At 62.4% G+C, this 56,102-nt stretch carries 53 protein-coding genes, 2 pseudogenes and 1 riboswitch (1 of these 56 running past the window's edge); of the genes and pseudogenes, 38 read left to right on the top strand and 17 right to left on the bottom strand.

Annotated elements, in window-relative coordinates; genetic code table 11:
* The 8 genes in view from trbE to AC0L2K_RS23645 are tightly spaced (at most 53 nt apart) and all read left to right on the top strand, a layout consistent with a single transcriptional unit that may run on beyond the window.
* On the top strand, positions 1-284 hold the 3' portion of the coding sequence (gene trbE / locus AC0L2K_RS23680; RefSeq protein WP_473532462.1) for a conjugal transfer protein TrbE. 2,167 nt of this gene lie to the left of the window's left edge; only the last 284 of its 2,451 coding nucleotides appear in the window; its start codon lies off the left edge, out of view; its stop codon occupies positions 282-284.
* Positions 285-337: 53 nt separating this feature from the next.
* Positions 338-844, top strand: a complete 507-nt coding sequence (trbJ, locus tag AC0L2K_RS23675) for a P-type conjugative transfer protein TrbJ (protein ID WP_473532461.1) — start codon at positions 338-340, stop codon at positions 842-844.
* A gap of 23 nt (positions 845-867) precedes the next feature.
* A complete protein-coding gene (locus tag AC0L2K_RS23670) occupies positions 868-1,005 on the top strand; it encodes a hypothetical protein (protein WP_473532460.1) in 138 nt (45 codons plus the stop codon).
* 29 nt (positions 1,006-1,034) lie between these two features.
* A complete protein-coding gene (gene trbL, locus AC0L2K_RS23665; RefSeq protein WP_473532459.1) occupies positions 1,035-2,357 on the top strand; it encodes a P-type conjugative transfer protein TrbL in 1,323 nt (440 codons plus the stop codon).
* On the top strand, positions 2,358-3,089 hold the full coding sequence (trbF, locus tag AC0L2K_RS23660; protein ID WP_473532458.1) for a conjugal transfer protein TrbF: 732 nt from the start codon (positions 2,358-2,360) through the stop codon (positions 3,087-3,089).
* Complete coding sequence (trbG, locus tag AC0L2K_RS23655; protein WP_473532457.1) at positions 3,079-4,101, top strand: P-type conjugative transfer protein TrbG; 1,023 nt, start codon at positions 3,079-3,081, stop codon at positions 4,099-4,101. The genes trbF and trbG overlap by 11 nt, the downstream gene beginning before the upstream one ends.
* A gap of 13 nt (positions 4,102-4,114) precedes the next feature.
* Positions 4,115-5,329, top strand: coding sequence for a TraB/TrbI/VirB10 family type IV secretion system protein (locus tag AC0L2K_RS23650; protein ID WP_473532456.1), 1,215 nt, complete (start codon positions 4,115-4,117; stop codon positions 5,327-5,329).
* 12 nt (positions 5,330-5,341) lie between these two features.
* Positions 5,342-5,614 carry a DUF2274 domain-containing protein gene (locus AC0L2K_RS23645; RefSeq protein ID WP_473479515.1) on the top strand — a complete coding sequence of 91 codons (273 nt, stop codon included), beginning with the start codon at positions 5,342-5,344 and terminating at the stop codon, positions 5,612-5,614.
* A gap of 152 nt (positions 5,615-5,766) precedes the next feature.
* Here AC0L2K_RS23645 and hemN read toward each other — a convergent pair whose 3' ends face one another.
* A complete protein-coding gene (gene hemN / locus AC0L2K_RS23640) occupies positions 5,767-7,116 on the bottom strand; it encodes an oxygen-independent coproporphyrinogen III oxidase (protein WP_473532504.1) in 1,350 nt (449 codons plus the stop codon).
* Positions 7,117-7,273: 157 nt separating this feature from the next.
* Here hemN and AC0L2K_RS23635 point away from each other — a divergent pair, with 157 nt between their 5' ends.
* Positions 7,274-8,038 carry a Crp/Fnr family transcriptional regulator gene (locus tag AC0L2K_RS23635; RefSeq protein ID WP_473512909.1) on the top strand — a complete coding sequence of 255 codons (765 nt, stop codon included), beginning with the start codon at positions 7,274-7,276 and terminating at the stop codon, positions 8,036-8,038.
* On the opposite strand, the pseudogene AC0L2K_RS23630 reads toward AC0L2K_RS23635, so the two are convergent.
* Positions 7,975-8,496, bottom strand: a pseudogene (locus AC0L2K_RS23630) (IS481 family transposase); the annotation flags it as partial. The gene AC0L2K_RS23635 and the pseudogene AC0L2K_RS23630 sit on opposite strands and share 64 nt — an antisense overlap.
* A gap of 123 nt (positions 8,497-8,619) precedes the next feature.
* Between AC0L2K_RS23630 and ccoN the strand changes: the two are divergent.
* The 13 genes from ccoN (at position 8,620) to AC0L2K_RS23565 (ending at position 21,184) form a co-directional block, all read left to right on the top strand.
* Complete coding sequence (gene ccoN / locus AC0L2K_RS23625) at positions 8,620-10,251, top strand: cytochrome-c oxidase, cbb3-type subunit I (protein WP_473512845.1); 1,632 nt, start codon at positions 8,620-8,622, stop codon at positions 10,249-10,251.
* Positions 10,242-10,973 carry a cytochrome-c oxidase, cbb3-type subunit II gene (ccoO, locus tag AC0L2K_RS23620; protein WP_077376382.1) on the top strand — a complete coding sequence of 244 codons (732 nt, stop codon included), beginning with the start codon at positions 10,242-10,244 and terminating at the stop codon, positions 10,971-10,973. The genes ccoN and ccoO overlap by 10 nt, the downstream gene beginning before the upstream one ends.
* Before the next feature lie 11 nt (positions 10,974-10,984).
* A complete protein-coding gene (locus AC0L2K_RS23615; RefSeq protein WP_040591650.1) occupies positions 10,985-11,134 on the top strand; it encodes a CcoQ/FixQ family Cbb3-type cytochrome c oxidase assembly chaperone in 150 nt (49 codons plus the stop codon).
* Between the two features lie 2 nt (positions 11,135-11,136).
* On the top strand, positions 11,137-12,000 hold the full coding sequence (gene ccoP, locus AC0L2K_RS23610) for a cytochrome-c oxidase, cbb3-type subunit III (RefSeq protein WP_473532455.1): 864 nt from the start codon (positions 11,137-11,139) through the stop codon (positions 11,998-12,000).
* A gap of 166 nt (positions 12,001-12,166) precedes the next feature.
* Positions 12,167-13,726: a cytochrome c oxidase accessory protein CcoG gene (gene ccoG / locus AC0L2K_RS23605; protein WP_473532454.1), complete on the top strand. Its 1,560-nt coding sequence runs from the start codon at positions 12,167-12,169 to the stop codon at positions 13,724-13,726.
* Complete coding sequence (locus tag AC0L2K_RS23600) at positions 13,723-14,220, top strand: FixH family protein (protein WP_473532453.1); 498 nt, start codon at positions 13,723-13,725, stop codon at positions 14,218-14,220. Before ccoG ends, AC0L2K_RS23600 begins: the two co-directional genes overlap by 4 nt.
* On the top strand, positions 14,217-16,499 hold the full coding sequence (locus tag AC0L2K_RS23595; protein WP_473532452.1) for a cation-translocating P-type ATPase: 2,283 nt from the start codon (positions 14,217-14,219) through the stop codon (positions 16,497-16,499). The genes AC0L2K_RS23600 and AC0L2K_RS23595 overlap by 4 nt, the downstream gene beginning before the upstream one ends.
* Entirely contained in the window at positions 16,496-16,651 is a 156-nt protein-coding gene (gene ccoS, locus AC0L2K_RS23590) for a cbb3-type cytochrome oxidase assembly protein CcoS (protein WP_008871940.1), read from the top strand. Before AC0L2K_RS23595 ends, ccoS begins: the two co-directional genes overlap by 4 nt.
* A gap of 205 nt (positions 16,652-16,856) precedes the next feature.
* Positions 16,857-16,979: a hypothetical protein gene (locus AC0L2K_RS23585; RefSeq protein WP_473512840.1), complete on the top strand. Its 123-nt coding sequence runs from the start codon at positions 16,857-16,859 to the stop codon at positions 16,977-16,979.
* On the top strand, positions 16,976-18,877 hold the full coding sequence (locus AC0L2K_RS23580; RefSeq protein WP_473532451.1) for a glycoside hydrolase family 127 protein: 1,902 nt from the start codon (positions 16,976-16,978) through the stop codon (positions 18,875-18,877). Before AC0L2K_RS23585 ends, AC0L2K_RS23580 begins: the two co-directional genes overlap by 4 nt.
* Positions 18,878-19,255 (top strand): hypothetical protein, encoded by a 378-nt coding sequence (locus AC0L2K_RS23575; protein WP_473532450.1) that lies wholly within the window; start codon positions 18,878-18,880, stop codon positions 19,253-19,255.
* A gap of 129 nt (positions 19,256-19,384) precedes the next feature.
* The gene (gene ubiM / locus AC0L2K_RS23570; RefSeq protein WP_473532449.1) at positions 19,385-20,566 is read left to right on the top strand and encodes a 5-demethoxyubiquinol-8 5-hydroxylase UbiM; all 1,182 of its coding nucleotides are present in this window, start codon (positions 19,385-19,387) and stop codon (positions 20,564-20,566) included.
* A gap of 30 nt (positions 20,567-20,596) precedes the next feature.
* Positions 20,597-21,184, top strand: coding sequence for an EAL domain-containing protein (locus tag AC0L2K_RS23565; protein ID WP_473532448.1), 588 nt, complete (start codon positions 20,597-20,599; stop codon positions 21,182-21,184).
* Between the two features lie 250 nt (positions 21,185-21,434).
* On the opposite strand, the gene AC0L2K_RS23560 is transcribed toward AC0L2K_RS23565, so the two are convergent.
* The 3 genes from AC0L2K_RS23560 to groES all read right to left on the bottom strand — a co-directional run bounded on the left by AC0L2K_RS23560 (position 21,435) and on the right by groES (position 24,366).
* Positions 21,435-22,211 (bottom strand): sulfite exporter TauE/SafE family protein, encoded by a 777-nt coding sequence (locus tag AC0L2K_RS23560; RefSeq protein WP_473532447.1) that lies wholly within the window; start codon positions 22,209-22,211, stop codon positions 21,435-21,437.
* A gap of 122 nt (positions 22,212-22,333) precedes the next feature.
* Positions 22,334-24,007 carry a chaperonin GroEL gene (gene groL / locus AC0L2K_RS23555; protein WP_473532446.1) on the bottom strand — a complete coding sequence of 558 codons (1,674 nt, stop codon included), beginning with the start codon at positions 24,005-24,007 and terminating at the stop codon, positions 22,334-22,336.
* Positions 24,008-24,069: 62 nt separating this feature from the next.
* A complete protein-coding gene (gene groES, locus AC0L2K_RS23550; protein ID WP_006203049.1) occupies positions 24,070-24,366 on the bottom strand; it encodes a co-chaperone GroES in 297 nt (98 codons plus the stop codon).
* Positions 24,367-24,615: 249 nt separating this feature from the next.
* Between groES and AC0L2K_RS23545 the strand changes: the two genes are divergently transcribed.
* Positions 24,616-25,551 (top strand): bifunctional helix-turn-helix transcriptional regulator/GNAT family N-acetyltransferase, encoded by a 936-nt coding sequence (locus tag AC0L2K_RS23545; protein ID WP_473532445.1) that lies wholly within the window; start codon positions 24,616-24,618, stop codon positions 25,549-25,551.
* Between the two features lie 99 nt (positions 25,552-25,650).
* Here AC0L2K_RS23545 and AC0L2K_RS23540 read toward each other — a convergent pair whose 3' ends face one another.
* Positions 25,651-26,481 carry an AraC family transcriptional regulator gene (locus AC0L2K_RS23540; RefSeq protein ID WP_128169747.1) on the bottom strand — a complete coding sequence of 277 codons (831 nt, stop codon included), beginning with the start codon at positions 26,479-26,481 and terminating at the stop codon, positions 25,651-25,653.
* Positions 26,482-26,746: 265 nt separating this feature from the next.
* Positions 26,747-26,947, top strand: a riboswitch (cobalamin riboswitch).
* An 88-nt stretch (positions 26,948-27,035) separates the two neighbouring features.
* Between AC0L2K_RS23540 and AC0L2K_RS23535 the strand changes: the two genes are divergently transcribed.
* The 4 genes from AC0L2K_RS23535 (at position 27,036) to AC0L2K_RS23520 (ending at position 32,961) form a co-directional block, all read left to right on the top strand.
* Positions 27,036-27,848 carry an ABC transporter ATP-binding protein gene (locus tag AC0L2K_RS23535; protein WP_473532444.1) on the top strand — a complete coding sequence of 271 codons (813 nt, stop codon included), beginning with the start codon at positions 27,036-27,038 and terminating at the stop codon, positions 27,846-27,848.
* Positions 27,845-28,792 carry an ABC transporter substrate-binding protein gene (locus AC0L2K_RS23530; RefSeq protein ID WP_128169749.1) on the top strand — a complete coding sequence of 316 codons (948 nt, stop codon included), beginning with the start codon at positions 27,845-27,847 and terminating at the stop codon, positions 28,790-28,792. Before AC0L2K_RS23535 ends, AC0L2K_RS23530 begins: the two co-directional genes overlap by 4 nt.
* A gap of 29 nt (positions 28,793-28,821) precedes the next feature.
* Positions 28,822-29,838: a FecCD family ABC transporter permease gene (locus AC0L2K_RS23525; RefSeq protein ID WP_128169750.1), complete on the top strand. Its 1,017-nt coding sequence runs from the start codon at positions 28,822-28,824 to the stop codon at positions 29,836-29,838.
* Positions 29,839-30,273: 435 nt separating this feature from the next.
* Complete coding sequence (locus tag AC0L2K_RS23520; RefSeq protein ID WP_473532443.1) at positions 30,274-32,961, top strand: EAL domain-containing protein; 2,688 nt, start codon at positions 30,274-30,276, stop codon at positions 32,959-32,961.
* Between the two features lie 69 nt (positions 32,962-33,030).
* Here the strand turns inward: AC0L2K_RS23520 and AC0L2K_RS23515 are convergent, their stop codons facing one another.
* Positions 33,031-33,516, bottom strand: coding sequence for a CAP domain-containing protein (locus AC0L2K_RS23515; RefSeq protein WP_128169800.1), 486 nt, complete (start codon positions 33,514-33,516; stop codon positions 33,031-33,033).
* 228 nt (positions 33,517-33,744) lie between these two features.
* Positions 33,745-34,308, bottom strand: coding sequence for a TetR/AcrR family transcriptional regulator (locus AC0L2K_RS23510; protein WP_023802251.1), 564 nt, complete (start codon positions 34,306-34,308; stop codon positions 33,745-33,747).
* A gap of 74 nt (positions 34,309-34,382) precedes the next feature.
* On the opposite strand from AC0L2K_RS23510, the gene AC0L2K_RS23505 reads away from it, so the two are divergent.
* Together AC0L2K_RS23505 and AC0L2K_RS23500 are read left to right on the top strand one after the other, a co-directional pair.
* Positions 34,383-35,204: an SDR family NAD(P)-dependent oxidoreductase gene (locus tag AC0L2K_RS23505; RefSeq protein ID WP_245277788.1), complete on the top strand. Its 822-nt coding sequence runs from the start codon at positions 34,383-34,385 to the stop codon at positions 35,202-35,204.
* A gap of 60 nt (positions 35,205-35,264) precedes the next feature.
* The gene (locus AC0L2K_RS23500) at positions 35,265-36,359 is read left to right on the top strand and encodes an alkene reductase (protein WP_128176988.1); all 1,095 of its coding nucleotides are present in this window, start codon (positions 35,265-35,267) and stop codon (positions 36,357-36,359) included.
* A 175-nt stretch (positions 36,360-36,534) separates the two neighbouring features.
* Here AC0L2K_RS23500 and AC0L2K_RS23495 read toward each other — a convergent pair whose 3' ends face one another.
* From AC0L2K_RS23495 to AC0L2K_RS23475, 5 genes are all read right to left on the bottom strand, one after another.
* A complete protein-coding gene (locus AC0L2K_RS23495) occupies positions 36,535-37,632 on the bottom strand; it encodes a flotillin domain-containing protein (RefSeq protein ID WP_473532442.1) in 1,098 nt (365 codons plus the stop codon).
* Positions 37,633-37,669: 37 nt separating this feature from the next.
* Positions 37,670-38,233 (bottom strand): flotillin family protein, encoded by a 564-nt coding sequence (locus tag AC0L2K_RS23490; protein WP_473532441.1) that lies wholly within the window; start codon positions 38,231-38,233, stop codon positions 37,670-37,672.
* Between the two features lie 54 nt (positions 38,234-38,287).
* Positions 38,288-38,908 (bottom strand): OB-fold-containig protein, encoded by a 621-nt coding sequence (locus tag AC0L2K_RS23485; RefSeq protein WP_287174726.1) that lies wholly within the window; start codon positions 38,906-38,908, stop codon positions 38,288-38,290.
* A 5-nt stretch (positions 38,909-38,913) separates the two neighbouring features.
* Positions 38,914-40,035 carry a PspA/IM30 family protein gene (locus tag AC0L2K_RS23480; RefSeq protein WP_473532440.1) on the bottom strand — a complete coding sequence of 374 codons (1,122 nt, stop codon included), beginning with the start codon at positions 40,033-40,035 and terminating at the stop codon, positions 38,914-38,916.
* 233 nt (positions 40,036-40,268) lie between these two features.
* Positions 40,269-40,628 carry a winged helix-turn-helix transcriptional regulator gene (locus tag AC0L2K_RS23475; protein WP_473532439.1) on the bottom strand — a complete coding sequence of 120 codons (360 nt, stop codon included), beginning with the start codon at positions 40,626-40,628 and terminating at the stop codon, positions 40,269-40,271.
* Between the two features lie 106 nt (positions 40,629-40,734).
* Between AC0L2K_RS23475 and AC0L2K_RS23470 the strand changes: the two genes are divergently transcribed.
* Positions 40,735-41,439, top strand: a complete 705-nt coding sequence (locus AC0L2K_RS23470; RefSeq protein ID WP_023802258.1) for a glutathione S-transferase family protein — start codon at positions 40,735-40,737, stop codon at positions 41,437-41,439.
* A 170-nt stretch (positions 41,440-41,609) separates the two neighbouring features.
* Positions 41,610-42,437, top strand: a complete 828-nt coding sequence (locus AC0L2K_RS23465; protein WP_419696669.1) for a DUF2189 domain-containing protein — start codon at positions 41,610-41,612, stop codon at positions 42,435-42,437.
* Positions 42,438-42,731: 294 nt separating this feature from the next.
* Here AC0L2K_RS23465 and AC0L2K_RS23460 read toward each other — a convergent pair.
* A pseudogene (locus AC0L2K_RS23460) lies at positions 42,732-44,649 on the bottom strand (Tad domain-containing protein).
* A 414-nt stretch (positions 44,650-45,063) separates the two neighbouring features.
* Here AC0L2K_RS23460 and AC0L2K_RS23455 point away from each other — a divergent pair.
* From AC0L2K_RS23455 to AC0L2K_RS23445, 3 genes are all read left to right on the top strand, one after another.
* Positions 45,064-45,924, top strand: a complete 861-nt coding sequence (locus AC0L2K_RS23455) for a TIGR01459 family HAD-type hydrolase (RefSeq protein WP_473532438.1) — start codon at positions 45,064-45,066, stop codon at positions 45,922-45,924.
* A 43-nt stretch (positions 45,925-45,967) separates the two neighbouring features.
* Entirely contained in the window at positions 45,968-46,951 is a 984-nt protein-coding gene (locus tag AC0L2K_RS23450; protein WP_473532437.1) for a bifunctional riboflavin kinase/FAD synthetase, read from the top strand.
* Positions 46,952-47,182: 231 nt separating this feature from the next.
* Positions 47,183-47,995, top strand: a complete 813-nt coding sequence (locus tag AC0L2K_RS23445; protein WP_128169763.1) for a MipA/OmpV family protein — start codon at positions 47,183-47,185, stop codon at positions 47,993-47,995.
* Between the two features lie 35 nt (positions 47,996-48,030).
* Here the strand turns inward: AC0L2K_RS23445 and AC0L2K_RS23440 are convergent, their stop codons facing one another.
* Together AC0L2K_RS23440 and AC0L2K_RS23435 are read right to left on the bottom strand one after the other, a co-directional pair.
* A complete protein-coding gene (locus tag AC0L2K_RS23440; protein ID WP_287235406.1) occupies positions 48,031-48,192 on the bottom strand; it encodes an MbcA/ParS/Xre antitoxin family protein in 162 nt (53 codons plus the stop codon).
* 170 nt (positions 48,193-48,362) lie between these two features.
* Positions 48,363-48,548: a hypothetical protein gene (locus AC0L2K_RS23435; RefSeq protein WP_023802265.1), complete on the bottom strand. Its 186-nt coding sequence runs from the start codon at positions 48,546-48,548 to the stop codon at positions 48,363-48,365.
* Positions 48,549-48,603: 55 nt separating this feature from the next.
* Here AC0L2K_RS23435 and ileS point away from each other — a divergent pair, with 55 nt between their 5' ends.
* Positions 48,604-51,588 carry an isoleucine--tRNA ligase gene (ileS, locus tag AC0L2K_RS23430; RefSeq protein ID WP_473532436.1) on the top strand — a complete coding sequence of 995 codons (2,985 nt, stop codon included), beginning with the start codon at positions 48,604-48,606 and terminating at the stop codon, positions 51,586-51,588.
* A gap of 309 nt (positions 51,589-51,897) precedes the next feature.
* Entirely contained in the window at positions 51,898-52,572 is a 675-nt protein-coding gene (locus AC0L2K_RS23425) for a hypothetical protein (RefSeq protein WP_128248352.1), read from the top strand.
* Between the two features lie 10 nt (positions 52,573-52,582).
* On the opposite strand, the gene AC0L2K_RS23420 is transcribed toward AC0L2K_RS23425, so the two are convergent.
* Positions 52,583-53,035, bottom strand: coding sequence for a nucleoside deaminase (locus AC0L2K_RS23420; RefSeq protein WP_128248353.1), 453 nt, complete (start codon positions 53,033-53,035; stop codon positions 52,583-52,585).
* Between the two features lie 178 nt (positions 53,036-53,213).
* On the opposite strand from AC0L2K_RS23420, the gene AC0L2K_RS23415 reads away from it, so the two are divergent.
* Positions 53,214-55,352, top strand: a complete 2,139-nt coding sequence (locus AC0L2K_RS23415) for a pseudouridine synthase (RefSeq protein WP_473532435.1) — start codon at positions 53,214-53,216, stop codon at positions 55,350-55,352.
* A complete protein-coding gene (gene rsmD, locus AC0L2K_RS23410; protein WP_287285822.1) occupies positions 55,333-55,887 on the top strand; it encodes a 16S rRNA (guanine(966)-N(2))-methyltransferase RsmD in 555 nt (184 codons plus the stop codon). The genes AC0L2K_RS23415 and rsmD overlap by 20 nt, the downstream gene beginning before the upstream one ends.
* The last annotated feature ends 215 nt before the right edge of the window (positions 55,888-56,102 follow it).

Here is a 56,102-nt window from a genome sequence, read left to right as displayed (position 1 = left end):
GCTTGAACGAGCGGCAGATCGAATTGATCGCCCGCGCCACGCCGAAGCGCCACTACTATCTTCAGTCACGTAGCGGAAACCGTCTCTTCGAGCTCGGGCTTGGCCCCATCACTCTTGCGCTTTGCGGCGCTTCCGATCCGGCGACGCAGACCCTGATCGACAAAATCCAGTCCGAAAACGGGCAAGACAGCTTTGCCTCCCGCTTTCTGAGCGCGCGCGGGCTCGATTGGGCTGCCGAGCTTCTCCAGCAATTCCCTCAACCAGACATGGAGCAATCCTCATGATTGGACGCCGTCTTTTCACCAGCCTGATCACCGTTTCCCTGATCGCCAAGCCAATGGCCGACTATGTGCAGCCGGCCTACGCCCTTATCGTGTTCGATCCATCCAATTATACTCAGAACGTGCTGACGGCGGCGCGCGCGCTGGAGCAGATCAACAACCAGATCCAGTCGCTGCAGAACCAGGCAACCATGCTGCAGAACATGGCGCGCAATCTTCAGCGTCTGGATTTCTCTTCCGTGGGCCAACTCACCGGTTCGCTCCATCGCATTGACGGTTTGATGGACCAGGCGAGTGGCCTCAGCTTTGATCTGGGCAAGCTTCAAGACCAGTGGCGCAGCCAATATCCAGAAAGCTACGAGGCCACGATCAAGGTCAGCGATGTGGCAACCGCTGCGCGCGAGCGCTGGCAGAGCGCCATGCAGGCGTTCCGCCAGACCATGCGGGTCAGTCGCAGATCGTCGAGAACGTCCGCGCCGACGGCGACCTGCTTGCCGATCTCGTCAACCGCAGCCAAGGGGCAGCCGGTGCGCTTCAGGCAAGCCAGGCCACCAACCAGCTGATCGCGCTTTCAACCAAGCAGCAGATGCAGATCCAAACGCTGCTCGCGACTCAGTTTCGAGCTGAGGCCGAGGATGCCGCGCGCAAGGCGCAGTCCGAGGAAGCCGCCCGCGAGACGACCAAGCGCTTCCTGGGTACCGGCTCGGCCTATCCCGGCAATTGATCACCAACTCTGACGAGGAAGGCGGCGGCATGAACGACCTTGGCGTCATCGATCGCTTCATGGAGACGTTCATCCGCTATATTGACAGCGGGTTCGGTCTGCTTTCGGGCGACGTCGCCTTCCTCACCACCATCCTGATCGGCATCGACATCACGCTGGCCGGGCTGGCCTGGGCGCTCGGCGATGAGCCCAACATTCTCGGCCGGCTTACCCGCAAGGTGCTCTTTGTCGGCGTCTTCGCCTTCATCTTGAACAATTTTAAGAACCTCGCCGACATCATCTATCGCTCCTTTGCCGGGCTCGGCATCAACGCGTCCTCCGGCAATCTCTCCCCAGACAATCTCCTGCGCCCGGGCCGCATCGCCGCGACCGGTTTCGAAGGCGCTTGGCCGCTGCTTGATCAGGCAAGTCAGCTGCTCGGCTTTCCAGAAATCTTCGGCAACGCGCTCACCATCTTCGTGCTGCTCATGGCCTGGTTCCTGGTCATCATCGCATTCTTCATCCTTTCCATTCAGCTGTTCATCACAATCCTTGAGTTCAAGCTCACCACGCTTGCCGGCTTTGTTCTGGTTCCCTTCGCACTCTGGAATCGATCGGCGTTTCTGGCCGAGCGCGTGCTCGGCAATGTCATCTCTTCAGGCATCAAGGTGATGGTACTTGCCGTCATCGTCGGCATCGGCTCCACCCTCTTCGGCGAGTTTGCTTCCGCGCTGCAAGGCAAGGAGCCGGACCTGGCCGCCGCCATGTCACAGGTGCTGGGCGCGCTGGCGCTGCTTGGGCTCGGCATCTTTGGACCCGGCATCGCGTCGGGTCTAGTGTCCGGCGCGCCGCAGCTTGGCGCGGGCGCCGCCCTTGGCACTACTGCGGCGGCAGCTGGTGCATCGCTCGTTGCCGGAGGCACGGCATTTACTGGCGCGCGCATGGCAACCGGCGGCAGTCTCGCCGCAATTCGGGCCGGCACAACGATGGGATCGGCTGCTTTAACGGCCTGGCAGATCGGGCGAGCAACCTCGCCCCACACCGGCCTGTCCGGTGTGGCTGCTGGATTGCGGGGCGTGACCAGTGCCGCCGGCGGCGCCGCGATGCGAGCAGCAAGAGCTGCCGCGGGAACGTTCGGGCGCAGCGCCGATGACGGCCGGGAAGCCGCACGGACCGCGATCGGTGGTGCGCCCACCGCGTCCATGACTGGAAACCCAACCGCTGCAGACCCTAATGCCGCTCCGACGTGGGCAAGGCGCTTGCGTTCCGAACAGACCGCCCGTGCCCACCGCCACGCCGCCATGCAGGCTGTCCGTGAAGGCGACAGCCAGGGAGGCAGCGCCAATCCATCTCTCAACGACAAGGACGACTAGATGCTGTTCAAGCGACCCGTTCAACGTTACGGCAAGACACCCGAACCGGTCACGCCGTATCAAAAGGCCGCCCAGCTATGGGACGAGCGCATCGGCTCATCTCGAGTACAGGCTAGGAACTGGCGGCTCATGGCCCTCGGCTGTCTGGCCTTGGCGACCGGGCTCTCTGGCGGACTCGTATGGCAGTCGATGCAGAGCCGTGTTGTGCCTTACGTCGTCGAGGTCGACCGCTTCGGCGAGGCACGCGCCGTCGCGCCGGCGATCCAAGGCTACGAGCCCTCCGAGGCCCAGATAGCCTGGCACCTCGGCCGCTTCATCCAGAATGTCCGTTCCGTCTCCACTGATCCGGTGCTGGTGCGGCAGAACTGGCTGGCGGCTTACGACTTTTCCACCGACCGTGCGGCACTCTTCCTCAATGAGTACGCCAAGGCGAACGATCCCTTCGGTCAGATCGGAACGCGCAGCGTGTCCGTCCAGGTGACCAGTGTGGTCAGGGCTTCCGACAGCTCGTTCCAGGTTAAATGGACTGAGCAGGTCTTTGAGCGCGGCAGCCTTGCCAGCACCACGCGCTGGACCGCGATCCTCACCATCGTGATCCGCCCGCCAAGCAATACGGATCAGCTGCGCAACAATCCGCTCGGTGTCTTCATCAACGCCATCGACTGGTCGCGCGAGCTCGACAGTGCCGCACCGACATCCGTTTCCCCGAAGGAGCCCGCCGATGACAAATAGAGCCCAATCGTTCCGTGCCGCGCTGATCCTATCCGCATCGGCAGCAGTTCTCTCGGCCTGCGCATCAAAGCCGGTGCCGCCTGAGATTTCGTATGATGCTGCCGACTTCAAAGCAGCGGCAATCGAGAAGGCGCCAGAGACACCGGTCAAGATAGTCGAGGTGCCAAAGCCGTTGCCGCTCCCCGGCCAGTTGCAGCCAGAACCGGGCAAAATCGCCGACAAGCGCTCTCCTGAAGAACGCGTCGCCGACGCCAACAAGGCGGCGACGCAGCAACCCACCCGGTACGGCTACGTCAATGCGGTGCAGGTCTATCCCTTCACCGATGGCGCGCTTTATCAGCTCTATGCCGCGCCGGAGCGCGTCACCGATATCGCCCTACAGCCGGGCGAGAAACTGACAGCCGTGTCGGCCGGCGACACGGTGCGCTGGGTCATCGGCGATACCGTCAGCGGCACCGGTGACGACCAGCGCACCCATGTGCTGGTAAAGCCCTTCGCGCCGGGGCTTAGCACCAATCTGGTGATCACCACGGAACGACGCACCTACCATTTGCAGCTTCAAAGCACCGATAAGACCGCTATGGCGGCGATCTCCTGGACATACAGCGAGGACCAGATCGTCGCGCTCCGCCAGCGCAACGCTCAGGCCGAGGCTACCATGCCGGTGGCGGCGAACGTGGCGCTCGAAAACATTCGCTTTCGCTACTCGATTACGGGCGACACACCGCCCTGGAGACCGACGCGAGCCTTCGATGATGGCAGCAAGGTTTATATCGAGTTCCCGCGCCGCATAGACCAGGGAGATGCCCCGCCACTCTTCATCGTCGGCTCTGACGGGGACAACCAGCTCGCCAACTACCGCATGCGCGGCAACTACTACATTGTCGATCGGCTCTTCGCCGCGGCCGAACTACGCCTCGGCACCAAGCAGCAGCAAGTGGTGCGCATCACAAGGACGGACGGCCGTCAACCGCCGCGTCGCGTATCTCTCTTTGCGCGCTCCAGCAGGTGAGGAGAGGGGCCTTATGACCGACACTTCCCCATCCGATGCTCCGCCAAAACTCGATCCCGAGCAGCTGCAGTTACGGGCCTCGCCCCGCCGCGCCGTGCGGTTCAGGCGCGGCGTGATCGTCGCCATCGCTGCCGTCGGGTCCGGTGCCATCCTGGGCGTCACGATGATGGCGCTGCAGGGACCGGCGCTTCGCTTCAAAGAAAAGGCGGAAGATCTCTACAACACTGACCGCAAGCCAACCCCTGAAGGACTTGAAACACTTCCCAAGGACTATTCCGGAGTGAAGCCGAACCCTCCTGTGCTTGGACCACCACTGCCGGGCGACCTCGGTCGCCCCATCCTTGAGCGGAGGCGCCAGCTCGGCATCGCGCCAGGGCAGGACAACTCCGCCGAGGAGCAGCGTGTTGCCCAGCAGGCGATTGAGGCGCGCGAATCACAAGTCTTCTTCCGCATTGAAAATCAACCCAAGGAGGCGGGCATCGGCGGTAATGCGAAAAGTGCCCAGCAGCCGTTCGGGGCGCCTCCGCAATCTGATGCAGCTCGGCCGTCAGATTCCGTTGCCCCGGCTGAGGGCGATCAGAACAATCAACAACGCAAGCTCGATTTTGTCAGCCAGCGCAACACCAGCGGGATCTACAACCCGCATGCATTGCAGACGCCAGCTTCTCCAAATCAGCTCATGGCCGGCAGCGTGATCGCCGCAAGTCTCATCACCGGCATAAATTCCGACTTGCCCGGGTTTGTCGTCGCGCAGGTCACCGAGAACGTGCACGATACGCTCACCGGCAGCATCCTGCTTATCCCGCAGGGCTCGCGGCTGATCGGGACCTATGACAGCGTCGTCGCTTTCGGGCAAAAACGGGCGCTTCTGGTTTGGCAGCGAATAATACTGCCAGACGGTTCTTCGATCGAAATCGACAATCTGCCGACGACAGACACTGCCGGCTATGCCGGGCTCGCGGACAAGATCGATTTCCACACCTGGCAGCTGATCAAGGGAGTCGCGCTGGCCACATTGCTGGGCGTCGGCACCGAGTTAAGTTTTGGAGAAAACGAAAGCGATCTGGTCAAAGCGATCCGGGAATCCACTCAGCAGAACGTCAGTCAAGCCGGCCAGCGCATCACCGAGAAGAACCTCAATGTTCAGCCCACCATCACCATCCGCCCAGGTTGGCCACTGCGCGTCATCGTGCACAAGGATCTGGTGCTACGGCCATACGCGAGTTGAGCGGGAGTGAATATGGCCAACTTGAAACTTGGAAAGCTTCCAGACCGAACACCTTCGAAGATTACCATCACCGTCAGCGCGGAGTTGGGCCAAGCACTCAAGGAGTATGCTGCCCTTTATCGTCAGGCCTATGGCGAGTCTGAAACAGTGGCAGAACTCATCCCTTTCATGCTGGCGGGGTTTCTGGAAGGCGACCGAGCGTTTGCCAAGGCCAGAAAAGAAGGTTTGCCGACGTCCAGCATGCCGGAGAAGTCGCGGCGTCTGGCACGCTCAGATTCCGAGTAACCGAGGCAATGAGTGAATCGCCCGCACACGAGCCTCGATGGGCTAACTCCGCTTGAATATGTAACCCGATCCGTCAAGGATCACACGTGAACAGGCTCACTCACAAATGGAGGCAAACAGGGGAGCACGTCACCGCGACCGCACTCTTTGGCTCAAACTGCAACCGAGTGCCTGGCCCTTCCGCTTTGGAAATATTTGTCGAACCTGGCCGCGATGCTTCGGACGAATGGGCGACTTTCAGCCGGCACGACGAAACGGTCGCCATCCAGTTCAAGCAATCGAACGGGATCGTGGAGGGCCATGGTACTCGACTCAAGAAGGAGCTTCTGGCCGGCTTTGCCGAAGCGTTCCACCAGATCGACTGCCGAGAAGGCGAAATCACACATTAGCCTCTCGATGATCCAGCCGCGAACGCGGTCGTCGTCGGAAAGCGCGATACCGCGGACAACCGCCAGCCCGCCATGCGCGACTATACTTCCGTACTCGGCGGTTGAAATATTGTTCTGCACGTAGCCCTGGCGAAAACGGCCGATGGACGAAGGGCCAAACCCGATCAGTGTCTCGCAGCGATCCTCCGTGTAGCCCTGAAAACTGCGATGCAAAGCCCCTGCGCGCGCCGCTATCGCCAAGGCATCGCCTGGCTTGGCGAAATGATCGAGCCCTATTGCTTCATACCCCTTGTCCACAATCGCTCGCGCGGCGAGTTGCGATTGCGCCAAGCGCTCCGTGGGGCCAGGCAGCCACGCCTCTTTGATTATCGTCTGATGCTTCTTGAACCAGGGCACATGCGCGTAGCCGAACAGCGCCATCCTGTCCGGTTCCAGGGTCAGCGCCTGCGCTACGGTGGAACAGACGCTCTCCCTGCTCTGGTGAGGCAATCCGTAAAGCAGGTCCAGATTGACGGAACCGACGCCGCGGGAGCGAACTCCGTCGACGACAGCTTTCGTTTGCAAAAAGCTTTGCTCGCGGTTGATTGCCTTTTGCACTTTTGGCTCAAAATCCTGGACGCCGAGACTCGCCCTGGTCATGCCGATTTCGGCCAGCGCATCAAGGCGCGCCTCATCCATGTCGTTTGGATCGATCTCGACGCTGATTTTTGTGTCCGGGACAAAATCGAAGCTGTCCCGCAAGAACGCGCCAAGCGCCACCATGTCCCCGGGCTTCAGCATGGTGGGCGAACCGCCGCCGAAGTGGACTGCGCGGACATGCCCCTTGCCGCTGACGAGTCCCGCAACCGTCGCGATCTCCGCGTGTAGCGAGCGCAGATAGGCCGTCACCGGCTCATAGTGGCGCGTCTGTTTGGTATGACACGCACAGAACCAGCAGAGTCTGTCGCAATAGGGGATGTGCAGATAGAGCGAGATCTCGCCGCCACTTTTGAGCGCCTCCAGCCAGCCACGATAAACCGCAGGATTGACGCCCGTGTGGAAATGCGGTGCAGTCGGATAACTGGTATAACGCGGGACGTTCTCGCCAACCCGGGCAGCTAATTCGGACTGCATGTCGTGGTCCACCATGTTTGCATCGCTGGAACTCTGGGCTTATTGGCAAGCCAAAGCCCTGATTTCGGTCAATCAGCAACTCGGACAAACTGCCGCAAGGATTTTTCTACCTTAGATTGGTATCCTGCCGGCACTTGGGATCGGGTTGAGCGAGCGCATGTCAGTACGGCGAGACATTTACATTTCCGGTATCCCCGTTCTTTGCGTCCATTGCGAAGCACGGCATCGCGGCGTCTGCGGTTCGCTTCGTCCAGACAATTTGGTTGGGCTCGCCAAGACTTGCTCGCGGCGCCAGATCGAGTCAGGAGTGGAACTGATCGGCGACGCACAGGCGGTCGACAGCTATTCGAACCTGGTTTCAGGCGTGGTTAAGCTGACAAAGAGCCTTTCCGATGGTCGCCAGCAGATCGTCGGTCTCCAGTTTGCACCGCATTTTCTGGGACGTCCTTTTAAGGTGGAAAGCTCGATCAATGCGGAAGCGGTGACAGCTGTCACGCTGTGCTCGTTTCCAAGGGCAGCCGTCGAACGGATGATGAAGGGGTCGCCGGAATTCGAGCATCGCCTGCTCAAGCAGACGCTGAATGAACTCGATGAAGCACGCGAGTGGCTGGTGACGTTGGGGCGCAAGACCGCATCGGAAAAGGTGGCGAGTTTTCTCCTCATGATCGCTCGGAATATGGATTCCGGTGTTGACCCGGTAGCCAGGTCAGCGTCCTTCGATCTGCCGCTGACGCGCGCCGAGATGTCTGATTTTCTTGGAATTACGAACGAGACTGTGAGCCGGCAGCTGACGCAATTACGGGCTGACGGCGTGATTCGGATCGAGAACACACGCCATGTGACGGTGGACAGCATGAGCCGGCTGCGCTCGATGTCGATGCCGAGCCTGAGCCAGAAGACCGACAGCCTGGACAGGTTATAGAGGCCGTTCGGCGAAGAGAAGGTACAGGCCGTTGTCGCTCCTGATGGCGGAAGGCAGGCCGCGTTCCCTGAACAGGCGGATGGCGGCCTCGATGACCGGTCCTTCCTTCTTCGATTCGAGCGCTTCGCAGGCGAGCAGGTAGCGCGAGGCCTGGTCGGTGACCGTCACAATTCGACCATCGCCCGCCGGAACTCCCCTTAGAAGTCCGTGCACCATAACGCGTTGGTGATAATTGCGTGCCGAAGCGCTGCCGCTGACGGGCGCGCTTTACAGGCCGTGACGATCGAGCAGGCATGCGCCGTGCTCTTCGAGGGTATGCGGACATCGCCGGCGAGCCTCCTAATCAGGAGCTCCCTAATCTTCCTGGCGCCCAGTGGGTTGGCTTGTCCTTCTTGGTTGCGACGATCGTCAGCTCGGTCTGGTCGGGCAGGCTTGGCGTAGCGCACCGGCCGCCGTGAAGGTCAACCTAGCTGCCGAAAAATCGTGCGGCCCCCTGACATGGATCAGGGCGAGCAGGCGGCGGCTGCGCAATTGATGCACAGCGGATTTGGCGTCCGCCGGGTTCGAGATCGGGATTTGCGATGAAATTCGGCACAGAGATCGTGCTTCTAAGCCTGTTTGCTTTTGCGGCCCTGGTGGCTGCCGGTTTCGGCGTAGATGAACCTTTCCGCCAGCATATGTGGGTGTTGTTCTTCGCCGTAGCTGGGTTCACCGCGATCCTGTTGCGCAATACGGAGTTCAAGCCCGCAGTTCCGATAGACCCCGCCGCTTTTATGGACGGTCCAATCCGTTACGGGGCCGTCGCGACGGTGTTTTGGGGCGTCGTAGGCATGCTGGTTGGTGTGGTCATCGCGCTGCAGCTTGCCTATCCCGATCTCAGCGTCGAGCCCTGGTTCAACTTTGGCCGCTTGCGGCCGTTGCATACATCCGGCGTGGTTTTTGCCTTCGGCGGCAATGCGCTGCTTTGCACGTCCCTTTATGTCGTACAGCGCACCTGCCGCGCCCGGCTGTTCGGCGGCAATCTCGCCTGGTTCGTGTTCTGGGGCTATCAGCTGTTCATCGTCATGGCTGCGACGGGCTACCTGCTCGGCATCACCGAAAGCCGCGAATACGCCGAGCCCGAATGGTATGTGGATCTTTGGCTGACCATCGTCTGGGTCGCCTACCTCGTCCTGTTCCTCGGCACCATCCTGAAGCGCAGGGAACCGCACATCTACGTCGCCAACTGGTTCTACCTGTCCTTCATCGTGACCATCGCGATGCTGCATGTGATCAACAACCTGTCGATGCCAGCCTCGTTCGTGGGTTCAAAAAGCTATTCAGCCTTCTCCGGCGTCCAGGACGCCTTGACGCAGTGGTGGTACGGCCACAATGCCGTGGGCTTCTTTCTCACCGCCGGCTTCCTTGGCATGATGTACTATTTCGTGCCCAAGCAGGCGAACCGGCCAGTCTATTCCTACCGGCTGTCGATCATCCACTTCTGGGCGCTGATCTTTCTCTACATCTGGGCCGGCCCGCACCACCTCCACTATACCGCCTTGCCCGACTGGGCGCAGACTCTCGGCATGGCGTTCTCGATCATGCTTTGGATGCCCTCCTGGGGCGGCATGATCAACGGCCTGATGACGCTGTCCGGCGCCTGGGACAAGCTGCGGACGGACCCGATCATCCGCATGATGGTCATGGCCATAGCCTTCTATGGCATGTCCACTTTCGAAGGCCCGATGATGTCGATCAAGACGGTCAATTCGCTCTCGCACTACACCGACTGGACCATCGGGCACGTGCATTCCGGCGCACTCGGTTGGGTCGGCATGATCTCGTTCGGCGCGATCTATTTCATGGTGCCGAAGTTGTGGAACCGCGAGCGGCTCTATTCGCTGCGGCTCGTCAACTGGCACTTCTGGCTGGCAACGCTCGGGATCGTCGTCTACGCCGCGGTGATGTGGGTCTCCGGCGTTATGCAGGGCCTGATGTGGCGCGAATACGACGAGCAGGGCTTTCTGGTCTTCTCGTTCGCCGAAACTGTCGCCGCCATGCATCCGTACTACATCATGCGTGCCATCGGCGGCGCGATGTACCTGTCCGGCGCGCTGATCATGGCATGGAACGTCACCATGACAATCCTCGGCTACCAGCGCGAGGAGAAACCGATGCCGCGTCCCATCGCCGCCGTCCGACCTGCGCGATCAGGAGCCAGAAAATGGGCTTGATGGACAAACACGCCGTAATCGAGAAGAACGCCACGCTTCTTCTCGTCGGCTCCCTTCTGGTGGTGACGATCGGCGGCATCGTCGAGATCGCGCCGCTCTTCTATCTCGACAATACGATCGAGAAGGTCGAAGGCATGCGGCCCTATTCGCCGCTCGAACTCGCTGGCCGCAACATCTATGTGCGCGAGGGCTGCTATCTCTGCCACAGCCAAATGATCAGGCCGTTCCGCGATGAGGTCGAGCGCTATGGGCACTACAGTCTGGCGGCCGAGTCGATGTACGACCACCCGTTCCAGTGGGGATCGAAACGCACAGGACCGGATCTCGCGCGGGTGGGCGACCGTTATTCCAATGGATGGCACGTTCAGCACCTTGTGGATCCGCGCTCCGTGGTGCCGGAATCGATCATGCCGAGCTACGCGTTCCTGAAGGAAATGCCGATTGAGGTGAAGGACTTCTCGACGCACCTGATCGCGAACAGCCGTGTGGGCGTGCCCTACTCCGACGACATGATCGCGAGCGCGAATGCCGATCTCATGGCGCAGGCAGATCCCAACATCGACACATCCGGTCTTGAAGCGCGGTATCCAAAGGCCAAGCTCGGTGACTTCGATGGCAATCCGCAACAGGTCAGCGAGATGGACGCGCTGGTCGCTTACCTCCAGATGCTTGGCACTCTGGTCGATTTCAAAAACTACGACGAAGCCGCCGGTTACCGCTGAGGAGAATGGTGATGACCTACAACTTCATGCGGGCGTTTGCCGACACTTGGGGCCTGCTCGCTATGGCGCTGTTCTTCGTCGGATGCATCACCTTTGCGCTCCGTCCCGGCAGCAGGACGCGAGCCGACGAAGCTGCTCAAATCCCTCTCAAGGACGACTGATCATGAGCGGTGAGCACATTGACGAAGTCTCCGACGTCTCGACCACCGGCCATGAATGGGACGGGATCAAGGAGCTCAACAATCCGCTCCCGCGCTGGTGGGTGATCACCTTCTACGTCACCATAGTCTGGGCGATCGGCTACACCATCGCTTATCCCGCATGGCCTATGCTAAGCTCCGCCACCCGAGGCGTGCTCGTCTATTCAAGCCGCAACGATGTCAAGAATGAGCTGGCAGCGGCCGAGGTCGCCAAGGGCAAGTATGTTGCCGCCCTTCAGGCGAAGACTGTCTCCGAGATTGCCGCCGACGATGTTTTGCGCGGATTCGCTATCGCGGCCGGTGGCGCCGCCTTCAAGGTCAATTGCGTTCAGTGCCATGGCTCCGGCGCCCAGGGTTCGAAGGGCTTTCCCAACCTGAATGATGACGATTGGCTGTGGGGCGGCAAGGCCGAGCAGATCCAGCAGACAATCACGCACGGCATCCGCGTTGCCTCAGACCCCGACACGCGCCTGTCGGAAATGCCGGCCTTTGGTGACATCATTACGCCCGAGCAGATTACACAGGTCAGCGCTTATGTCTCGAGTCTCTCCGGCGCTGTTGGCGATCAAGCAATGGTCATACCCGGCGGCAATGTTTTCGCCGAGAATTGTGCCGCCTGTCATGGTGATAGTGCAAAGGGAAACACGGAGCTTGGCGCACCCGACCTGACCGACGCGATCTGGCTCTACGGGGCGGGCGAGACGGCTATTGCCGCGCAGGTTCGCGCGCCAAAGCAAGGCGTCATGCCGGCCTGGGGTGGGCGTCTCGGCGAGGTCAAGGTCAAGGAACTTGCGGTCTATATCCATTCGCTTGGCGGCGGAGAATAGGAACGGAAGCCTATTCTCGGCCTCCCCCTGCCAAGCGACGAGGCCCGGCGCGAGCCGGGCCTCGACACCATTCCGGCTGCGACCTGCATCAACACGGGGCGGACCGCCCACGGCGAGGCTGTTCGATGGGCGGCCCTGACATCGGCAGCGGGACTGGAGATGCTAAGTGCGTGATAAAACGCAGACAGAACCGCCCGAAGCAGAAGCGATCGACTCCCCCAACGCCCGTGAGCCGCTTTATGCCCCACGCAAGAAGGTTTTCCCGAAGCGAATCTCGGGTAATTTCCGTCGCTTCAAATGGCTGGTGATGGCGATCACACTGGGCATCTACTACCTGACGCCCTGGCTGCGCTGGGATCGAGGTCCGTTTGCTCCCGATCAGGCCGTGCTGATCGATCTTGCCAACCGCCGCTTCTATTTCTTCTTCATAGAGATTTGGCCGCAGGAATTCTTCTATGTGGCCGGCCTTCTCGTGATGGCCGGCATCGGCCTTTTCCTAATCACATCCACAGTCGGCAGAGCCTGGTGCGGCTATACCTGTCCGCAGACCGTATGGGTCGATCTGTTTCTAGCTGTAGAGCGTGCGATCGAGGGAGATCGCAATGCCCGCATGAAACTTGACGCCGGACCGTGGACCGCGCGCAAGCTTGTGCTGCGTGGATCGAAACACGCGATCTGGCTGGCCATAGGGTCAGCGACCGGCGGCGCCTGGATCTTCTATTTCGCCGATGCGCCAATGCTGATTGGCGAGGTCTTCGTTGGCACCGCGGCGCCGGTCGCCTACATCACCATCGGCGTGCTGACGGCAACCACCTACACATTCGGCGGGCTGATGCGCGAGCAGGTCTGCACCTATATGTGCCCGTGGCCGCGCATTCAGGCGGCCATGCTCGATGAAAATTCGCTCACCGTGACCTACAATGACTGGCGCGGCGAACCTCGCTCGCGGCACGCCAAAAAGGTCCAGGCCGCGGGGCAGCCGGTCGGAGACTGCGTCGATTGCAATGCCTGTGTCGCCGTCTGCCCGATGGGGATCGACATTCGCGATGGCCAGCAGCTCGAATGCATCACTTGCGCGCTGTGCATCGATGCCTGCGATAGCGTCATGGACAAGCTCGGCAAGGAGCGCGGGCTGATCTCCTATGCGACGCTGTCCGATTACAACGCCAACATGGCGGCGGCGACCGCTGGCGGCGCTTGCTCGGTGAATCCGTCGCTGGTGCGGACAGACGGCAGCGCTTTCTCCGACAGGTTAGCCCATTTCCATGTCCGCAAGATCTTTCGACCGCGCACCTTCGTCTACATGAGTGCGTGGTCGGCGGTCGGTCTCGCCTTGCTCTACTCGCTGCTGACGCGCGACCGGCTCGAGGTCAACGTTCTGCACGACCGCAATCCGCAGTTCGTCACGCTGTCCGATGGTTCGATCCGCAATGGTTACACCGTCAAGCTGCTCAACATGATCCCTGAGCCAAGAACGATCGTCGTCACCATGCAGGGCCTGGCCGATGCCGAGATGAGTGTCGTCGGGATCGACATGCCTGCGGATCGCTCCCTCTCCGTTCCGGTCGAACCGGACCGGCTGAAGATGCTGAAGGTTTTCGTCCGCCAGCCGGCGGAACAGATCAATGCCCAAGCACAGACGTTCAAGTTCCGGGTCGAGGACAAGGCGAGCTTCGAGTCGGACGAGTACACGGCCACGTTCAACGCACCGGAGATCGTTAGATGAGCGTCAATGCACGAAGGCCCTCCGGATTCACCGGCAGGCATATGTTGCGTATCATCCTTAGCTTTTTCGGCGTGATCGTTGGTGTGAACCTAATCATGGCAACACTCGCCAGCACAAGCTGGACCGGTCTTGTCGTCGAAAATACCTATGTCGCGAGCCAGCAGTTCAACCGGATCGCCGAGGAAGGGCGCGCGCAGGCCGCACTCGGCTGGACCGGCAAACTGACCATCGCACGGGGCGAGGTCCGCTATGGCCTCAGCGATGCCGCCGGCAAAGCGGTCCAGTTGCACGGCGTCAGGCTCCTGTTCCGTCATCCCGCCTACGAGGCCGAGGACAAAGCCGTCATGCTTGCGCTCGCCACGAGCCAGGAATTTGCCGCCCAGCATACGCCAAGGGACGGCGTCTGGATCGTCCAAGTCGACGCCGATGCTGGTCTCGCAGAACCCTATCGCGACGTCCGTCGAATTATAATTTCCCATGGAGCGTTACAATGAGCTGTTGTGCACCGGGCGCCGAAACGGCGCTGGATCTGGAAAGCAGCATATCCGTCCTGCCATCAACCCAGGAGGTCAGGCTGGCGAGCCGCTCGCTTGGCGGCGATCTGCACCAAACCGATCTCTCGGTCCCGACGGTGCATTGCGCAGCCTGCATCCAGAGTATCGAGACGGCGCTTGGAAAACTCGATCGCGTCGAGGGTGTACGTGTCAACCTGTCGACGAAACGGGTTGCGATCCGGTGGCGCGGAAATGAGGTTCCACCGTTTGTCGCCGCGCTTGAACGGCTGGGATACGAAGCGCATTTGTTCGCGCCCGAGACAGGGGAGAAGGACAAGACGCTATCGGAGCTGATCCGGGCCGTGGGGGTTGCCGGCTTTGCAGCGGGCAACATCATGCTGCTTTCAATGTCGGTCTGGTCCGGCGCTGAAGGTGCGACCCGCGACCTGTTCCACTGGCTCTCGGCACTGATCGCCATCCCCGCGCTCGCCTTCGCTGGTGGCATCTACTTCCGCTCGGCATGGAACGCATTGCGTCACGGCCGCATGAACATGGATGTGCCGATTGCGGTTGGTGTCTCGCTCGCCTACGCGATGAGCCTTTACGAAACCATCAACCATGGCGATCACGCTTACTTCGATGCATCGGTATCGCTGCTGTTCTTCCTGCTGATCGGCCGCACGCTTGATCACGTGATGCGCGAGCGTGCCCGGACCGCGGTGAACGGTCTGTCACGGCTGGCGGCGCGCGGCGCCACAGTATTGCGCGACGATGGCACGCGCGACTACCGGCCGGTTGGCGAGATCGAACCAGGCATGCAGTTGCTGATCGCTGCCGGCGAACGGATTCCCGTCGACGGCAAGGTCATTCGAGGCTCTTCGGATCTCGACTGTTCACTGGTTTGCGGTGAGAGCACACCCAGAACCGTGGCGACAGGGGAAACCGTGCAGGCCGGCACGCACAATCTCACCGGAACACTGACGGTCGAGGCGACAGCCGCCGCAAAAGACTCCTTCCTGGCCGAAATGGTCCGGCTGATGGAAGCCGCCGAGGGCGGTCGCGCGCGTTATCGCAGGATCGCCGAGCGCGTTTCAGCGCTCTATGCTCCAGTGGTTCATCTGACCGCCTTCCTGACGTTCCTTGGCTGGATGGCGGCGACCGGCGATTGGCACCGGGCAGTAACAAACGCAATCGCCGTTCTCATCATCACATGCCCATGTGCGCTCGGTCTCGCCGTGCCGATCGTGCAGGTGGTCGCTGCGCGGCGTCTGTTCGAAAGCGGTGTCATGGTCAAGGATGGTTCGGCCATGGAGCGCCTGGCGGCGATCGACACGGCCGTGTTCGACAAGACAGGAACGCTTACGCTCGGACAGCCCCGGCTCGTCAATGCGTCGTCAGTCGATCCGGCCATGCTGGCAATCGCTGCCGAGATGGCCGCGCACTCCCGTCACCCGCATTCAAACGCCATTGCCTCCTTTGCCGGTTTCGCCGGTCAGCCAAAGCTCGAAGCTGTCAGCGAACACCCCGGATTCGGCATCGAAGCCACCGCGAGGGGAAGCACCTGGCGACTGGGGCGGCGCGATTGGGCTGGATGGAAGGCCCGAACCGGTGGCGAAAGCAGATACGGCGGAACGGTTCTGACCAAAGACGGGATCATCGTGGCGTCCTTTGTCTTCAAGGACGCGCTGCGTCCGGACGCCAGGGCGGCCATCGAGCAATTGAACAACGCCCGAGTTTCCGTGGAAATGCTGTCGGGCGATACCGGGGCTGCCTGCGGCGAGGTCGCGACGACGTTGGGGATACATCACTTTGTTCCGGCGCTGCTTCCTTCGGGCAAGGTCAAGTATATTGAAAGCCTGGCGAAGGACGGCCACAAGGTGCTCATGGTTGGCGACGGCCTCAACGACACCCCTGCGCTGGGCGCGGCACATGTCTCGATCGCTCCAGCCACGGCGGCCGATGTCGGCCGCAAAGCTGCGGATTTCGTTTTCCTGCACGAAAGCCTGTCGGCCGTCTCCCTTGCCCTCGACGTTTCGCGAAAGGCCGGACAACTGATCCGGCAAAACATCGCCATCGCGATTGTCTACAACGCCATTGCCGTCCCGATCGCCATTTTGGGGCAGGTAACACCATTGATTGCGGCAATCGCGATGTCGGCCTCATCACTGCTTGTCATTGGCAATGCGTCGAGGCTGCAAGGTTTTGTGCCAGACGTGCCAAGGAGAACTGCTCCGCCTGATAGCCGCTCCCACACCGGCACATTGACGCAACCCTCATGACAATCCTGGTCTATCTCATACCGGTGGCTCTGTTGTTGGGCGGGCTTGGACTGTCTGGCTTCCTGTGGGCCCTGAGGAGTGGTCAATACGAGGATCTCGACGGAGCCGCCGAGCGTATCCTCATTGACCGGGACGAGAGGCCGGAACGCTGATTCCGTCACTCGAGGGCCTGCGTCGCCCATTCCGCCATGCAAGCGGCTGATGCCACGAAGTACCTCCCACGGCCGGACGAGCGCTGGCGATCCAACGGAGCGGATAGACCGGCGGCGCGGGTTTGTCGTGTCTGGCTGACCCAGATCAGTGCTGTCTCCTCATCGCCCTGATTTCAATGGACGAGTCTTTTCAAGGGGAGAACGCATGTCTAGCGGGACGGAAGCTGAGCGGCATCAGGTGCTGGCCGTGTTCGCCGGGGGCGCCGGCATTGTCGAAGCCGTGAGCAGGCCGGCGCACGTCATTGCAGGAGCCGATGCGTTCGAATGAGCGAGTTCAAGCCAGTTCGGTTCGTTGATGTCGCGCTGGAGGGGCAATTCTGGCGCGAGAGGCTGGAGACGGTGCTGACACGGACCATCCCCAGCCAGCACGTCCAGCTTGGCAAGCAAGGTGTATTGCTGTCCCTCACACTGCCGAACCAGTCGCTGCCACTGAGCGTCCCAGGCAACGAGCACGATTCCGGGCAGGTGTTCTGGGATTCCGACGCTGGCAAGTGGATAGAAGCAGCATCCTACGCGCTGTCACACAGGCGTGATCCCGACATCGAGGCATGGATCGAAAATATTGTCGATGATCTCGAAAAGGCGCAGGCTCCCGACGGTTATCTGAACTGCTGGTACCTGCAGCGCGAGCCCGACAAGCGCTGGACCAACCTGCGCGACAATCACGAACTCTACAATCTTGGACATCTGCTCGAGGGCGGTATCGCCTACTTCCTCGCGACGGGCCGGCGCCGGCTCCTGGACATCCTTGAGCGGTATGTTGACCATGTGCGCAAGACATTCGGCCCGAACCCCGGCCAGAAGCGCGGCTATTGCGGCCATCAGGAAATCGAGCTGGCCCTCGTTAAGCTCTATCGCTTGACTGGAGACAGAATGCATCTCGACCTCGCGGCCTATTTCATGAATGAGCGCGGGCGTCAGCCGCACTACTTCGATCAGGAAGCGGTCGCGCGCGGGGAGAACCCCAGAGATTTCAGGGCGAAAAGATATGAGTACAACCAGTCGCACAGGCCGGTGCGCGAGCAAACTAAGGTGGTCGGACATGCGGTCCGAGCGATGTACATGCTTTCTGCCATGGCCGACCTCGCGGCGGAACTGAATGACGACAGCCTCAAAAAAGCATGCGAGGTGCTCTGGGCCGACGTCATCTCCTCGAAAATCTACATCACGTCCGGCTTGGGTCCGGCTGCCGCGAATGAAGGCTTTACTGAGGATCACGACCTGCCGAACGATACGGCGTATGCGGAGACCTGCGCCTCGGTAGGCCTGATCTTCTGGGCACATCGCATGCTGCATCTCGAACTCGACGGCCGATACGCCGACGTTCTGGAACAGGCGTTGTTCAACGGCGCGCTGACCGGCCTTTCGCGCGATGGCGAGCGCTATTTCTACTCCAATCCGCTCGAGAGCGATGGGCGACGCAGCAGATGGGCCTGGCACTCATGCCCATGCTGCACGATGAATTCGTCTCGTCTGATTGCTTCGATCGGAGGCTATTTCGTCTCGGCCAGTGAAAACGCAATCGCCTTCCATCTCTACGGCGGCGTTTCGACGAACATCCAACTCGCTACGGGCAATGTGTTCCTGCGGGAAACCAGCGCCTATCCATTTTTCGGCTCGATCAGGATCGAGGTCAGCCCTGACGCGCCGACCGAGTTCACGATCAACCTCCGCATTCCCGGTTGGGCTCATGAAGCCGAAGCTTCGGTCGGGGGATGTGCAGTCGACGTGACGGCATGCACCAGAAATGGCTATCTTGCGATCTCGCGGCTATGGAATGCCGGAGACACCATCGCCCTCGAACTACCGATTTCTCCCGAGCGCATCTATGCTCATCCCTCGGTCAAGCAGGATATCGGCCGGGTGGCGCTTAAGCGCGGACCATTGGTTTATTGCGTTGAAGAGGTCGACAATCCCGGGGCGCCCGTGCAGCAGCTCACACTGCCGCGAGAGTCCAAGATCGAAACGATGGAACGGGGCGATCTTTTCGATGGCGTGGTCACGCTGACTGCCTCCGCGCAGCGCGTCGAAGACCAAGGCTGGGGAGACAGCCTATACAGAAATACGCCCCCCATCGCTTCGGACTGCCGGCTAACCGCCCTGCCATACTATCTCTGGAACAATCGGGCAAAAGGCTCGATGCAAGTGTGGCTGCTGGAAAGCTGAATGGCCGAGGTGAGAAACCCGTTGGTTGGCTGGCTATCTGCCCAGGTGAGCGGAGTATGCCAAAGTTTTGTTTGCAGGAGTGAACGGATGTCGCGATTTCGCCTATTGACGATCTTCATGTCGGGAATGCTGGGAACGGCGACGTTGCCGGATCCAGTCGCCTCGGCACCAGTCCTCAACCCCGCCAATCGCAATGGGCTGGTCGAGCAGAACGAATTACTGATGCTGGAGAACAGGCTGCGGCGGCAGCAATATCAGCAGCAGCAGCAGCAGTTCCGTTCCCAGGATCGCGAGATCGCGACGCAGCAACGGCCCGATCGACCGCTTACTTGCCAGCTACAGCCGTCAAGCAACGGCTTTGTGAGCATCTGCCGCTGATGAGGCGGCTTGCCACTTATTTAGGCGGCCATAGCTTGTGCGCGTCGTGCTTAACTAGCATCAGAGGCGTTTTTTGATTTCGCAGCTCGTGCTTGGGCACTGGAGAGCCTACGCGATGGCGCCACGCTGATGGCCGACTCCGATGACAGCTTCGACATCATTGTCGTTGGAGCGGGGCCGGTCGGACTTTGCTTCGCCGCATCACTCGCTCAAAGCCAACTCAAGGTCGCAGTTGTCGAACAGAACTCAATTGATACTCTCGCCAATCCGCCTTTTGACGGCCGGGAAATCGCGCTGACCCACGCCTCGATCAGAATCCTTCGCGAGATCGGCGCCTGGGATGCCATCCCCGCTTCGGACAAATCACAGCTTCACGGCGCGCGCGTGCTCAACGGTTCGAGCCCTTTCGCTCTGCGTTTCGATCCTCCCAGCGGGTCTGGAGAACCCCTCGGAGTTTTGGTCCCAAATTGCCGGATCCGCTACGCGCTGTTCAAGACAATCCACGTGCAGAATCACGCGCGGCTCCTGTGCGGCCACTCGGTCGTAGATGCAACAACCAGCCACACAGGAGCACTCGTAACGCTGTCTAATGGCGTGCAGTTGAACGCTAGCCTTGTGGTTGCCGCCGATTCACGTCTGTCGGCCACTCGTGATCTGCTCGGCATAGGCGCCGATATCAATCGGCTTGGCTACTCGATGCTAATATGCCGGGTGCGGCATGAGCGCGCCCACCACCAGGTGGCAATCGAATGGTTCGATCACCATCAGACAATAGCGATGTTGCCCCTGGCGGAGGGAGTGTCGTCGCTGCTGCTCACCCTGCGCTCAAACGAGGCCGATAGACTGCTTGCCTTCAGCGACCATTTGTTTCTGAGGGAATTGACGAACCGGTGTCGAGGGCGCCTTGGAAAAATGACCTTGGCAAGCAAGCGCCATACCTATCCGCTGGTCACGACTTGGGCGCACAAATTCCGAGCTCCCAGCGCCGCACTCATCGGCGACGCTGCCATCGGCATGCACCCGGTGAGTGCGCATGGTTTCAACATCGGTATCAGCGGCCAGAAGCAACTCGCCTATGGAATCCTAACAGCATGTCGCGACGGTCGCGAGATTGCCGATCCCGACATGCTGCACGGATACGAAAGGTGGCTGCGCCTGTCAGCGGCGCCGCTCTTCCACGGCACGAACATTCTTGTCGGACTCTACTCAAGCGAGCACCCGGCGGCACGGCTTGCACGACATGTGGGGCTTCGGTTCGCCCAACATGCCCCCTTTATGCGGCATGGCATTTCGGCCATGCTTAGGCGATGAAACCGTACCAGCAGCTTTGGACCGTGCGCGATGAAAGAGGGCCTCATTCGCCGGAGTAATCGCTGCCCCTGCACGCAGAGGCGGCAGCTTCCCGCGGCAGGCCCTAAATGTCGCCCCGAAGAGGTATTGTCACCGCGCGAATTGGAAGCCGGCGATATCGACGACATGGTTCTGAATGGTCTGGCGGCAAAAGACCTCCCAGCAACGATGTTCGAAATCGAGATTACCGAAGAATCCCCAGTGGACCCGGACAGAGTAGATGAAAAGCTCGGGCGCCTTTCACATGCCGGCATTTCCATCGCGCTCGATGACTTCGGCACCGGCTTTTCCACGTTGGCATCGCTCAAGGACAGTCGGATACGCAAGGTGAAAATAGACCAAGGCTTCATTCGCGGCCTAGCCAAGTCTCGGGAGGACCGGCTGCTTGTCAAAACGGTGATCAATCTTGGTCGGGCGCTCGGGATCGATGTCATGGCCGAGGGCGTCGAAACAGAGGCAGACCGGCAAATTCTGCACAAGCTTGGCTGCAGAACCGCTCAGGGCTTCCTATTCTCCAAGGCGGTGCCTTTGAGCCAAGCGCTTGAATTGGCACTAAAAGAGCACGCGAAGCAATGTTGATCGCCGCCGTCATCAGTCACTGCATCGAGCAGAGCAGTCACTGCATCGAGCCGAGCGTAAAAGGACCGATGGGCCGGGCGAGGCGGAAATGGGAAACACGTTGATCACTGGCGTGCCATACGCCGTTTGTGGCGCAGGTTAGGTTTTCCAGGGTGGCAAGTCGCCTCCAGTCCGCGATTCACTTCGGTTACGCCGATCATGATGTCCGGAAGCAAAGCGAAGGCTTAGAAGGGTAGTCCGCTTGCTCAGGTCAGACGAATCCCAGTTGTTGGGCGGTCTGGAACAAAGCGAGCAGCATGATCAGGCAGCCGACGAGCCGCAAAAGCGTCCGCTCGGCAATCGCCTTGAGCACCCATCCGGCAAGCGGAGCGGCGACTATGCCGCCCACGATCAGCCCCAGCACCGAGCTTGCATGTGTCGACAGCGCCCCCGCTTCCTGCCAGTGCCCACTGACGAGCGCGACGATGAAGGTGACGGACACCGCTAGCGTGATCAGGAACTCGGCCGCATTGACAGTGCCGATCACGTAGCGGGGCGGCGCGCCGGCGCCGAGCAATCCGGTCACGACCATCGGGCCCCATCCGCCGCCACCTGCAGCGTCGAGGAAGCCGCCTACAGTACCCAGCGGCGCCACAAGACGGGTAGGAACCGGATTGCTGGGGATCTTGCGGAACGACCGGAGGAACAGCCAGAGCCCGATCACAGCGAGATAGGTCGTGACGTAGGGCTTCACCTTGTCGCCGTCGAACGAGGTCAGCACGAAGGCGCCGAGGCAGCCGCCGAGAATGCCGAAAGGAGCAAGCCGCCAGAACAGCTTCCAGTCGATATTGCGGTGGTAGTGGTGCGCCGTGCCGGAAGCGGCCGTGGTGAACACTTCCGCCGCGTGTACCGCGGCGGAAGCCTGCGCCGGCGGAACACCGAAGGAGAGCAGCACGGTGGAGGAGATCGCGCCATAGGCCATGCCTAACGCGCCGTCAACCGCCTGGGCGAGGAAGCCGACAATGGCGAACAGAATGAAGTCAGTCATTGGTGTCCGCCGTGAACGTGCCGCCGTATGTAGCCTTGTGGATGTGGCATCCGGCTTGGCTCCGAGTCAGAGAAAAGGGCGGCATCGCTGCCGCCCATCGAGATTATTGAAGTGCGTGGACCTTAGAAATCCATACCGCCCATACCGCCCATACCGCCCATGCCACCCATGCCGCCGCCGGGCATGCCGGCAGGCATGCCGCCGCCAGCCGACTCCTTCTTCGGAGCCTCCGCGATCATGGCTTCGGTGGTGACCAGCAGGCCGGCGACCGAGGCCGCGTCCTGGAGAGCTGTGCGCACGACCTTGACCGGATCGACGATACCCATGGCGATCATGTCGCCATATTCGCCGGTCTGGGCATTGAAGCCGAAGGTCGGGCCCGTGTTCTCGAGGATCTTGCCGGCAACGATCGATGCTTCCGCACCGGCGTTGGCCGCGATCTGGCGGGCCGGAGCCTGCAGCGCGCGACGCACGATGCTGATGCCAGCGGTCTGGTCGGAGTTGGCGCCGCTGACGGTGATGGCCAGCGAAGCGCGCAGGAGTGCGACGCCGCCGCCGGGAACGATGCCTTCTTCGACGGCCGCGCGGGTCGCGTTGAGGGCGTCGTCGACGCGGTCCTTCTTTTCCTTGACTTCGATCTCGGTCGCACCGCCGACGCGGATGACGGCAACGCCGCCCGCCAGCTTGGCGAGACGTTCCTGCAGCTTCTCCTTGTCGTAGTCCGAGGTGGTCTCCTCGATCTGCTGCTTGATCTGGGCGACGCGGCCCTGGATCTCGGCCTTCTTGCCGGCGCCGTCGACGATGGTGGTGTTCTCCTTGGAGATCGACACCTTCTTGGCGCGGCCGAGCATGTTGAGGCCAACATTCTCGAGCTTGATGCCGAGATCTTCCGAAATGACCTGGCCACCGGTGAGGATGGCGATGTCTTCCAGCATGGCCTTGCGGCGATCACCGAAGCCCGGCGCCTTGACGGCGGCGATCTTCAGGCCGCCACGCAGCTTGTTGACGACCAGCGTGGCCAAGGCCTCGCCTTCGACGTCTTCCGAGATGATGACCAGCGGCTTCGAGGTCTGCACGACAGCCTCGAGGATCGGCAGCATCGCCTGCAGGTTGGAGAGCTTCTTCTCGTGGAGGAGGATGTAGGCGTCTTCCAGATCCGCAACCATCTTGTCGGCGTTGGTGACGAAGTAGGGCGAGAGATAGCCGCGGTCGAACTGCATGCCTTCGACGACTTCGAGTTCGGTCTCGGCGGTCTTGGCCTCCTCGACCGTGATGACGCCCTCATTGCCGACCTTCTGCATCGCTTCGGCAATCATCGAGCCGACCGAAGCATCGCCATTGCCGGCGATGGTGCCGACCTGGGCAACCTCTTCCGAGGTCTTGATCTTCTTGGCATTCTTGATCAGCGTCGAGACGACGTCGCCAACCGCAAGGTCGATGCCGCGCTTCAGGTCCATCGGGTTCATGCCGGCGGCAACCGCCTTGTGGCCTTCCTGGACGATCGACTGCGCCAGAACGGTCGCGGTCGTGGTGCCGTCGCCGGCGATGTCGTTGGTCTTCGAAGCAACTTCGCGGACCATCTGCGCGCCCATGTTCTCGAACTTGTCCTCAAGCTCGATTTCCTTGGCGACGGTGACGCCGTCCTTGGTGATGCGCGGGGCGCCGAACGACTTGTCGATGACCACGTTGCGGCCCTTGGGGCCGAGCGTGACCTTCACTGCGTCGGCGAGGATGTTGACGCCGCGCAGCATGCGCTCACGGGCATCGCGAGAAAATTTTACGTCTTTGGCAGCCATTTTTAGCTCCTGGCAGGGGCTTGAATTGAGCCCTGGGATTTAAGTGATGGTGAGGCCGATATTCAGCCGATGATGCCCATGATGTCGGATTCCTTCATGATCAGAAGGTCTTCGCCATTGAGCTTGACTTCGGTGCCCGACCACTTGCCGAACAGGATGCGATCGCCGGCCTTGACGTCCAGCGGGACGAGCTTGCCGGCTTCGTCGCGGGCGCCGGAACCAACGGCGATGATCTCGCCTTCCTGCGGCTTTTCCTTCGCCGTGTCGGGGATGATGATCCCGCCGGCAGTCTTGGATTCGGATTCAACCCGGCGTACGACCACGCGGTCATGAAGCGGGCGGAACTTCGACTTTGCCATTTTTTATTCCTCGGTGAGAATGGTGAGAATAGTTCCTCCGTCCGGCGGCGCCGGACAAACCTATAAGCCCGGCGGCGCCGGACCTACGCTTAGCACTCACCAATGGCGAGTGCTAACGTGGCGGTGAGATAAGCCGGTGGCTGGCGAGAGTCAAGGCGCTGAGTGAGCTGATCGACAGCCGCAGCCTGCTTCGAACTGATACTTGACTAAGTCAACTAAATGGTTGATCTTGTGCTGGCAGGAGATGCCATGACGATTCATCATCAACCCGGCAGGGAGCGGATCGATGCGGCGCGGGGCTTCAACCGCTTCTACACCCGCCAGATCGGGCTGCTCGATGAAGGGCTGCTGAAAAGCGCCTTCTCGCTGACCGAGGCTCGGGTGCTCTATGAACTGGCGCATCGCGATGGCCTGACCGCCACCGATCTTGCGCGCGATCTCGGTCTCGACCCCGGCTATCTCAGCCGGTTGCTGAAAAAATTCGAGGAGCGTGGTCTGGTCGAGCGCGTGGCGACGCGAGCCGATGCGCGGCGCTCGTCGATTGCGCTGACGCCGGCGGGAAGAGCGGCGTTCGCGCCGCTGAACCAGGGTTCGCACGATCAGGTCGCGGCCCTGCTCGAGCGGCTTTCCGCACCGGAACAGGACAGGCTGGTCAAGGCGATGCAGACGGTGCAGCACCTACTGGGCGAGAGTGCAGAGCCCAAGGTCCTTTACATGCTGCGGTCCTTGCAGGTCGGCGACATCGGCTGGATCATCCATCGCCAGGGCCTGCTCTACGCGCAGGAATATGGCTGGGACGAAACTTATGAGGCGCTGGTCGCCGAAATCCTCGGCGCTTTCGCCAAATCCTACGATCCGAAATGGGAACGCAGCTGGATCGCCGAGCGGGAAGGGGAAGTCGTCGGCTCGGTCTTCGTCGTGCGCCAGTCGGACGCGGTGGCGAAGCTGCGCCTGCTCTACGTCGAACCCTCGGCGCGCGGTCTCGGCATCGGCAGGCGGCTGGTCGAGGAATGCATCCGCTTTGCCCGTGCCAAGGGCTACAAGACGTTGACGCTGTGGACCAACGACGTGCTCACCTCAGCGCGCCGCATCTACGAGGCGGCCGGGTTCAAGCTGGCCAATCAGGAACGCCACCACGCCTTCGGCAAGGATCTGGTCGGCCAGAACTGGAACCTGGAGTTGTAGCGTCTTTCCCTACTCCCCTTGTGGGACAAGGGGAGTAGGCAAGATAAGGCGGAGCGCCTCGACACTAGTCTCCAACACAAGTTGAAAACTGGCCCTTCCTCACCCGACCGGTATCCAGACTTCCAGCCCGCCATTGCCGCTGCGCGGATCGAATTCGGGGCCGTAGCGCTCGAATTCGGGCGCGTCGGCAATCTTGTGCCCGGAGGCCGGCAGCCATTTGTTCCAGATCGTGTTGACCGTGCGGCGGATGGTCGAGATGTGGCCACGATGGGCGAACACGGCGTATTTCTGCATCGGCACGCGTACGCGCGAAAACTCCTTCGGCAGGTCCGAAAAATCGGACACCTCGACGCCGGCGATATAGTCGAAATTGCCTGCATCGTCGCCGTTGACGCAGACGCCATAGGCGACGTCGCCGACCTCGCCTGGAATGTTGCCGATATAGGGGCCGAACCGCTGCCACTGCATCGGGATGCCGGCGCTGGTTTCGCAGCTGTAGCGCTCGCCGAGACCGGCGATGAGGAACGGCCGGCTGGTTTCGAAACGCGGCGGCTCGAGATTGGTGAGGAAGGACTGGTCCATCAGGATCGGCTCCACGAGATCGAGGTTTTTGAGCGAGCCTTGCGCGCGCACCAGTTCCGGCGTGGTGCCGAACTGGTCGCGGAAGGCACGGGTGAAAGCCTCATGCGAGGCATAGCCGGCGTCGAGCGCGACCGAGAGGATGTCCGGTGCGCCGGCGGCGAGCCTGCGCGCCGCCTCGGTCAGGCGGCGAGAACGCAGGTAGCCCATCACCGAACGTCCGGTCGCCGCGCCGAAAGCCCGCGTCACGTGAAAGCGCGACACGCCGCTGCTGTTGGCGACATCGTCGAGCGAGATGGCCTCCGGCAGATGGCTTTCGACGAACCACAGCGCTTTCTCGGTCGGGTTCATATGGCTCCTCGCTGTGGGACTGCGCATTGGCCAGGTCATGGTATCGCTTACTGGTGGAGGCAGTTTGATCGAAATTGCGCACCGCGCAATGCGACGGTGATCGGCAAGCCGAAAGCGTTGGGCGAAGGGGTTGACAGGCGCAGGCGTTGTCTTTTAAGTAGTAACGTTATTACATTACGAGATTCGGTATGCTCGTTCTGACAAGACCATTGCTCGCGGGGCACTCCGGAACCCGGAAATTTATTGCGCTGGGATTGGCGGAAAACTAGGGTGGCTGACTGATGGTCCCCAAGCCGAAAGGCGAGGGGTGAAAAGGGAACACGGTGAGATCTTCGGATCGAGGCCGTGGCTGCCCCCGCAACTGTAAGCGGCGAGCAAAATCCGAAATGCCACTGGCCAAGGCTGGGAAGGCAGGATGGCGCAAGGACCCGCGAGCCAGGAGACCTGCCATCGCACGAGTTGACCGGACGGGGTGTGCCGGGAGGAGACGTGGACATCGGTCTTGTCGGCCGGTCCAGCTTCCTTCCGTCGCCATTTGAGAAAGTGACGGTAAGTTGGATGCCTGCCAGCCTCTTCTTGAAGCGCGTGAACTGAGCGCCACGGCGAATGGCCAGCGCCTGGTCAGTGCGGTCAGCCTTTCCGTCGCGGCGGGAGACCGCCTCGCCATCATCGGTCCCAACGGCGCCGGCAAGACGACGCTGCTGCGCATGCTATGCGGCACGCTGCGTCCGAGCGCGGGAGGTGTCAGATTTTCCGGACGCCGGCTGGAGACATTTCCGGCCGCCGAGCGGGCGCTGCACATGGCGGTCGTCGGCCAGACCGATCAGCCCGATCCGCGGCTTGCCGTGATCGACTACGTCGGACTTGGGCGGGTCCCGCATGCCGGCTGGCGACGCAGGAGCGAGCAACGCGACGTCGTCGCCGAAGCGCTTCGCAGAACTGGCCTGCTGCCGCTGCTCGGCCGCACGATCGGCTCGCTGTCGGGTGGTGAGCGGCAACGCGCCCAGTTGGCGCGCGCCATCGCCCAGGAGCCGAAAATCCTGTTCCTCGATGAACCGACCAATCATCTCGATCCGCGCGCCCGCAGCGAACTTCTCGAACTCGTATCGCAGCTTGGCATGACCGTCGTGGCGGTGCTGCATGATCTGTCGCTGGTCACGCCATTTGCCACCAGGGTCGCGGTGATGAACGAGGCCCGGCTGCAGGCACTCGCCGGTCCGCGCGAGGCGCTGACCAAGCAGTTGATCCGCGAGATTTTCGGCGTCGACGTGCTTCGGCTGCGCCATCCGACCGAAGACCGCGAACTCACGGTGTTCGAAGTCCCGAACCGTGCCTCTTCTGATCTAACCAAGGAGCAACATCCGTGAAACGCCTCGCACTGTCTTTTGCCTCTCTGCTGCTTGCCCAGACCGCCTTCGCTTTCCCGGTAACAGTCGACAGCTGCGGTACGCCGCTGACGTTCGACGCCGCGCCGAAGCGTGCCGTCATCCAGGATATGAACATGGCCGAGATGGCCTTCGCGCTGGGGCTGCAACCGTCGATCGTCGGCCTGACCGGCATCACCGGATGGTACAAGGTCGGTCCGGAATTCAAGGCCAAGCAGGGCGCGATCCCTGAACTTGCGCCGAAATACCCGGCGCTCGAAAACCTGGTCGCGGTCGAGCCCGATTTCTTCTTCGCCGGCTGGTATTACGGTATGAAGCCGGGCGGCGAGGTAACGCCAGATACGCTGGCGCCGCACGGCGTCAAGACGCTGGTGCTGACGGAAAGCTGCGTCCATCTCGACAACAACCGCCCCGCCGCCTCGATGGACCTGCTCTACGGCGACATCGAAAAGCTGGGCAGGATTTTCGGCAAGCAAGCCAAGGCGGAAAAACTCGTTTCAGGCTGGAAAGCGCAACTCGCCGATATCACGGCAAAGGCCGGCGACCGCGAGCGGACGCGGGTGTTTCTCTACGACTCCGGCGAAGACAAACCCTTCACATCAGGCAAGTTCGCGATCCCCAGCGCCATGATCGCCGCTGCCGGCGGCGACAACATCATGGCCGACATGCAGACGAACTGGGGCAACACGGACTGGGAAACGGTCGCTTCCCGCAATCCGCAGTTCCTGATCCTGCTCGACTACCAGGACGGCGGCGGTTACAGGAAACTGCTCGACTTCCTCAAAGTCCATCCGGCAATGAAGGAGACCGATGCGGTCAGGAGCGAGCGCTTCGTCGCGCTGCGCTATGCCGAGCTGACGCCCGGACCTGCTAACATCGAGGCGATCGGCAAGATCGCCAGCGCGATGCACCCGGAAGCCTTCTGAGCTTGCGCCACAGGGCGTTCGAATTGGCCATGGCAGCAGGAGCGGCAGCAATCGCCGCTCTTGCTCTGCTGTCGATCGCCTATGGATCGACAGTCATAGCGTTGAGCGACGTGATTGCTGCGCTCGGACATGCGGCCGGGCTGGACGGAGACCTCGTGCCCGGCTCAGTCGGCAATATCCCGGTCGCCAAGATCCCGGTTGCCAAGATTGTCGTCGATCTCAGGCTGCCGCGCACCATCATGGCGATCTGTGTCGGCGCAGGGCTGGGCGTCATCGGCGCGCTGCTGCAGACGGTAACCCGAAACGATCTCGCCGATCCATTCCTGTTCGGGCTGTCCTCCGGTGCCGCGGCCGGCGCTGTTTCCGTCATCACCATTTTTGGCGACCGTTTCGGCATCTGGACGTTGCCGGTTGCCGCCTTCACCGGCGGCATTTTGGCCGCCGGCATCGTGCTTTTGCTGGTTTCGCGGGTGAGGGGGCAAGGCCCCGAACGGCTGATACTGGCCGGGCTTGCCGTCTCGTTCATGTTCATCGCCCTGACCAACTATCTCGTCTTCGCCGGAGACCAGCGCGCCGCTCACTCGGTTTTGTTCTGGACCATGGGCGGGCTCGGCCTAGCGCGATGGGACAATGTCGGGCTGGCTGCTCTTGGCGCGTGCACCATTCTTGCTTATGGCCTGTGGAACCATCGCAAGCTCGACGCCTTCCTGGCCGGCGAGAATGCTGCCGAAAGCCTCGGCGTGCCGGTTGTGCGGATGCGCAGGACGGCGTTTCTCGTCGCTGCCTTCTCGACGGCGATCCTGGTCTCGGTCGTAGGTGTCATCGGTTTCGTCGGGCTGATGATCCCGCATCTGTCCCGGCCCCTGGCCGGCCCGTTGCATCTGCGCCTGATTGCAAGCTGCGCCCTCTTCGGAGCGGTGCTGCTGCTAGCAAGTGACCTTCTGGCGCGCACGCTGCTGCCGCCGCAGGAACTGCCGATCGGCATCATCACCAGTTCGGTCGGCGCTTTCTTCGTGGTCACCATGCTCATTCGCAATCGTTCATGATGGGCTGCCATGCACACTTGCCGGCTTCTGGCACAATGCCGAGTCTTTGGACTGACCTCTGGGACCGGCGCAGCGCGCCGAACCGCCCGTCGAGATTTTCACCGGCAGGATCGGCCATCATGTGCGATGGGCCTGCACGAGATTGGCTCCACCTTCTCCCCTTGTGGGCCCCCTTGTGGGAGAAGGTGGCCGCGAAGCGGCCGGATGAGGGGTGCTCCAGCTTGGAACCGACAGCGCTCCGGCCAGCACCCTCAACCGTCTCGGCGCTGCGCGCCGATCCACCTTCTCCCACAAGGGGAGAAGGCAAGAACTGCGCCATGCCCCGGCATCGACCCGGTTCACATGCCATTAGTATATCTGGACCACTATGCGGTCGCTTAGCTTGCAGCGAGCTTTCCTTGCTTTGCGCCAGGCGCCGAACCGGAGGAACTGTGTTTGGTCACGAAATCATCGAGGCAAGCCGCCCAGGCGCCCGAATCGACCGAGCTTGCCACGCTGGCGAAACTGGCGGGCTCCTCGTACGAGACGCTCGAGCGCGAACTCAGGGCTACGATCGCAACACTCGAGCAACAGGCGCTGCGATTCGAGACGGCGATCGACAACATCTCGCAAGGCATCTGCTTTTTCGACGCCGCTGAACGGCTGATCCTGTGCAACCGCCGCTATGCGGAAATTTACCGCATCGCGCCCGAACACTTGCGCCCCGGCCGGACGCTGGGCGAAATCGTCGAACGCCGCATCGCTGCCGGGACATCCGCGATGGCCAGCGACGCTTATCTCGCATTCGCCCGAGCGGTCAATTCGGGCACGACTTTGAGAAACTGGACCGCCAATCTCACCGACGGCCGGACAATTCAGATATGCCATCAGCCGATGCCTGACGGCGGATGGGTGGCCACGCATGAGGACATAACGGAACTCACCGCCAATCGCCTGATCGTCGACGAGCGCATCTCGCTGCAAACGCTGATCGACTGGGTGCCCGACTACCTGTGGGTGAAGGACACCGAAAGCCGCTTCGTCGTCGCCAACAGGGCCATTGCTTCCGACAGCGGCAAGGCCAAAACCAGTGACATGATCGGTTTGACCGATTCCGATCTTCATGCCCCCGACCTTGCGCAGAAGTTTCGCGCCATCGAGCAAGGCGTGCTGCGCAGCGGACAGCCGATGATCGATGAGGAAGAGTTCGTTGTCGATGCGTCAGGCGCCGGCAAATGGTTTTCGTCGACGAAGGTGCCGTTGCGCAATGTTCAAAACGATATCTTCGGTCTGGTCGGCATCGCCCACGACATCACCGCCCGCAAGCAAGCGGACACCCTTCGAGACGGGCAGGCGCAGATACTGGAAATGATCGCGACGAGCGCCCCGCTCGAAGATGTGCTCGACTGCCTCATGCGCCTCGCCGAGTCTCAGTTGACTGGGATATTCGGTTCCGTCCTGTTGCTCGACAAGGATGGCAGCCACTTGCGGCACGGCGCCGCGCCGAGCTTGGCAAAGGCCTATACGAGCGCCATCGACGGGATCGCCGTCGGCCCCAAAATGGGATCCTGCGGAACCGCTGCCTACCGGCGCGAGCCAGTCATTGTCGCGGACATCATGCACGACCCGCTTTGGCACGATCACTGCGAATTGGCGGCGGCCTATGGCTACCGTTCGTGCTGGTCGACCCCGATCCTGTCGCACCAGGGCGCTGTGCTGGGCGCCTTTGCCATGTACTCGATGACCGTGCGCGAGCCGACCGCGGCCGAGACCCGGCTCATCGATTTCACGACGCGTATTGCCGGGATCGCCATCGAGCGCAAGCTGGCCGAAGATCGGATCCACTTCATGGCCAACCATGATGTGCTGACCGGACTGCCCAATCGCGCTCTGCTCGAGGACCGGCTTTCGCAGGCGATCCTCTACGCGCAGCGATACGATCGCTGGGTGACGGTGGTGTTCATCGATCTGGACAATTTCAAACTCGTCAATGACACGCTTGGCCACAATGCCGGGGACGAGCTGTTGAAGACCGTAGCCGGCCGTATCGTCGAGCGCGTAAGGGCGACCGATACGGTCGTGCGGCTTGGTGGCGACGAATTCGTCGTCGTTCTGTTGGATCAACCGACGAATGTCGATCTCATCTCCGAGACCCTGCAAACAATTCGGGCGGCGATTGCAGAGCCGGTTCAGCTCGGAGCACATCGGCTGAGGGCGACGGCCAGTATCGGCATCGCCAGCTACCCTAAGGATGGGACCAACCCCGACACGCTGCTGGCCAATGCCGATGCGGCCATGTATCGCGCCAAGGAATTCGGCCGCGACAATTTCCAGTTCTACGCTCCCGAATTCAACACCAGAGCGCATGAGAAATTCGTGCTTCAGGAGGACTTGCGTAACGCCCTGGCCCGTTCGGAATTCGCGCTGTTTTATCAGCCGCAGGTCGACCTTCGGTCGGGCCTCGTCTTTGCCGTCGAAGCGTTGCTTCGCTGGAATCATCCGACGCGGGGCATGATGGCACCGAACGCCTTCATTCCGACGGCCGAGGAGACAAGTCTGATCGTGCCGATCGGCGATTGGGTCCTGCACGAGGCCTGTCGGCAGAACAAGGCATGGCAGGATGCCGGCCTGCCGCCGATGACCGTCTGCGTGAATGTGTCGACGCGGCAATTCAGGGAAAAGAACCTGATCGGCCGCGTCGCCGATGCCCTGAAAGTCAGCGGTCTGGAGGCCAGATATCTCGAGCTGGAGGTGACCGAAAGCCTGATCATGCAGGATATCGACCTGGCGGTCGCAACGATGAACCAGCTGCAAAACCTGGGCGTTCAGATCTCGATCGACGATTTCGGAACAGGCTACTCCAGCCTCAGTGCGCTCAAGACCTTTCCAGTGGCGCGGCTGAAAATCGACAAGTCGTTCATCAACGATATCGCTGCTGACGAAAACGACCAGGCTGTCGCCAGCGCCGTAATATCATTGGGTCAAAATTTGAATCTGAGGGTCATTGCCGAGGGCGTCGAGACGGACGATCAGGTTGCCTTCTTGCGCAAGAACAACTGCGATGAAATGCAGGGCTATCATTTCAGCGAGCCGGTTTCGGCCCCTGACATCGAGAAAATGCTCAGTGGCGAACCCATGGATTGACGGGTCGACCATGATCTCCTCAGCCAAGGCGGCATTGCCGCCAGCGCGGATTGCCCTGTGCCCGCGTTGCTATTTGCCCAGGACAAGGCTCCAGTAACGCCGCGAGCTGTCGCGGCCGTCCCGCACATAGGCCAGGCCGAAGCGGGTGAAGCGCGGGTCGAGCATGTTGCGGCGGTGGCCGGCCGAATGCATCCAGATGTCGAACAGCTTCTGCTGATCGAAACGGCCCTCGGCGATGTTTTCGGCGGCAGCACCGGCAATGCCGTTGCCCTTGACGCGCAAAGCAAATCCCTTGCCCCAGCCGGTCGAGTGGGTCATGCGGCCGCCGCGCGCCATATAGCCGGACTGCTGCAGGGCTGCCTGTTCGAGCTGACGGTCGGGAACAAGCGGTTCGAGGCCGGCTGAGGCGCGGATGCCCGCCAGCGTGCCGACGGCGGAGGCGGAGACCCCGGCGCCTTCGCCGGTGGGCAGCACAGTGGCGCAAGCGGCAAGCCCGGCCAGTGCGGCAAGGCCGGCAGCTCTAAGCAGCATTCGCCTGTTTGGCGTCGGGCGCATTTCGTCAGAGCGGGGTTCTAGGGATGGTTGATTGGCGGTGTCGGTGAGCGTCATGCCTGCCTGACATAGCGGCAATAGTGGCTTTTGCCGGGCAGGCGTTCAGAAATCTCGTTCGCTGCCGCCTTAGCCGTCCGCGAACCCCGCTGATGCGCGCTGCGGCGCGATATTCTCCAAGCTTGCCGCCCAACCACCCCGGTAGCCGCATTGCTCAAGGGCGCTCCTGGCGGGCTATCTGGCAGACACCTGGCTGATCCCGGTATCGATCCAGGCACGCGTCTGTTCCAGAACTTCATCCGAAAGCGCGGGATCGTCGATAGCCCGGGCGAGGATCACTGCCCCCACCATCGCTGCCCAGCATCCGATCGCTGTGCGGCGTCTGTCTGCCGGATCCAACTCCGGCAGCGTCTTGCCGATACGGTCGATCTGCGAGCGAAGGCCTTCGGTCATGGCCGAGCGTGCAGCCGGGGTCTGATGGCGGATGTCCGCAACAAGGCCCGCTGTCGGGCAACCACCGGCGGCATTGTCGCGATGCCGGGGCGAAAGATAGGCATCTGCATAGGCGCGAAGGTCGCCCCCTCCGCTTGAGTCTGCGGCGATGACATGGGCAAGGGTTTGGGCGATCAGGTCGTCCTTCGAGCTGAAATGGCCATAGAAGCCGCCATGGGTGAGCCCAGCGGCTTTCATCACCTCCGCCACGCTGACCGCGTCGAACCCCTTGTCGCGAAACAGCCGGCTGGCAACATCCAGAATTCGGCGGCGGTTCTCCGCCATCTGTTCCCGACTGACCTTCATTTCAAAATCCTCCGCCGGCGCCGTTGACATTTACATGATGGGTATCATATTTACCTGCATTCATGATGATCGTCATGAATATAGAGTCCATCAGCGAAAAGAGCAATGCCATGACCATTCCGTCAGTCCTCATAACCGGCGCCTCCACCGGCATCGGAGCCGCCTATGCCGAGCGCTTCGCGCGCCGCGGGCACGACCTCGTGCTGGTTGCCCGTGACAAGGCACGAATGGAGGCCTTGGCGGCCCGTCTAAGTCAGGAAAACGGCGTGGCGATCGATATCATCCAGGCGGATCTTACGCAGCCTGCCGAGCTTGCAGCGGTGGAGACGAGGCTGCGCGAGGACGCCAGCATCGGAATTCTCCTCAACAATGCCGGAACGGCCATCGGCGGAAGTTTTATCGAGCAGAGCACCGATGACGTAGCGCGGCTGGTTGCGCTCAATACGACCGCGCTTCTGCGGCTTGCCAGCGCCATTGCCCCGCGTCTTGCGGCGGCCGGCGAAGGTGCGATCGTCAACATCGGCTCCGTCGTCGGCCTGGCGCCGGAGTTCGGCATGACGGTCTACGGCGCAACCAAAGCCTTCGTGCTGTTTTTGTCGCAGGGACTCAGCCTCGAGCTCGCGCCGAAGGGTGTCTACGTCCAGGCCGTGCTTCCCGCCACGACGCGAACGGAGATCTGGGGACATGTCGGCGCCGACGTCAACACGCTTTCCAACGTGATGGAGGTCGACGATCTGGTGGATGCGGCGCTGGTCGGCTTCGACCGCCGCGAGCTGGTGACCATCCCGCCGCTACCCGATGCCGGGCAGTGGGACGCGCTTCAGGCCGCACGCCAGGCCATGCTTCCGAACTATCGGAACGAACATCCCGCCGAGCGGTACCGCACGGTCGCCTGAGCACCAACGATCCCGTTTCGATAGACGACCCGCCGCGGCGGGGACAAACAAAGGTGACCTATGACAAGCACAACGCTGTTTGAGCCCTATACTCTCGGCTCGCTGACCCTCTCCAATCGTATCGTCATGGCGCCGCTGACGCGCAATCGCGCTGGCCCGGGCTTCGTTCCAGGCGATCTCGCCGCGCAGTACTACGGCCAGCGCGCGTCGGCCGGCCTGCTGATTTCCGAGGCCACGCAGATCTCGCAGCAGGGACAGGGCTACCAGGACACGCCCGGCATCTACACCCAGGCGCAGATCGGCGGCTGGCGCAAGGTCACCGACGCCGTGCACGCCAAGGGCGGGCGGATTTTCCTGCAGCTCTGGCATGTCGGTCGCGTCTCGCACGTCGATCTGCAGGAGAACGGCGCCGCCCCCGTCGCGCCCTCGGCGATCCGGGCCGCGACCAAGACCTTCGTCGGCAACGGCTTTGTCGACGTTTCGGAGCCCCGCGCACTCGAACTGGATGAATTGCCGGGCATCGTGGAGGATTTCCGCAAAGCAGCTGCGAACGCCATCGAGGCCGGCTTCGATGGCGTCGAGATTCACGGCGCCAACGGCTATCTGCTGGACCAATTCGCCAAGGACGGCGCGAACCTCCGCACGGATGCTTATGGCGGATCGGTCGAGAACCGCGCCCGGCTGATGCTGGAGGTTGCGACTGCGGTGGTCGAGGAGATCGGCGCTGAGCGCACCGGCATCCGGATTTCGCCCATCTCGCCCGCCAACGGCGTCTCGAGCAGCGCTCCCCAGGCGCAGTTTGACTATATCGTCGATCAACTCGATGCTTTGGGCATCGTCTACATCCATGTCGTCGAGGGCGCCACGGGCGGATCGCGCGATGTCGCGCCGTTCGACTTCGGATCACTCCGCCGGCGCTTCAACAACACCTATATCGCCAATAACGGCTATGACCTTGAGCTCGCGGGGTCGCGGCTTGCCGACGGCAAGGCGGACCTGTTCGCCTTCGGGCGACCGTTCATCGCCAATCCCGATCTTGTGGAACGGCTGCAGACGCGCGCGCCGCTGGCCGTGTTCGATCAGGCGACGCTCTATGGTGGCGGCTCCGCCGGCTATACCGACTATCCCGTGATCGCCGCTTCAAGCCAGCCATGAGCCATCAGGGTGCCGCGCCCGCGCGGCCATCCCACGTCGACAGCAGCGCCGGCGCCTTCGCCGGTGGGCAGCACGGTGGCGGCAAGGCGGCCTGCCTGACATAAACGCGATCCTGGCTGGCAAATAGATCGGGCGTGGATTGTTCCAGGCCCGATCAAATCAGCGCTCGGGCAGTTCAGGCCCTCGGTATCCCCGGCAGGGGGGCGACCAGCTCGTCGTCCGCCCCGTCTGCCTCCTCGAACAGACCGGCCCCGTCAGCATCCGTTTCCCGCGGCCGCGTCGAGACCAGATCCTTCAGAGAGCCACCGGCGCCGGCGATGCCGGCTTCCTTCAGGAGCGCGTCGATCAGAGACTTGTTGCCGGTGAACTTCAGCAACTGATCGGCCAGATCGCCCAGGCCCGAACGCCCGCCTTCGCCGCCCGAGCGACCGCCCGAAAATCCCGCCGTGTCGAACACGCGGATGCTATCGATACGGCTCGCCGGCTCCATCAGCGCCTTTAATGCTTCCGGCAGCATGGTGATCCGCGCCTGCGTCAGTTCAAGCTGGATCAGCCGGTCGGAGAGCAGGTTGCGCGCTTCGTTCGTCGCGCGGATGGTCGCGGCCTCCGCCTCGCCTTCCGCGATCACGCCTTCGGCGCGGACCTTCATCGCTTCCGCCGCCGCGCGGGCTTCTACCAGCGCCGCCTCGGCGCGGTCTTCCGCCGCTGCCTTTTCGGCGCTCGCGCCAACTGTCACCGACACAGCCTCAGATTCCGCCGCTTCCTGTGCTTGCAGAACGGCGATCTGCCTGGCACGGTCGGCGATTTCGCGTTCGCGCGCCGTCTGCACCTTTTCTTCAGCCGCAACCGTCAGCGCCTCGGCCTCGCGGGCCTTGGCTTCAGCCTGGCTGGTTTCCTGGCTCTTCTTGGCGATGGCCACCGCCATATTCTGGCGCGACAATTCAACCTCGCGCTCAGAGTTGATGCGCGCCTCTTCCTTGGCGCGCTGCGCTTCCGCCGCATGCTCGGCGATCTCGCGTTCGCGCGCGATCTGGGCGGCCTGTTCGGCGAGCTTCGCCGCTTCCTCGGCCTTGGCCATTTCGGAGCGGGTGGAGGCCTGCTTGGAGACTACGTCGCGCTCCTGCTCCAGCCGCGCCTCTTCCTCTTGCCGCTTCAACGCGTACTTTTCGCGCGAGGCGTTCAGGTCCTGCTCGGCAATCGCCACTTCGGTCTTCCGCGTCACCTCGTTGCGCTCCTTGCGGCGCTGTTCGGTGATGGTTGTCAGCTTGGCCAAACCGACGGCGTCGAAGGCGTTGGTTTCGTTGAAGAACTCACGCGGCGAGGTCGAGGCCCGTCAACGACACCGATTCCAGCTCCAGCCCGTTCGAGCGCAGATCGGTCTCGACTGCGTCCTGCACCGCCTTAACGAAGTCCGAGCGATTCTCATGCAGCTGATCGAGGGTGTTGCGCGCGGCGACGGAGCGCAGCGCGTCGACCAGCTTGGCTTCCACCAGATCCTGGATTGCCTTCGGGTCGTTGACACGGTCGCCCAGTGTCTGCGCAGCGAGGCCGATGCCGTCATCCGTGCCGTCGACGCGTACGTAAAACTCGGCACGGATGTCGACGCGCATGCGGTCAGAGGTGATGAAGGCGTCCTCGCGGCGGCGGTCGACCACCAGCTTGACGGTGTTGAGCTTGACCTTCGCCAGCGCATGCAAGATGGGCAGGATCAGCGCGCCGCCGTCTTTGACCACTCTGCGGCCGCCGACGCCGGTACGCACGAAGGCCTCGTCACGTTCGGCGCGCTGGTAGAGCCGCCCGAGCACAAAGCCGATCACCGCGATCACGAAGAGAACGATGCCGACCCAGATCAGAAATTGAACCATATTGTCCATAACTTGCCCCCAGATTTGAAAGTGTTTGATGTTCAGCTTTGCCCAAAGCTCTGGCTAGATGTGCTCCTCGAACGGCACTACCAGCCAGACACGACCAGGTCCCTCGGCGGCTTTCACCACCACGACTAAGGCGCCTTTCTCGATTTTCATTCCCGCGTCTGCGGGCCGCGCCCGCAGCGTATGCAATTCGCCATGCTCATCGCGCACTCGGATCGAGCCGGGCCGACCGTCGTCCAGCGGCCCGAGCGTGACCGTGCCGCGACGCCCGACCAGATGATCGTGGTTGACGGCGTAGCTCTCGTCCTGCGGCAGGAGATGAGCGATCCAGCCGCCGGTGATCTTCGTGACCATCACCGCCGCCGGCGCCGCGCCAAAAGCGTAGCTCCACGCCGGCAAGGCCGGGAAGATCTGCCACAGCATGATGCCGACCATGCCGAACGTGACCAGCAGAAGCAGTATCAGGATGGCGAAGGGTACCCGACCGAAATTCAACCAATCGAATACGTCGCCCAGATGTGTGGCGTCGAGGAGGTGGTCGACCGCGCCGTCTTCGCCGCTACCATGGTCAAAATGCCCGGCTCCAACAAAGAACAGGACGATCTGCAGGACACCCAGCAACATCCCTGCCAGCAATGGATAGAGATAGAGCGCCGGCGCGTGGAGAATTTCTGCCATCGGCGCTACTTCTTACCCTTGAGTTCGCTGCGCAGAGCCGCCAGCCGGTCGTCAATGCGGCGCTGGCGCCCAAATTCTTCGAGTTCGACAAGATCGTTGTCGCGCGGCTTGCCAGCGGGCAGGTCGGTCAGCCGCGCCACGCTGGAAAGCGCGGCCGCAATGCGATCCTCCGGTGCGGGTTTGCGGAACCCGCCGCCAGCGTTGCCTGCCGTGCCCGGGTTCTGCGCCTCGCGGGCGCGACGCGCTATCTTCACCCGCTCCTCGGAATCGCGGCGGGCCGCACTTGCGGCGCTCAGCGCGCCTCGCGCTTCGTCAATGCGCACATCAACATCTTGGATCAGCTTGTCGATAGAGGCGGCCTGCGCGTCGATGTCGTCCTGACGGCCAATACCGGCCCGTGCGAGGTCTTCGCGGCCCTCTTGCAGGGCGACACGGATATTCTGGTCCAGCCCCTCGCGTTCCTCGGTCAGGTCGTCCTTCTGCAGGGCGTAGCGCTTGCGCTCGGCGATAAGCGCTGCGAGGTTGGATTTCAACTCGTCGGCGGCCTTGTCGATCTCGCGGATCGCTTGTTCGGCCACCGCCTCGGGAGCCTTCTTCTCAAGGCCGTCGATCACGGTTGCGACCAGGCCGGCGGCGAGGCGCGAAACGCGCCCGGAAATGGATTCGGTCTGCATGGCTTCGATCTCCCTGTGTTGCATGTCCGCCGACAGCGGAACGGTGAGCAGATAGGCCCCGTTATCCCGTACGAGATGGGAAAGTTGCGCCTTCTCCTGGCTATCGGAGTAGCCGGTGGCCAGGAATCCCGCGATCACACGCCCCTCAACGGTAGAAATCGAAACCTTGTCGACGCCCTTGAAGGACATGAGCTTGTCGTCAAGCGGCAGCCGGTCGGGCGACCAGGCGCCGGAGGCGTATTCGCGAATGCCATTGGTCACCAGTCGCGCCGGCAGGCCCGTCTCGGCGCGGATCGCTTCATAGGCGAGCTTCTGGAGTTCAAACGTGTTGGTGCGTTGGTTAGAGGCGGTGCGATCCAGGATGTCGTGCATGACGGCATAAGCCGCGAAAGTCATGTCTATGGCGCGTTCGCCAGCGCGGCTCAGGATCAGCTTGTATTGCGCGGTCTTCATATGATTCTCCCCTCAATCACCTAACAAGTGATTGAGGGGATTTCAAGTGACAATCACCAAAAACGTGATTTAGTGATAGGAGGGTTACCACGTGTGTTGTTTGGTAACCGCAGGTGTTGGCCAGTAGACAACGTTTGGCGCTGCGCGCTCCCTGAGGTATTCGGCCCGGTCGGCTGATTCCACCCAAGCAGTTGCACAACGTATAGTTGCAATCGTCAGATTTTCCCCACTGCTTACTCAGCCGCCACGAGCCTTGGCGCCGATGAGACCCGGCCGGCCCGATCGTCCTCGGTAGCTTCCCACCAGTCGCCCAGGGCGTCGATGAGCGGCACAAGCTTGAGACCCGCTGCCGTGAGATCATAGTCGACGCGTAGCGGATAGCCGGCATGCGCCGTTCGCCGCACGATCCCGGCTTCCTCCAGCTTGCGCAGTTCCAGCGCCAGAATGCGGTGCGACACGGTCGGGTTGTCACGCCTCAGGTCGCTGAAGCGCTTGGTCCCGTCCTTCAGATAGTAGAGCAGCAAGGTCGGCCAGCGACCGCTGAGCACACGCATGGCCTCTTCGATCGGGCAGCTTGAGACGACATCTTTCATGGCGGATCCTGGTTACAAAATAGTGCGTAATTTACATGGGGCGACCAGCGTTTAGGGTCAAGCTTCGCTGCGCAGCGTGATCCCTGAACATGGAAGAGACAAAGAAATGGAACCTATCCTCCTTTACGGCGTCCCGGCGGGAAGTTCGATGGGGCTCGTCGCTGCTTTTGAACGCCTCGGACAGCCCTACCGCCTGTGCCGCGTCGACATGCTCACCGAAATGAAGAACGACGCCTATGCCCGCATCAACGGCCGTCAGGAAACGCCGGTGATGATCACCGACGAAGGCAGAGTGCTCACCGAGACCATGGCGATTGCCGCTTGGCTCGAAGCCCGCGACACGCAACGTCGCATCAGCTTCGACCCGCGCTCGCCGGAAGCCGACCGGATGCATCAGCTGATGGCTTTCGTGAACACCGGTTTCACCGCCGCTTTCACCCCGCTCTGGGCTGCCTATGAAATGGAATCGGCCGAACCGGCCCTGCTGGCGACCTTGCGTGACTTCGGCCGCCAGGCCGTTGCCGAACGCCACGACCGGCTTGAGGCGATGATCGGCGACACCGACTTTCTGGTCGGCGACCGCCTGACGTTGGCCGATACCACGTTGATCGGCGTGGCACGTTGGGCGGAGTTCCACCAGGCGGTCGACGGCGCCGCCTATCCCAGGCTGGCAGCGCTGCGCCGTCGGATCGAAAGCAATCCGGACGTGCGGTACGCGCAGGCCATTGAGGACGGCGAAACGCCGGCGGGTTCGGGTGCCTGCCTTGGCCACGTTCCGCTGGCCGAGGTGATTGAACGATTTGGTGTCTAGCACACGCCAGCGGCGCGGCACGAACACGGCCTGTGCCGCGCCGCGCATGCTCAATCCCACCCGATTCGCGACAAGCACATCGAATTCGGCTATCATGCCATCGCTCTTGAAGTGGCAGCTACGGGCGGCCATCCTGGCGGTGGCCGCCCCCTGAATACGGGAGAATGGGTATGGCCAGCTTTCATGTCATGTCGGACGCGCGTGGGATGCACGTGCAGCCCAGGGTGCGCCGCATCACCACGGCGGACCTGATCGATGTGCTGCGGCTCGGCGTCGAGGATTTTTGGGCAAAGCCATCGCATTACGTCTTCCTGTGCCTGATCTATCCGGTGGTCGGATTGATCCTGGCGCAGTGGACGACATCCGGCGCCTACGCCATCCAGCTCCTTTACCCGCTGATTTCCGGCTTCGCCCTGCTTGGACCGTTCGCCGCGATCGGCCTCTACGAGATCAGCCGCCGCCGCGAGCTCGGCATGGACACGTCCTGGTGGCACGCCCTCGAGGTGCGCCACTCGCCGGCGCTGCCGGCGATCGCGGTCATCGGCATCATGCTGGTGGCACTGTTCCTGCTCTGGCTGTTCACCGCGCAATCGATCTACTCCAGCCTGTTCGGCGCTCAGCCGCCGGCCTCGATCGGTGGCTTTGTGCGCGAGGTGCTGACAACGCCCAAAGGCTGGACGCTGATCCTGCTCGGCAATGCGGCCGGCTTCGTCTTCGCCGCGATCGTGCTGGCGACGACCGTCGTCGCTTTCCCGCTGCTGCTCGACCGTGATGTCGGCGCGGTCTCGGCGATCGAGACCTCGGCACGGGCGGTGATGACAAACCCGCTGCAGATGGCGCTGTGGGGCCTGATGGTCGCCGTGCTGCTGGTCATCGGCTCGATCCCGCTGTTTGCCGGGCTCGCTGTCGTCATGCCTGTGCTTGGCCATGCGACGTGGCATCTCTATCGCAGGCTGGTCGAACCGGAGCGGGCGCAGCCGGACCGGCGGCCGATGTAGGCGGAAGCGGCATTAACAGCCGAAGAATGCAGCGGCCCAAACAACCTGTTCGGCCGCGATCCTTCCGCGCCCCCCTCTGGCCTGCCCCTTGCCACAACTTGGCATCTCCCCACGAGGGGGAGATCGGCAGCTTCTGCGCCTCGCCTCTTCTGCGGCGTTGGAGATTGGCGAAAGCCGTGCCGACATCCGATCTCCCCCCTTGTGGGGGAGATGTCCGGCAGGACAGAGGGGGCGCTGTTCCGCCAGCCTGTCATTTCCGGGCGCTTGCGCCCCCTTCAGCCGACCCCACCCCCTTCAGCCGACGATGCGCAGGTTCGACAATTCGTTGGCGATTTCCCTGAAATTGTCCGACAGCGTCGCCCCGGTCGCGTTCCAGAACAGCTTGGCCGGCTTGGTCGGATCGGTGGGATCCTTGCGGAAGCGCGAGTCCGAGGAGCAGGCCTTCAGCGCGTCGAGTGCTTTCTTGTCACCGGCATCGGTGGTCGACAGGTCGAGCGCAACGGTCATGACGAGAACGTTCGATTTCTTCGCGTTGCCGCAAAGGGTCTGCATCTGCTCGTCCAGCGCGGCGGTGTAGTTGGCGCCCGTGTAGGTCGTCTTGCCGATGTCGGTGCTTGTGTTCATGAACAGCCGCGTCACGCTTCCAGACCCCGGATATGTCAGGCCGGTGTAACCGTAAGCGGCATAGGTCGACCTGTTATTGGCGTAGCCGCTGTCGCTGACGGCGCTGTAGGTATTGGCGCCGTCGGTCAGCACGATGACCACTTTGTCGTTGCCTCTTTCAGTGTTCGGCCGGCCCGCAGTGAAAGGTTCGTTGCTCGACACCGTCCGCCAGCCCCAGGCAAGGCCTTCCGGCACATTGGTGTTGCCGTTCGGCGCCATGGCGTCGATGGCGTTGTCGATCTCCTCTTTCTGGGCAAGCTGAGTCACGTCTTTGAGCGGCGTGATCGGGTTGGTCGTGCAGGACGAAGTTGGGCCGTCGCCCCAGGGAGCCGACTTCGAGCCGTAAGGCTTGACCAGGAAATATTTGCGCATGTCCGACTGCCGCTGCGAAGCGGTTGGGCTGTCGGTGTAAGGCCAGTCGGCCCACCAGTTGTTGCCGTAACCATGGTTCAGATAGATCACGTCGTTAGCGCCGTCGCGGTTGAAATCGAGCCAGAGCGTGCCGGCCTCGTCGGGCGCAAACATCGGCACGAACAGCGTGGCAGGTGTGGCGGTATCAGGCGTCGTGTCGTCGTTGTTATACGGGTGCGGCCTCGCCTCCACGCAACCCTGCCAACTTGCATAGCGGCTGGTGGTGTAGATATATTCCGGGGTGGTCCAGTGGCCGCTGCTGCAGTTACCTTTCTTGTTATAGGTGTCGCAGATATACTGTTTCGTGTTAGGCACTTCTTCGCGGCCGGACTCGACGGTGATGTCGGCGTAGAGGCTGAAGCGGGTCAGTGGCTGATCCTCGGTGTCGCCCCAGCCGGTTGCCGCGTTTGTACCAGACGCCGTTGAGCTTCTCGGCGTATATGTCCGGATCGTTGGCGGCGGTCATCTTCGTCCAGTCGAAATCCTCATGCTGGATCGGGGAGATGCCATCCTGGTCCATCCAGCTGTCCTGGTCATGGGTGGGACCGACATTGACCGAAGCAGCGAACGGCACCAGGGAGAACTGCACCGGTTTGCTGACCTGCTTCATCTGCTGTGCCTGCAGCGCCAGCGTATCGACAAGCTGTTTGGCGGCAGTCTTCAGCAGGTCTATTCGCCTCGCGCCGGTGCCGGAACCGAGTTCGTTCATCGAGCCGGAATTGTCGAGCACCAGAGCGACTTCCAGCGTGTTCTTGAGACGGATTTCCGAGCAATCCGTGAAAGTTGTAGCGCCGCTGGTGGTCCCGCCGCCCAGCAGCATGGCGGCGGCCGGCAGAAAATAGGGGTGATAGGTAAGGGCGCTGCAGAGCTTCAACGTGCCGCCACCCGCATTGCTGTTGGGCAGGGTGACGGTAAGCGACGTGTTGGCCGGATCGACGGGGCCGAGATTGGTTTCGAAGAAAGTCTTGGCGTAGGCCCTGGCGGCGTCGTCGGTTGCGCCGGAGACGACCTGCTGAGCCGTGGCGAGGCCGGCGGCGTCCAAAGCGTTCAACGTGGCGTGCTTCTGGCGCAGCAGTTCCGAGTAATCGACGCTGAGCGCCACTCCGCCCATCAGTGGCACCATCGTGATGACCGTCATCAGCGTATAGTTGCCACGCCGGTCCCTACCGAATTTCGGATCATTGTCTTCAGCCCCTCGCCAAAACCCCTAGTCGGCGAAAGATGCCATCAATCCTTAAATTTCAGATTGCTGAAAAACATCCAAGATCGGCTTGCTTTTTCAAGGCTCGTTAACCACGCCGCCGATGCCGGCATTGCTGCGCGCGGCTGGACCGGCCGCCGAAGCCTTCAGAATGGGGAGTTCTCGGCAAGAGCGGCTTGCGCGCTTGCCTTCGTCAGTGCCAAGGCAATCCTGAAACCAGGGCAATCCTGAAAAATGTGAAAGCTGGTGACAGGGTCAAGTGCTTCGGTTAATGCGAACCTGCCGCGGTGGATCCTTGCCGCGGCGGACGTCGGCGGCGACGCTCGCAACCATCATGATTTGGGAAACGATATGGCGGACTCGCCCGATATCATCGGCTCGCTCGCGGATTTGTCGGGAGCCTATTGTGCCATCCTGTGCGACGTCTGGGGTGTGGTCCACAATGGCGAACGGCATTTTCCGGCCGCGGCTCTGGCGCTGGGCACCGCGCGCGAGGCGAAGATACCTGTCGTGCTGATCACCAATTCGCCGCGGCGCAGCGCCGATGTGGTGGCGCAGATGAATGCGATCGGCGTTCCCTCTGCGGCCTATGACCGCGTCGTCACCTCCGGTGACGTGACCCGCGACCTGATCATGGAGGGGCCGCGAAAGATCTTCCACATTGGCGCCGATCGCGATTTCACGCTCTATGACGGGCTTGATGTCGAGCTGGTCGAGGAGTTCGAGGCGTCCGGCGTGGTCTGCACCGGGCTGTTCGACGACGAGGTCGAGAAGCCGGAGGACTACGCCGATCTTCTGCGGCGGCTGCGCGCCAGGAACCTGCCCTTCATCTGCGCCAATCCCGATATCGTGGTCGAGCGCGGCGAGCGGATGATCTGGTGCGCCGGGGCCTTGGCCCGCGACTATGCCCAGCTCGGCGGGCGCACGCTGATCGCCGGAAAACCTTATGCCCCGGTCTATGACGTCGCGATGAAGGAGATCGCCGACCTGCTCGGCCGCCCGGTCGAGCGCTCGGACGTGCTGGCTATCGGCGACGGCATGATGACCGACATCAAGGGCGCTGCCGACAATGGCTTCGACGTGCTCTACGTGTCGGGCGGCATCCATGCCCGCGACTACGGCGATCCGCTACAACCGCATCCGGCCAGGCTGATCGCCTTTCTGGAAAGGCATGGCTACCGGCCGGTCGCGGTCATTCCGAGACTGCAGTAGGCTCGCTCGATGACGGAAGCCTCGAAATGACGCAAGCCCCGAAATGACGGAAGCCTTCGAACGCGTTTCTGCCATCTCGCCGCTGCCTGCCCATTTGCGGGGTGGCGTGGTGGCGATCGGCAATTTCGACGGTGTGCACCGCGGCCACCAGGCCGTGCTGGAACGCGCGCTGGCCGAGGCCCGCCGGCGCGGCGCGCCGGCGCTGGTGCTGACCTTCGAGCCGCATCCGAGAAAGGTGTTCCGGCCCGAGATTCCGCTGTTCGTGCTGACACCGCCGCCGATGAAGGCACGGCTGCTGTCGCATCTGGGCTTTGCCGCACTCGTCGAGCAGCCGTTCACGCGCGCCTTCGCCGCACTGTCGGCGGAAGCGTTCGTGACCGACGTGCTCGACAGCAATCTCGGCATCATTCACGCCGTGACCGGCTTCGACTTCCACTTCGGCAAGGACAGGCAAGGCGGCCCGGCCTATCTGATGGCGGCCGGCGAACGCCACGGCTTCGGCGTCACCCTGGTTGACGCCTTTCGCGACGAAGGCGCCGAAGTGGTGTCGTCGAGCCGAATCCGCGCGCTGCTGTGCGAAGGCGCGGTGGGCGAGGCCGCCGGCCTGCTCGGCTACCGCTTCACGGTCGAGAGCGAGGTGATCGGCGGCCAGCAGCTTGGCCGGACGCTCGGCTTTCCAACCGCCAATATGAGGCTTTCGCCGGAAGCCACTCTGAAGGAAGGGATTTATGCCGTCCGCTTCCGCTGCGCCGACGGTACGCTTCATGATGGCGTCGCCAGCTTCGGCCGCCGCCCGACCGTCGACGACAACGGCGCGCCGCTTCTGGAAACCTTCGTCTTCGACTTCTCCGGCGATCTCTACGGCGAGCTATGCGCGGTGTCCTTCTTCGGTTTCCTGCGCGCCGAGGTGAAGTTCGACGGGCTCGACGCGCTGGTCGCGCAGATGAAACGCGACGAGGCCGAGGCGAGGGCGCTGCTTGCCGGCGTCAGCCCGCTGTCCGAGCTCGACACGGCCATTGCTTTTTGAGCGAATTCGCCAGGCCGATCGCAGCGTCGCCTGACATTTGTCGTCACTTGGCATCTTGCCAATTTGGCGGGTATCGCCGAGGGTCATGCCCGTCCAGCGAGCAGCTTGCGCTGGATGCACGCCAAAAAAGTGAGTCAGCGTGTCTAGTTTAAATCAAAGTTTACTGAACCGGCGCCATGGCTCTTTGCAGGCAGGTTGTTCCCGCCGGTGTTTCGTGCGTATGGAGTGACGATGCGTTCTATCAAGGTATATCAGGTGGTCTTGGCCACCTTCCTGCTGGGCGCGCCCGGTGCCGCCGAAGCCGCCGATGGCGCCTTGGGCTGGCTATCCGGCGACTGGTATCTGACAGTCGGCGCCACCGGCCTGGTCGCCCCCGATTTCGAAGGCAGCAAGAACTATATACTCAGCGCCCAGCCGATCATCTCGCTCGGCAAGGCCGGTCCTGCGGCCCGCTTCACCTCGCGCAACGACAACATCTCGCTGGGGTTGATCGACGAAGGCGGCTTCCGCGCCGGCCTGGCCGGAAAAATCCTGTTTTCGCGCGATGGCGACGACGCCGACGAACTGAGAGGCCTCGACCCGGTGCGCTGGGGCGGCGAGGCCGGCGGCTTCTTCGAATTCTATCCTTTGGACTGGTTGCGCGCCCGCGCCGAATTGCGGCACGGCATTCGCGCCCATAACGGCTTCGTCGCCGACATCGCCGCCGACGCATTCCACGATGTGACGCCGGAGGTCAGGATTTCGGGCGGGCCGCGCGTTTCGTTCGCCACGTCGGACTATTTCGACGCCTATTACGGCGTCGACGCCGAGGAAGCCGTGGCGTCGGGCCTCAGCCGGTACCGACCGGACGGTGGCGTGAAGTCGGCGGGCCTCGGCGGCGCGGTGACCTGGAAAGTGACCGAGCCGATGACGGCCAGCCTGTTCGCCGAATATTCGCGGCTGATGGGCCCGGCGGCCGATTCCAGCCTGGTCAAGGAGCGCGGCTCAAGGGATCAGTTCACGATCGGCGTCTCGACGACCTATCGCTTCGATTTCTCGATGTGATGTCGCAGGTTGTGTATTGCGCGCAGCCGCATGGCTCAGGCGACTATGCCGTAGGCGATGCGGTTGAGTTCGTCTTCCACAAGCGTGGCACCTGCTTCCGATTGCAGGAGATCGATGGGCACTTGGGTGAGCACCCGACTTGGCTTGCGCAGCCACCGCTGCGCCTTTTCATGGTTGCCGAAAACGCGATCCGCCATCGCTGAAATGCGTTCAAGTCGCAGAGCGCGGCCGGACTCGGCAATCGTACAGGGTCACATTTCGTTCCTTCCGGTGCGCTAAACTGTGAAATACAACCGTAGATGTTGGTCTTCCAATACCATCTGCCGACAAACATAGGCGCAATTGGTAAACGCTCCTAGGGTAAGCATCAGAGTTCGGGCTTTTCAATGGGGCCGGCCTCGTCTAAAAGCCCGGTCATGACGCAGTTTCCTCGCGCGCTCGCGATTGCGATGCGAATTACAAGCCCGGTGTTCCGGGCGGCCTGAGCGCCGCCGGAGCCGCCGGGAATTTTGCGCGCGGCCTCTCGCGCTTTTTCCAGATCATGATAGTTCAACGCCCGGGCTCTTTTGCCGGGCAATGCATATGGCAGACCAATGACCGATACGCCGATGACCGACACTGTTGAAACGATCGACTATTCCAAGACGCTTTATCTGCCGCAGACGGATTTTCCGATGCGCGCCGGCTTGCCCGAGAAGGAGCCGCTGCTGGTCAAGCGCTGGCAGGACATGGAGCTTTACCGCAAGCTGCGCGAAAACGCCGCCGGCCGCGAAAAATACGTGCTGCACGACGGCCCGCCCTACGCCAACGGCAGCATCCATATCGGACATGCGCTGAACAAGATCCTCAAGGACGTCATCACCCGCTCGTTCCAGATGCGCGGCTACGACTCGAACTACGTGCCCGGCTGGGATTGCCACGGCCTGCCGATCGAATGGAAGATCGAGGAGCAATACCGCGCCAAGGGCAAGAACAAGGACGAGGTGCCGGTCAACGAGTTCCGCAAGGAATGCCGCGAGTTCGCCGCACACTGGATCAAGGTGCAGGGCGGCGAGTTCCAGAGGCTCGGCGTCGTCGGCGACTTCGACAATCCCTATACGACGATGGCGTTCCATGCCGAGGCGCGCATCGCCGGCGAGCTGTTGAAATTCGCCATGTCGGGCCAACTGTATCGCGGCTCGAAGCCGGTGATGTGGAGCGTTGTCGAGCGCACCGCGCTGGCCGAGGCCGAGGTCGAGTACCAGGACTACGAGAGCGATACGATCTGGGCGAAGTTTCCGGTCGTCAGCCTCGCTCGTCAGGTCACCAATGTCGAAGATGGGCAGCCAGCCTTGGATCCGAGGCTGACGCAGACGTCACTGGACTTGCTGGAGGCCGATGTCGTTATCTGGACGACCACGCCATGGACCATCCCCGGCAACCGTGCCGTCAACTATTCGCCACGCATCAACTATGGCCTCTACGAGGTCACTGCGGCCGAGAATGCTTTCGGCCCGCAGCCTGGCGAAAGGCTGATCTTTGCCGAAGCGCTGGCGGAAGAGGCTGCGACCAAAGCCAAGGTGACGATGGACCGCCTCCGTAGCATTTCGGCCGAAGAGCTTGGAAGCCTTACGCTTTCTCATCCCTTCAAAGGTTTGAATGGCGGCTATGAATTCCACGTCCCAATGCTCGCCGGCGAGCATGTCACCGACGAAGCCGGTACCGGTTTCGTCCACACGGCGCCGGGCCATGGCCGCGAGGATTTTGACGCCTGGATGGATGCAGCTTCGGACCTTCGCCAGCGCGGCATCGACACAGCGATCCCGTTCACCGTCGACGATGCCGGCTTCTTCACCAAGGATGCGCCAGGCTTTGGCGCGGACCGCGAGGGCGGTGCGGCGCGCGTCATCGACGACAACGGCAAGAAGGGCAATGCCAACCAGGCGGTCATCGACGAGTTGATCAAGCGCAACGCGCTGTTCGCGCGCGGGCGGCTGAAGCATTCCTATCCGCATTCGTGGCGGTCGAAGAAGCCGATCATCTTCCGCAACACGCCGCAATGGTTCGTCTTTATGGACAAGGAGCTCGGCGACGGCACGACGCTGCGCAGCCGTGCCCTGAAGGCGATCGACGACACCCGCTTCGTGCCGGCCGCCGGCCAGAACCGCATCCGCGCCATGATCGAGGAGCGCCCCGATTGGGTGCTGTCGCGCCAGCGCGCATGGGGCGTGCCGATCGCCGTCTTCGCCGATGCCGACGGCAACGTCCTGAACGACGAGGCGGTCAACCAGCGCATCATCGACGCCTTCGAAAAGGAAGGCGCGGACGCCTGGTTTGCGGCCGGCGCCAAGGAGCGTTTCCTCGGCAATCACGATGCCTCGAAATGGCAGCAGGTGATGGACATCCTCGACGTCTGGTTCGATTCCGGCTCGACCCATGTCTTCACCCTGGAGGATCGTCCGGATCTGAAATGGCCGGCCGACGTCTATCTCGAAGGTTCCGACCAGCATCGCGGCTGGTTCCACTCCTCGCTGCTCGAAAGCTGCGGCACCAGGGGCAGGGCGCCTTACGACACCGTCGTCACCCATGGGTTCACCATGGACGAGGAGGGGCGGAAAATGTCGAAGTCGCTCGGCAATACCGTCGTGCCGCAAGACGTCATCAAACAGTCGGGCGCCGATATCCTGCGGCTATGGGTGGTGACCACAGACTACTGGGAAGACCAGCGGCTCGGCAAGAACGTGCTGCAGACCAACATCGACGCCTACCGCAAGCTGCGCAACACCATCCGCTGGATGCTGGGCACGCTTGCCCATGACGATGGCGAGGACGTGCCGCTGGACAAGATGCCGGAGCTGGAGCGGCTGATGCTGCACCGGCTTTCCGAACTCGATGAAGTCGTGCGCGCGGGCTACGACGCCTTCGAGCTCAAGCGCATCACCCGCACGCTGCTCGACTTCATGGTGGTCGAGCTGTCGGCCTTCTATTTCGACATCCGCAAGGACGCGCTCTACTGCGAGGCGCCGTCCAGCGTGAAGCGCAAGGCGTCCGTGCAGGTGGTGCGCCATCTGTTCGACTGCCTGGTGAAATGGCTGGCGCCGATGCTGCCCTTCACCATGGAGGAGGCCTGGCTCGACCGTCATCCGGACGCCGTCTCGGTGCATCTCGACCAGTTTCCGCCAATCCCGGCCGACTGGAAGAACGAGGCGCTGGCGGAAAAATGGCGCAAGGTGCGGCAGGTTCGCCGCGTCATCACCGGCGCGCTGGAGATTGCGCGCGCCCAGAAGGTCATCGGCTCGTCGCTGGAAGCGGTGCCGGTCGTCACGCTCGATGATGCGGCGCTCGAAGCGGCGATATCAGATGTCGACATGGCCGAAATGGCGATCACCAGCGATCTGGTCATTGCGCATGGCAACGCGCCTTCTGGCGCCTTCACGCTGGACGACGTCAAGGGCGTCGCCGTGGTGGTCGAGAAGGCCGAGGACCGGGGTCTGCTCAAATGCGCGCGCTCATGGCGCTACACGGCCGATGTCGGGCAGGACAAGGAATTCCCCGACGTTTCGGCGCGGGACGCAGCGGTGCTGCATGAATTGAAGGCGCTTGGTCGACTTTAATGCATGTCGCCCAAAAGTGTGTAGCGGTTTTGGGACAACGACATGCACGGCCAGCATGCATGTCGCCCAAAAGTTGCGTAGCGTTTTGGGACAACGACATGCACGGCCAGGTCGCCATATCGGTGCACAAATGCCACGGCAGGCGACTGATCGGCCCCCGCTCGTTGCCCTTAACGAGTGGTTGAGGTAAACACGCGAAACTCCGGACGACAAATTGTCGCCGGATTTCCGTCGGAAGAGCATAGACGATGGGGACCGGACCTTTGGCCGGTGGCGATCGAGAGGCTGTCTAGAGTGGGACTTTTTGGCATGACCGAAAGAACTTGCGCGCGCGTTGCGCTGCTGGCGCCGCTTGTCGTATCCGGCTTGGCCCTGTCCGGCTGCATGGGCTCGCCGACCTACGGGACCGACAAGACCGCCTCCGCCCAGCTTGCCGGCGATCTCACCAGCGCTTTTTCAGTCATGCCGAAGAACAAGCAACGGATCGACTACAAGCCGCGCCCCGAACTGGTGAAGCCGGCGCCGGGACAGAAGCAACTGCCGCCGCCGCAGGACAGCGCCACGGCAAGCGCCGATTGGCCGGAATCGCCCGAGCAGCGCCGCGCTCGCCTGCGCGCCGAGGCCACGCTCAATCAGGACGATCCGTCCTACCAGGCGCAGATCGTCGATGACATCCAGACGGATCCGGTCGCGATCAAGTCTGCGATGGCGCAGTCGGCTTCCAGTCATCCGCCGGCCTGGACGCCAGCGGATTCGGACAAGGGCCGCGCCGCCGAGGTCAAGCGCCGCCTCGCCGAACAAAAGCAGGGTGACCCCAACACCCGCAAATATCTGAGCGAGCCGCCGGTGCAATATCGCGCCGCTGCCGCCACCGCGCCGGTCGACGACCTCGGCGAGGACGAATACAAGAAAGCACGCCGCCTCAAGCGGGAAGCGGCCGCCAAGAACAAGAGCGGCGGCATGTTCGATTGGCTGCCTTGGTAGGTTGCAGGTGCTACGGTTCGCGTCGCTCCCTGAAAAAATCCTTCAGAAGCAGCGCCGCTTCGCGCTCGGCCATGCCTGCATAAATGTCTGGCGCGTGGTGGCAGGTCGGTGAGGCGAAGAAGCGCACGCCGTTGACCACAGCGCCGCCCTTCTCGTCGGCGGCGCCGAAATAAAGCCGGCGCAGCCTGGCGAAGGAAATGGCGCCGGCGCACATGGCGCAGGGCTCCAGCGTCACATAGAGATCGTAGCCGGTGAGACGCTCGCTCGACAGCTTGCGGCAGGCCTCGCGGATCGCCAGCATCTCGGCATGGGCCGTAGGATCTGCAAGCTCGCGAGTGCGGTTGCCGGCACTGGCAACGATGGTATCGCCGCTAGCGATGACCGCGCCGACCGGCACTTCGCCGCGCATGGCGGCGGCTTCAGCCTCGTTCAGCGCCAGTGCCATGAAATCCGGCCGCTTCAAGCGGTTTCCATCCCTTATTATCTCCTCGCTACTCCGGCGTGATCCTGTTATCTAGCGCATGACCCTGAAAACCGGAATCGGTTTTCGGAAGGGACCATGCATCAAATCAAAGTCCTACAGCGTCCTTTGCGCGTCCGTACGGACGCGCGGCGCTGTAGTGTAAACGAGCAAAGACCACATGGACGACAAAAACAAGAAATTCCCGCGCCAAAAGGGTCCGGGCAAGACGGGCCCGAAACCGTCGGGCCCGCGTGGTCGTGATGCCGCTGCCGGCAAAGGCGGCAAGCCATCCTTCGGCGCGAAAAAACCTTACGCGCCGCGCGGTGACCGCCCAATGGCGGCTGACGGCGAGCGGCCGAAGCGCGACTTCAAGAGTGGCGATAGGCCGTTCAGCAAAGGACCACGGCCCGACGGCAAGCCCTATGAAAAGCGCGAGGGGCCGCGCAAGCCATACGCCCCGCGCGGCGACCGCCCGATGGCGGCTGACGGCGAGCGGCCGAAGCGTGACTTCAAAAGCGGCGACCGGCCGATCAGCAAGGGGCCGCGCCCTGACGGCAAGCCCTACGAGAAGCGTGAGGGGCCGCGCAAGCCATACGCCCCGCGTGGCGACCGGCCGATGGCGGCTCTCGGCGAGCGGCCGAAGCGCGACTTCAAGAGTGGCGAGCGGCCGTTCAGCAAGGGGCCGCGCCCTGAAGGCAAGCCCTATGAAAAGCGCGAGGGGCCTCGAAAACCCTATGCGCCGCGCGGCGACCGGCCGGCGGCTGCCGAAGGCGAGCGCAGCGAAAGGCGCTTCGACCGTCCCAAGGGAGACTTCAGCGATCGCCCAAAACGCGACTTCGGCGATCGGCCCAAGCGCGATTTTGCCGGTGATCGGCCCCAAGGGGCATCGGGCGGCTTAAAGCCGCGCCCGCGTCCCGCCGAAGCGACGGAAGAGGCTGGTGAGCGCATTGCCAAGCGGCTGGCCCGCGCCGGTCTTGCCTCGCGTCGCGATGCCGAGGAACTGATCGCGGCCGGCCGCGTCAAGGTTAATGGAAGGGTGCTGTCCTCGCCGGCCTTCAATGTGATGCCTGGCGACATCATCCATCTCGACGGCATGGAGATCCCGCCGATCGAGCGCACCCGGCTGTTCCTGTTCCACAAGCCGGCCGGCGTCGTTACCACCAATCGTGATCCCGAGGGCCGCAAGACCGTCTTCGACGTGCTGCCGGCCGACCTGCCGCGGCTGATGACCATCGGCCGGCTCGACATCAACACCGAAGGCCTGCTGCTGCTCACCAATGACGGCGGGCTGGCGCGCGTGCTCGAACTGCCGGCGACCGGCTGGCTCAGGCGCTACCGCGTGCGCGTCCACGGCAAGGTCGAGGAAAGTGCGCTCGCCGGCTTGCGCGAAGGCATCGCCGTCGACGGCGTCTTCTATGGCGCCATCGAGGCGACGCTCGACCGTGAGCAAGGCACTAACGCCTGGCTGACGCTTGGCCTGCGCGAAGGCAAGAACCGCGAGGTCAGGAACATACTGGGCTCGCTTGGTCTCGACGTAACGCGACTGATCCGCATTTCCTACGGACCGTTCCAGCTCGACGACCTGCCCGAGGGCCATGTGCTGGAGATCAAGGGCCGGGTGCTGCGCGACCAGCTCGGCGAACGCCTGGTCGAGGAGTCCGGCGCCAATTTCGACGCTGACATCACCAAGCCGTTTTCCAACAGGCCGGTGCGGCGCGAAGCGGTGCGGGAAGAGGAACCTGAGCGGCCGAAATTCACCCGCGATGGCGAACGCCGTCCGATCGGCGAAGGCGGATTGATCAAGAACCGCAAGCGCCGCGAAGGCAGCCGCGACGAGGCGTTGGGCAAGCTGTCGACAAGTCCCGGCAGAAGCTTCGGGCCGGAAAAGAGCTTTGCTGAGCGTGGCCCCAAATCTGAACGCAGCGGACCCGAACGCGGCGGCTTTGCCGATCGCGGCCCCAAATCTGAACGTAGCGGGCCGGGCGGCTTCGGCGGCAAACCGGGCGGCGGGAAAAAGTCCGAACGCGAGCAGCGCCCGATCGAGCCGCCGGGCCAGCGCAAGGCCAATGTCTGGATGGCGCCCGGCGCGCGGCCGATCGGCAAGGGCAGGGCGGACGCCGATGCCGCCAGGGCGGCCGAAGCCAAGGAACGCAAGGCCTCGTTCAAGCCGTCTTATGGCAAGCCCGCCAAGCCCGGAGGCGCAAAGCCGTTCGGCAAGCCGCGTGGCGAACGCCCAAATGATGGCGGCAAAGGCGGCGACCGGCCGCGCAGCGGCCCCAAGGGATCCAGGGGAGGCAATGCGGATCGTCGGCGGTGAGTTTCGCGGGCGTCCGCTGGCGACGCCCCGCTCAAGCGCCATCCGCCCGACCACCGACCGCACCCGCGAGGCTGTCTTCAACGTGCTGGCGCATCGTTTCCCCGATAGGCTGGTCGGCGCGCGGGTGCTCGACCTGTTCGCCGGCACCGGCGCGTTCGGCCTCGAGGCGCTGTCGCGCGGCGCATCTTATGGCGTCTTCATCGAAGAATCGGCGGAAGGGCGCGGTCTGATCCGCACCAATGTCGAGGCCTTCAGCCTCACCGGGCGTACCAAGATATTCCGTCGCGACGCTACGGCTCTGGGCGAGGCGGGCACGATGGCCGCGTTCGGCCTGGTGTTCGCCGACCCGCCCTATGGCAAGGGCCTGGGTGAGCGTGCCTTGCGCTCGGCCAAGGCCGGCGGCTGGCTCGTCCCCGGCGCGCTCTGCGTGGTCGAGGAGGCGGCTGCGGCGCCGTTCGAGGCAGGGCCGGGCTTTTCGGTTATGGACGAGCGCAGCTATGGCGAAACCGTTATCCGCTTTATCGAGGTTGGATGAGTCGCGTCTTCCCTTCTCCCCTTGTGGGAGAAGGTGGCCGAGCTCTGCTCGTTCGGATGAGGGGTGTTGGAAGGATCTCTACCTTGAAGAGGCAAGTGCTTAAAATCGCTAGATATTTTTATGCCGCACTCCGTCCAGCACCCCTTGTGTCTCTAGAATCATGCATGATCGGGCTGGCGGGTGACCCGGGTCATGACCGGATCACCCGCTGCGGC

The organism is Mesorhizobium sp. WSM4817 (assembly GCF_055811135.1).
This window is presented reverse-complemented; position numbering and strand designations above follow the sequence as displayed.

Excerpts from the sequence above, each read along its gene's own strand:
- AC0L2K_RS23455 (WP_473532438.1), top strand. The coding sequence starts at position 45,064 with ATGGCGGACTCGCCCGATATCATCGGCTCGCTCGCGGATTTGTCGGGA.
- trbG (WP_473532457.1), top strand. The coding sequence starts at position 3,079 with ATGACAAATAGAGCCCAATCGTTCCGTGCCGCGCTGATCCTATCCGCA.
- AC0L2K_RS23645 (WP_473479515.1), top strand. The coding sequence starts at position 5,342 with ATGGCCAACTTGAAACTTGGAAAGCTTCCAGACCGAACACCTTCGAAG.
- trbJ (WP_473532461.1), top strand. The coding sequence starts at position 338 with ATGGCCGACTATGTGCAGCCGGCCTACGCCCTTATCGTGTTCGATCCA.
- AC0L2K_RS23500 (WP_128176988.1), top strand. The coding sequence starts at position 35,265 with ATGACAAGCACAACGCTGTTTGAGCCCTATACTCTCGGCTCGCTGACC.
- AC0L2K_RS23485 (WP_287174726.1), bottom strand. The coding sequence starts at position 38,908 with ATGGCAGAAATTCTCCACGCGCCGGCGCTCTATCTCTATCCATTGCTG.
- groES (WP_006203049.1), bottom strand. The coding sequence starts at position 24,366 with ATGGCAAAGTCGAAGTTCCGCCCGCTTCATGACCGCGTGGTCGTACGC.
- AC0L2K_RS23445 (WP_128169763.1), top strand. The coding sequence starts at position 47,183 with ATGCGTTCTATCAAGGTATATCAGGTGGTCTTGGCCACCTTCCTGCTG.
- AC0L2K_RS23565 (WP_473532448.1), top strand. The coding sequence starts at position 20,597 with ATGAAAGAGGGCCTCATTCGCCGGAGTAATCGCTGCCCCTGCACGCAG.
- AC0L2K_RS23465 (WP_419696669.1), top strand. The coding sequence starts at position 41,610 with ATGGCCAGCTTTCATGTCATGTCGGACGCGCGTGGGATGCACGTGCAG.
- AC0L2K_RS23585 (WP_473512840.1), top strand. The coding sequence starts at position 16,857 with ATGTCTAGCGGGACGGAAGCTGAGCGGCATCAGGTGCTGGCCGTGTTC.
- ubiM (WP_473532449.1), top strand. The coding sequence starts at position 19,385 with ATGGCCGACTCCGATGACAGCTTCGACATCATTGTCGTTGGAGCGGGG.
- AC0L2K_RS23490 (WP_473532441.1), bottom strand. The coding sequence starts at position 38,233 with ATGGACAATATGGTTCAATTTCTGATCTGGGTCGGCATCGTTCTCTTC.
- AC0L2K_RS23635 (WP_473512909.1), top strand. The coding sequence starts at position 7,274 with ATGTCAGTACGGCGAGACATTTACATTTCCGGTATCCCCGTTCTTTGC.
- AC0L2K_RS23595 (WP_473532452.1), top strand. The coding sequence starts at position 14,217 with ATGAGCTGTTGTGCACCGGGCGCCGAAACGGCGCTGGATCTGGAAAGC.
- ccoN (WP_473512845.1), top strand. The coding sequence starts at position 8,620 with ATGAAATTCGGCACAGAGATCGTGCTTCTAAGCCTGTTTGCTTTTGCG.
- AC0L2K_RS23475 (WP_473532439.1), bottom strand. The coding sequence starts at position 40,628 with ATGAAAGATGTCGTCTCAAGCTGCCCGATCGAAGAGGCCATGCGTGTG.
- AC0L2K_RS23470 (WP_023802258.1), top strand. The coding sequence starts at position 40,735 with ATGGAACCTATCCTCCTTTACGGCGTCCCGGCGGGAAGTTCGATGGGG.
- AC0L2K_RS23575 (WP_473532450.1), top strand. The coding sequence starts at position 18,878 with ATGGCCGAGGTGAGAAACCCGTTGGTTGGCTGGCTATCTGCCCAGGTG.
- AC0L2K_RS23560 (WP_473532447.1), bottom strand. The coding sequence starts at position 22,211 with ATGACTGACTTCATTCTGTTCGCCATTGTCGGCTTCCTCGCCCAGGCG.
- trbF (WP_473532458.1), top strand. The coding sequence starts at position 2,358 with ATGCTGTTCAAGCGACCCGTTCAACGTTACGGCAAGACACCCGAACCG.
- AC0L2K_RS23450 (WP_473532437.1), top strand. The coding sequence starts at position 45,968 with ATGACGGAAGCCTTCGAACGCGTTTCTGCCATCTCGCCGCTGCCTGCC.
- AC0L2K_RS23600 (WP_473532453.1), top strand. The coding sequence starts at position 13,723 with ATGAGCGTCAATGCACGAAGGCCCTCCGGATTCACCGGCAGGCATATG.
- AC0L2K_RS23650 (WP_473532456.1), top strand. The coding sequence starts at position 4,115 with ATGACCGACACTTCCCCATCCGATGCTCCGCCAAAACTCGATCCCGAG.
- AC0L2K_RS23505 (WP_245277788.1), top strand. The coding sequence starts at position 34,383 with ATGAATATAGAGTCCATCAGCGAAAAGAGCAATGCCATGACCATTCCG.
- ccoO (WP_077376382.1), top strand. The coding sequence starts at position 10,242 with ATGGGCTTGATGGACAAACACGCCGTAATCGAGAAGAACGCCACGCTT.
- ileS (WP_473532436.1), top strand. The coding sequence starts at position 48,604 with ATGACCGACACTGTTGAAACGATCGACTATTCCAAGACGCTTTATCTG.
- AC0L2K_RS23440 (WP_287235406.1), bottom strand. The coding sequence starts at position 48,192 with ATGGCGGATCGCGTTTTCGGCAACCATGAAAAGGCGCAGCGGTGGCTG.
- AC0L2K_RS23480 (WP_473532440.1), bottom strand. The coding sequence starts at position 40,035 with ATGAAGACCGCGCAATACAAGCTGATCCTGAGCCGCGCTGGCGAACGC.
- AC0L2K_RS23545 (WP_473532445.1), top strand. The coding sequence starts at position 24,616 with ATGACGATTCATCATCAACCCGGCAGGGAGCGGATCGATGCGGCGCGG.
- trbL (WP_473532459.1), top strand. The coding sequence starts at position 1,035 with ATGAACGACCTTGGCGTCATCGATCGCTTCATGGAGACGTTCATCCGC.
- AC0L2K_RS23670 (WP_473532460.1), top strand. The coding sequence starts at position 868 with ATGCAGATCCAAACGCTGCTCGCGACTCAGTTTCGAGCTGAGGCCGAG.
- AC0L2K_RS23525 (WP_128169750.1), top strand. The coding sequence starts at position 28,822 with ATGGCAGCAGGAGCGGCAGCAATCGCCGCTCTTGCTCTGCTGTCGATC.
- AC0L2K_RS23515 (WP_128169800.1), bottom strand. The coding sequence starts at position 33,516 with ATGCGCCCGACGCCAAACAGGCGAATGCTGCTTAGAGCTGCCGGCCTT.
- AC0L2K_RS23510 (WP_023802251.1), bottom strand. The coding sequence starts at position 34,308 with ATGAAGGTCAGTCGGGAACAGATGGCGGAGAACCGCCGCCGAATTCTG.
- rsmD (WP_287285822.1), top strand. The coding sequence starts at position 55,333 with ATGCGGATCGTCGGCGGTGAGTTTCGCGGGCGTCCGCTGGCGACGCCC.
- ccoP (WP_473532455.1), top strand. The coding sequence starts at position 11,137 with ATGAGCGGTGAGCACATTGACGAAGTCTCCGACGTCTCGACCACCGGC.
- AC0L2K_RS23580 (WP_473532451.1), top strand. The coding sequence starts at position 16,976 with ATGAGCGAGTTCAAGCCAGTTCGGTTCGTTGATGTCGCGCTGGAGGGG.
- hemN (WP_473532504.1), bottom strand. The coding sequence starts at position 7,116 with ATGCAGTCCGAATTAGCTGCCCGGGTTGGCGAGAACGTCCCGCGTTAT.
- ccoS (WP_008871940.1), top strand. The coding sequence starts at position 16,496 with ATGACAATCCTGGTCTATCTCATACCGGTGGCTCTGTTGTTGGGCGGG.
- AC0L2K_RS23425 (WP_128248352.1), top strand. The coding sequence starts at position 51,898 with ATGACCGAAAGAACTTGCGCGCGCGTTGCGCTGCTGGCGCCGCTTGTC.
- AC0L2K_RS23615 (WP_040591650.1), top strand. The coding sequence starts at position 10,985 with ATGACCTACAACTTCATGCGGGCGTTTGCCGACACTTGGGGCCTGCTC.
- groL (WP_473532446.1), bottom strand. The coding sequence starts at position 24,007 with ATGGCTGCCAAAGACGTAAAATTTTCTCGCGATGCCCGTGAGCGCATG.
- AC0L2K_RS23415 (WP_473532435.1), top strand. The coding sequence starts at position 53,214 with ATGGACGACAAAAACAAGAAATTCCCGCGCCAAAAGGGTCCGGGCAAG.
- AC0L2K_RS23540 (WP_128169747.1), bottom strand. The coding sequence starts at position 26,481 with ATGAACCCGACCGAGAAAGCGCTGTGGTTCGTCGAAAGCCATCTGCCG.